Origin of the sequence: Mycobacterium sp. GA-1841 (genome assembly GCF_001954135.1) — a bacterium.
GTDB lineage: Bacteria > Actinomycetota > Actinomycetes > Mycobacteriales > Mycobacteriaceae > Mycobacterium.
This window is the reverse complement of sequence record NZ_MBEQ01000009.1, coordinates 114,484-171,866: the sequence shown is the minus strand read 5'-3', so window position 1 is coordinate 171,866 and position 57,383 is coordinate 114,484. Positions and strand designations below refer to the sequence as shown.

General features: G+C 65.3%; 55 protein-coding genes (2 of these 55 only partly in view). 27 read left to right on the top strand and 28 right to left on the bottom strand.

The window, feature by feature from the left end:
• Positions 1-1,291, top strand: partial view of an MMPL family transporter gene (locus A5740_RS02020; protein ID WP_076191037.1) — the 3' portion only. It extends 1,040 nt beyond the left edge of the window; only the last 1,291 of its 2,331 coding nucleotides appear in the window; the start codon falls outside the window, past its left edge; the stop codon is at positions 1,289-1,291.
• Between the two features lie 57 nt (positions 1,292-1,348).
• Here the strand turns inward: A5740_RS02020 and A5740_RS02015 are convergent, their stop codons facing one another.
• From A5740_RS02015 to A5740_RS01975, 9 genes are all read right to left on the bottom strand, one after another.
• Positions 1,349-2,530, bottom strand: coding sequence for an acyl-CoA dehydrogenase family protein (locus A5740_RS02015; protein WP_076191036.1), 1,182 nt, complete (start codon positions 2,528-2,530; stop codon positions 1,349-1,351).
• Positions 2,531-2,532: 2 nt separating this feature from the next.
• Positions 2,533-3,576, bottom strand: coding sequence for an acyl-CoA dehydrogenase family protein (locus A5740_RS02010; RefSeq protein ID WP_076191034.1), 1,044 nt, complete (start codon positions 3,574-3,576; stop codon positions 2,533-2,535).
• Positions 3,576-4,427 carry an amidohydrolase family protein gene (locus A5740_RS02005; RefSeq protein WP_076191033.1) on the bottom strand — a complete coding sequence of 284 codons (852 nt, stop codon included), beginning with the start codon at positions 4,425-4,427 and terminating at the stop codon, positions 3,576-3,578. The genes A5740_RS02010 and A5740_RS02005 overlap by 1 nt, the downstream gene beginning before the upstream one ends.
• Complete coding sequence (locus A5740_RS02000; RefSeq protein WP_076191031.1) at positions 4,424-6,034, bottom strand: acyl-CoA synthetase; 1,611 nt, start codon at positions 6,032-6,034, stop codon at positions 4,424-4,426. The genes A5740_RS02005 and A5740_RS02000 overlap by 4 nt, the downstream gene beginning before the upstream one ends.
• Before the next feature lie 8 nt (positions 6,035-6,042).
• A complete protein-coding gene (locus A5740_RS01995) occupies positions 6,043-7,293 on the bottom strand; it encodes an amidohydrolase family protein (protein WP_076191030.1) in 1,251 nt (416 codons plus the stop codon).
• A 4-nt stretch (positions 7,294-7,297) separates the two neighbouring features.
• Positions 7,298-8,119: an enoyl-CoA hydratase gene (locus tag A5740_RS01990; protein WP_076191028.1), complete on the bottom strand. Its 822-nt coding sequence runs from the start codon at positions 8,117-8,119 to the stop codon at positions 7,298-7,300.
• A 111-nt stretch (positions 8,120-8,230) separates the two neighbouring features.
• Positions 8,231-9,238: a dihydrodipicolinate synthase family protein gene (locus tag A5740_RS01985; RefSeq protein WP_076191027.1), complete on the bottom strand. Its 1,008-nt coding sequence runs from the start codon at positions 9,236-9,238 to the stop codon at positions 8,231-8,233.
• Positions 9,239-9,246: 8 nt separating this feature from the next.
• Complete coding sequence (locus tag A5740_RS01980; protein WP_076191025.1) at positions 9,247-10,041, bottom strand: SDR family NAD(P)-dependent oxidoreductase; 795 nt, start codon at positions 10,039-10,041, stop codon at positions 9,247-9,249.
• A gap of 43 nt (positions 10,042-10,084) precedes the next feature.
• Positions 10,085-10,846 (bottom strand): crotonase/enoyl-CoA hydratase family protein, encoded by a 762-nt coding sequence (locus tag A5740_RS01975; protein ID WP_076191024.1) that lies wholly within the window; start codon positions 10,844-10,846, stop codon positions 10,085-10,087.
• A gap of 262 nt (positions 10,847-11,108) precedes the next feature.
• Between A5740_RS01975 and A5740_RS01970 the strand changes: the two genes are divergently transcribed.
• Positions 11,109-11,855, top strand: a complete 747-nt coding sequence (locus A5740_RS01970) for a TetR/AcrR family transcriptional regulator (RefSeq protein ID WP_175616132.1) — start codon at positions 11,109-11,111, stop codon at positions 11,853-11,855.
• 31 nt (positions 11,856-11,886) lie between these two features.
• Here the strand turns inward: A5740_RS01970 and A5740_RS01965 are convergent, their stop codons facing one another.
• On the bottom strand, positions 11,887-12,831 hold the full coding sequence (locus A5740_RS01965) for an FRG domain-containing protein (protein ID WP_076191022.1): 945 nt from the start codon (positions 12,829-12,831) through the stop codon (positions 11,887-11,889).
• Between the two features lie 111 nt (positions 12,832-12,942).
• On the opposite strand from A5740_RS01965, the gene A5740_RS01960 reads away from it, so the two are divergent.
• Genes A5740_RS01960 through A5740_RS01940 form a run of 5 tightly spaced genes read left to right on the top strand, consistent with a single transcriptional unit; the run spans position 12,943 to position 18,162 of the window.
• A complete protein-coding gene (locus A5740_RS01960) occupies positions 12,943-13,935 on the top strand; it encodes an alpha/beta hydrolase (RefSeq protein ID WP_076191020.1) in 993 nt (330 codons plus the stop codon).
• On the top strand, positions 13,935-14,792 hold the full coding sequence (locus tag A5740_RS01955; protein ID WP_076191019.1) for an SDR family NAD(P)-dependent oxidoreductase: 858 nt from the start codon (positions 13,935-13,937) through the stop codon (positions 14,790-14,792). Before A5740_RS01960 ends, A5740_RS01955 begins: the two co-directional genes overlap by 1 nt.
• 41 nt (positions 14,793-14,833) lie before the next feature.
• Entirely contained in the window at positions 14,834-15,754 is a 921-nt protein-coding gene (locus A5740_RS01950; RefSeq protein ID WP_067772487.1) for a reductase, read from the top strand.
• A 17-nt stretch (positions 15,755-15,771) separates the two neighbouring features.
• Positions 15,772-17,313: an NAD(P)/FAD-dependent oxidoreductase gene (locus A5740_RS01945; protein ID WP_076191017.1), complete on the top strand. Its 1,542-nt coding sequence runs from the start codon at positions 15,772-15,774 to the stop codon at positions 17,311-17,313.
• A 9-nt stretch (positions 17,314-17,322) separates the two neighbouring features.
• The gene (locus A5740_RS01940; protein ID WP_076191231.1) at positions 17,323-18,162 is read left to right on the top strand and encodes a MerR family transcriptional regulator; all 840 of its coding nucleotides are present in this window, start codon (positions 17,323-17,325) and stop codon (positions 18,160-18,162) included.
• Here A5740_RS01940 and A5740_RS01935 read toward each other — a convergent pair.
• Genes A5740_RS01935 through A5740_RS01925 form a run of 3 tightly spaced genes read right to left on the bottom strand, consistent with a single transcriptional unit; the run spans position 18,149 to position 21,021 of the window.
• The gene (locus A5740_RS01935; RefSeq protein WP_076191016.1) at positions 18,149-19,324 is read right to left on the bottom strand and encodes a thiolase family protein; all 1,176 of its coding nucleotides are present in this window, start codon (positions 19,322-19,324) and stop codon (positions 18,149-18,151) included. The two genes, A5740_RS01940 and A5740_RS01935, sit on opposite strands and share 14 nt — an antisense overlap.
• Positions 19,325-19,376: 52 nt before the next feature.
• Positions 19,377-20,276 carry an enoyl-CoA hydratase/isomerase family protein gene (locus tag A5740_RS01930; protein ID WP_076191014.1) on the bottom strand — a complete coding sequence of 300 codons (900 nt, stop codon included), beginning with the start codon at positions 20,274-20,276 and terminating at the stop codon, positions 19,377-19,379.
• Positions 20,266-21,021 (bottom strand): FadR/GntR family transcriptional regulator, encoded by a 756-nt coding sequence (locus tag A5740_RS01925; RefSeq protein ID WP_076191013.1) that lies wholly within the window; start codon positions 21,019-21,021, stop codon positions 20,266-20,268. The genes A5740_RS01930 and A5740_RS01925 overlap by 11 nt, the downstream gene beginning before the upstream one ends.
• Positions 21,022-21,130: 109 nt before the next feature.
• Here A5740_RS01925 and A5740_RS01920 point away from each other — a divergent pair, with 109 nt between their 5' ends.
• From A5740_RS01920 to A5740_RS01880, 9 genes are read left to right on the top strand one after another with little or no spacing between them, the layout of a single operon-like run.
• Positions 21,131-21,925, top strand: a complete 795-nt coding sequence (locus tag A5740_RS01920; protein ID WP_083653911.1) for an enoyl-CoA hydratase/isomerase family protein — start codon at positions 21,131-21,133, stop codon at positions 21,923-21,925.
• Between the two features lie 16 nt (positions 21,926-21,941).
• Complete coding sequence (locus tag A5740_RS01915) at positions 21,942-22,757, top strand: enoyl-CoA hydratase/isomerase family protein (protein ID WP_076191010.1); 816 nt, start codon at positions 21,942-21,944, stop codon at positions 22,755-22,757.
• A gap of 2 nt (positions 22,758-22,759) precedes the next feature.
• The gene (locus tag A5740_RS01910; protein WP_254849046.1) at positions 22,760-23,533 is read left to right on the top strand and encodes an enoyl-CoA hydratase/isomerase family protein; all 774 of its coding nucleotides are present in this window, start codon (positions 22,760-22,762) and stop codon (positions 23,531-23,533) included.
• On the top strand, positions 23,533-24,981 hold the full coding sequence (locus tag A5740_RS01905) for a class I adenylate-forming enzyme family protein (RefSeq protein WP_076191007.1): 1,449 nt from the start codon (positions 23,533-23,535) through the stop codon (positions 24,979-24,981). Before A5740_RS01910 ends, A5740_RS01905 begins: the two co-directional genes overlap by 1 nt.
• A complete protein-coding gene (locus A5740_RS01900; RefSeq protein WP_076191005.1) occupies positions 24,974-26,416 on the top strand; it encodes a class I adenylate-forming enzyme family protein in 1,443 nt (480 codons plus the stop codon). The genes A5740_RS01905 and A5740_RS01900 overlap by 8 nt, the downstream gene beginning before the upstream one ends.
• Positions 26,409-27,914 (top strand): class I adenylate-forming enzyme family protein, encoded by a 1,506-nt coding sequence (locus A5740_RS01895; RefSeq protein WP_076191004.1) that lies wholly within the window; start codon positions 26,409-26,411, stop codon positions 27,912-27,914. Before A5740_RS01900 ends, A5740_RS01895 begins: the two co-directional genes overlap by 8 nt.
• Positions 27,911-29,038: an NDMA-dependent alcohol dehydrogenase gene (locus A5740_RS01890; RefSeq protein ID WP_076191002.1), complete on the top strand. Its 1,128-nt coding sequence runs from the start codon at positions 27,911-27,913 to the stop codon at positions 29,036-29,038. The genes A5740_RS01895 and A5740_RS01890 overlap by 4 nt, the downstream gene beginning before the upstream one ends.
• Positions 29,035-29,433, top strand: coding sequence for a PaaI family thioesterase (locus tag A5740_RS01885; protein WP_076191001.1), 399 nt, complete (start codon positions 29,035-29,037; stop codon positions 29,431-29,433). The genes A5740_RS01890 and A5740_RS01885 overlap by 4 nt, the downstream gene beginning before the upstream one ends.
• Complete coding sequence (locus tag A5740_RS01880; protein ID WP_076190999.1) at positions 29,430-30,257, top strand: TIGR03619 family F420-dependent LLM class oxidoreductase; 828 nt, start codon at positions 29,430-29,432, stop codon at positions 30,255-30,257. The genes A5740_RS01885 and A5740_RS01880 overlap by 4 nt, the downstream gene beginning before the upstream one ends.
• A gap of 1 nt (position 30,258) precedes the next feature.
• Here A5740_RS01880 and A5740_RS01875 read toward each other — a convergent pair whose 3' ends face one another.
• The 5 genes from A5740_RS01875 to fabG form a co-directional block, all read right to left on the bottom strand.
• Positions 30,259-31,455 carry a CaiB/BaiF CoA-transferase family protein gene (locus tag A5740_RS01875; RefSeq protein WP_076190997.1) on the bottom strand — a complete coding sequence of 399 codons (1,197 nt, stop codon included), beginning with the start codon at positions 31,453-31,455 and terminating at the stop codon, positions 30,259-30,261.
• A 92-nt stretch (positions 31,456-31,547) separates the two neighbouring features.
• Positions 31,548-32,216: a GntR family transcriptional regulator gene (locus tag A5740_RS01870; protein ID WP_076190996.1), complete on the bottom strand. Its 669-nt coding sequence runs from the start codon at positions 32,214-32,216 to the stop codon at positions 31,548-31,550.
• Positions 32,217-32,219: 3 nt separating this feature from the next.
• On the bottom strand, positions 32,220-33,413 hold the full coding sequence (locus tag A5740_RS01865; protein ID WP_076190994.1) for an acyl-CoA dehydrogenase family protein: 1,194 nt from the start codon (positions 33,411-33,413) through the stop codon (positions 32,220-32,222).
• A 13-nt stretch (positions 33,414-33,426) separates the two neighbouring features.
• Positions 33,427-34,641 carry an acetyl-CoA C-acetyltransferase gene (locus tag A5740_RS01860; protein WP_076190993.1) on the bottom strand — a complete coding sequence of 405 codons (1,215 nt, stop codon included), beginning with the start codon at positions 34,639-34,641 and terminating at the stop codon, positions 33,427-33,429.
• Between the two features lie 67 nt (positions 34,642-34,708).
• Positions 34,709-35,449 (bottom strand): 3-oxoacyl-ACP reductase FabG, encoded by a 741-nt coding sequence (gene fabG, locus A5740_RS01855; protein ID WP_076190991.1) that lies wholly within the window; start codon positions 35,447-35,449, stop codon positions 34,709-34,711.
• Between the two features lie 116 nt (positions 35,450-35,565).
• Between fabG and A5740_RS01850 the strand changes: the two genes are divergently transcribed.
• The 3 genes from A5740_RS01850 to A5740_RS01840 are packed head-to-tail and all read left to right on the top strand — an operon-like array spanning position 35,566 to position 39,108.
• A complete protein-coding gene (locus A5740_RS01850; RefSeq protein ID WP_076190990.1) occupies positions 35,566-36,759 on the top strand; it encodes an acyl-CoA dehydrogenase family protein in 1,194 nt (397 codons plus the stop codon).
• A 29-nt stretch (positions 36,760-36,788) separates the two neighbouring features.
• The gene (locus A5740_RS01845; protein WP_076190988.1) at positions 36,789-37,610 is read left to right on the top strand and encodes a mycofactocin-coupled SDR family oxidoreductase; all 822 of its coding nucleotides are present in this window, start codon (positions 36,789-36,791) and stop codon (positions 37,608-37,610) included.
• A gap of 7 nt (positions 37,611-37,617) precedes the next feature.
• Entirely contained in the window at positions 37,618-39,108 is a 1,491-nt protein-coding gene (locus A5740_RS01840) for a class I adenylate-forming enzyme family protein (protein WP_076190986.1), read from the top strand.
• Positions 39,109-39,174: 66 nt separating this feature from the next.
• Here A5740_RS01840 and A5740_RS01835 read toward each other — a convergent pair whose 3' ends face one another.
• From A5740_RS01835 to purU, 4 genes are all read right to left on the bottom strand, one after another.
• Positions 39,175-40,089 carry an alpha/beta hydrolase gene (locus A5740_RS01835; protein WP_076190978.1) on the bottom strand — a complete coding sequence of 305 codons (915 nt, stop codon included), beginning with the start codon at positions 40,087-40,089 and terminating at the stop codon, positions 39,175-39,177.
• The gene (locus A5740_RS01830; RefSeq protein WP_076190977.1) at positions 40,086-41,438 is read right to left on the bottom strand and encodes an NAD(P)/FAD-dependent oxidoreductase; all 1,353 of its coding nucleotides are present in this window, start codon (positions 41,436-41,438) and stop codon (positions 40,086-40,088) included. The genes A5740_RS01835 and A5740_RS01830 overlap by 4 nt, the downstream gene beginning before the upstream one ends.
• Before the next feature lie 156 nt (positions 41,439-41,594).
• Positions 41,595-42,047: a MaoC family dehydratase gene (locus A5740_RS01825; RefSeq protein WP_076191230.1), complete on the bottom strand. Its 453-nt coding sequence runs from the start codon at positions 42,045-42,047 to the stop codon at positions 41,595-41,597.
• A gap of 22 nt (positions 42,048-42,069) precedes the next feature.
• The gene (purU, locus tag A5740_RS01820) at positions 42,070-42,960 is read right to left on the bottom strand and encodes a formyltetrahydrofolate deformylase (protein ID WP_175616131.1); all 891 of its coding nucleotides are present in this window, start codon (positions 42,958-42,960) and stop codon (positions 42,070-42,072) included.
• 450 nt (positions 42,961-43,410) lie between these two features.
• On the opposite strand from purU, the gene A5740_RS01815 reads away from it, so the two are divergent.
• Genes A5740_RS01815 through A5740_RS01805 form a run of 3 tightly spaced genes read left to right on the top strand, consistent with a single transcriptional unit; the run spans position 43,411 to position 48,204 of the window.
• Positions 43,411-44,166 (top strand): hypothetical protein, encoded by a 756-nt coding sequence (locus tag A5740_RS01815; protein WP_076190975.1) that lies wholly within the window; start codon positions 43,411-43,413, stop codon positions 44,164-44,166.
• Complete coding sequence (locus A5740_RS01810; protein WP_076190974.1) at positions 44,163-46,313, top strand: Rv1355c family protein; 2,151 nt, start codon at positions 44,163-44,165, stop codon at positions 46,311-46,313. Before A5740_RS01815 ends, A5740_RS01810 begins: the two co-directional genes overlap by 4 nt.
• A gap of 28 nt (positions 46,314-46,341) precedes the next feature.
• Entirely contained in the window at positions 46,342-48,204 is a 1,863-nt protein-coding gene (locus A5740_RS01805) for a bifunctional diguanylate cyclase/phosphodiesterase (RefSeq protein ID WP_076190972.1), read from the top strand.
• On the opposite strand, the gene A5740_RS01800 is transcribed toward A5740_RS01805, so the two are convergent.
• The gene (locus A5740_RS01800; RefSeq protein WP_076190971.1) at positions 48,154-49,050 is read right to left on the bottom strand and encodes a hypothetical protein; all 897 of its coding nucleotides are present in this window, start codon (positions 49,048-49,050) and stop codon (positions 48,154-48,156) included. The two genes, A5740_RS01805 and A5740_RS01800, sit on opposite strands and share 51 nt — an antisense overlap.
• 371 nt (positions 49,051-49,421) lie before the next feature.
• Between A5740_RS01800 and A5740_RS01795 the strand changes: the two genes are divergently transcribed.
• Both A5740_RS01795 and A5740_RS01790 read left to right on the top strand, forming a co-directional pair.
• Entirely contained in the window at positions 49,422-50,132 is a 711-nt protein-coding gene (locus A5740_RS01795; protein WP_076190969.1) for a TetR/AcrR family transcriptional regulator, read from the top strand.
• Positions 50,133-50,161: 29 nt separating this feature from the next.
• Positions 50,162-50,815, top strand: a complete 654-nt coding sequence (locus A5740_RS01790) for a ScbR family autoregulator-binding transcription factor (protein ID WP_076190968.1) — start codon at positions 50,162-50,164, stop codon at positions 50,813-50,815.
• Between the two features lie 3 nt (positions 50,816-50,818).
• Here A5740_RS01790 and A5740_RS01785 read toward each other — a convergent pair whose 3' ends face one another.
• Positions 50,819-51,181 carry a PAS domain S-box protein gene (locus tag A5740_RS01785; protein ID WP_175616130.1) on the bottom strand — a complete coding sequence of 121 codons (363 nt, stop codon included), beginning with the start codon at positions 51,179-51,181 and terminating at the stop codon, positions 50,819-50,821.
• 199 nt (positions 51,182-51,380) lie between these two features.
• Between A5740_RS01785 and A5740_RS01780 the strand changes: the two genes are divergently transcribed.
• Entirely contained in the window at positions 51,381-52,613 is a 1,233-nt protein-coding gene (locus tag A5740_RS01780) for an acyl-CoA dehydrogenase family protein (RefSeq protein WP_076190965.1), read from the top strand.
• Complete coding sequence (locus A5740_RS01775; protein ID WP_076190963.1) at positions 52,613-53,755, top strand: acyl-CoA dehydrogenase family protein; 1,143 nt, start codon at positions 52,613-52,615, stop codon at positions 53,753-53,755. The genes A5740_RS01780 and A5740_RS01775 overlap by 1 nt, the downstream gene beginning before the upstream one ends.
• 143 nt (positions 53,756-53,898) lie before the next feature.
• Here A5740_RS01775 and A5740_RS01770 read toward each other — a convergent pair whose 3' ends face one another.
• Entirely contained in the window at positions 53,899-55,497 is a 1,599-nt protein-coding gene (locus A5740_RS01770) for an FAD-dependent oxidoreductase (RefSeq protein WP_076190961.1), read from the bottom strand.
• A gap of 198 nt (positions 55,498-55,695) precedes the next feature.
• Between A5740_RS01770 and A5740_RS01765 the strand changes: the two genes are divergently transcribed.
• Positions 55,696-56,259, top strand: a complete 564-nt coding sequence (locus A5740_RS01765; protein ID WP_083653910.1) for a TetR family transcriptional regulator — start codon at positions 55,696-55,698, stop codon at positions 56,257-56,259.
• A 20-nt stretch (positions 56,260-56,279) separates the two neighbouring features.
• On the opposite strand, the gene A5740_RS01760 is transcribed toward A5740_RS01765, so the two are convergent.
• From A5740_RS01760 to atzF, 3 genes are all read right to left on the bottom strand, one after another.
• Complete coding sequence (locus tag A5740_RS01760) at positions 56,280-56,702, bottom strand: PIN domain-containing protein (RefSeq protein ID WP_076190958.1); 423 nt, start codon at positions 56,700-56,702, stop codon at positions 56,280-56,282.
• Positions 56,693-56,899, bottom strand: coding sequence for a DUF2191 domain-containing protein (locus A5740_RS01755; RefSeq protein ID WP_076190956.1), 207 nt, complete (start codon positions 56,897-56,899; stop codon positions 56,693-56,695). Before A5740_RS01755 ends, A5740_RS01760 begins: the two co-directional genes overlap by 10 nt.
• A gap of 165 nt (positions 56,900-57,064) precedes the next feature.
• Positions 57,065-57,383, bottom strand: partial view of an allophanate hydrolase gene (gene atzF / locus A5740_RS01750; RefSeq protein ID WP_076190955.1) — the final stretch only. Its footprint extends 1,334 nt past the window's final position; only the last 319 of its 1,653 coding nucleotides appear in the window; its start codon lies off the right edge, out of view; the stop codon is at positions 57,065-57,067.

Below are 57,383 nucleotides of genomic sequence, written 5' to 3'. Positions count from 1 at the left end.
GGCTGCCGCCGCGACGGTGGTCGTTGCGGTGATCGCCGCTCTGACGCTGCTGCCGGCACTGCTCGGACTCGTGGGTGAACGCATCTGCTCGGACAAGACGCGGCACGCACACGCCGCTGACAACGGGGCGAGCCATCGCTTCGCCACGGCCTGGGTCGGCGCGGTGCTGCGCCACCGGGTGCCCGTCGCCATCGGCGGTGTAGTGATCGCTGCACTGCTGGCGCTGCCGGCCCTCAACATGTCGATGGGTCTACCGGCCGGTGCCAGCTACAACCAGGGCACGCCGCAGCGCGAGAGTTACGACTTGGTCGCCACCCACTACGGCGAGGGGTACAACGGACCGCTGGTCGTGGTCGCCGAACCGACGGCCGGCCACGGCAAGCTGACGATCACCGACCTGGTCGACACCAACACCGATCTGCGTCGGCTCTCCGGCGTCGAATCGGTGAGCCTGCAAAAGGTCAGTGACAATGAGGAATTCGCCCTGTTCTCGGTCGTGCCGAGCACCGGGCCCACCGACGATGCCACAGCCCAACTGGTGCGGGACATCCGGGCGCACGCCGGTCCGCTGACCGAGCTGCACAACGTCGATCTGGGTGTCACTGGGATCACCGCGATGGGCGTCGACACGACCGACCGTCTCGCGGAGGCCATACCGCTCTACATCGGCGTGGTCGTCGGTCTGTCGCTACTGGTGTTGCTGGTGGTTTTCCGGTCGATCGCCGTCCCCGTCAAGGCCACCGTCGGATTCCTGCTCAGCGTGTTGGCTACCTTCGGTGCCACCACCGCGCTGTTCCAATGGGGTTGGGTCCAGCAGTTGTTCGGCTTGAGCGCAACGGGACCGATCCTGAGCCTGCTACCGATCATCGTGATCGGTGTGCTCTACGGGCTCGCCATGGACTACCAGGTGTTCCTCGTGTCCTCGATGAAGGAGGCCCATGTGCACGGCCACCGCGGCGACGACGCGGTGACCCACGGCTTCACCCAGGCCAGCCGCGTTGTCGTGGCGGCCGCGGTGATCATGATGTCGGTGTTCGCCGGGTTCGTGTTCAACGGTGATCCGATGATCAAGCAGATCGGCTTCGCGCTGGCCTTCGGTGTGCTGATCGACGCCTTCGTGGTGCGGATGGCCATCGTGCCGGCCGTGATGTCGATGCTGGGGGAAAAGGCGTGGTGGCTGCCCAAGCGCCTGGAGCGCATCCTGCCCAACCTCGACATCGAGGGCGACCAGCTGAACAAGCAGCTGGCCGAGGCGGACTCCGGCGACCAGTCAGACCTGGCGCACCGCTGAGCAGACGCAAACCTGCCCAATTTCTTTGGAAATTGGGCAGGTTTGTGTCTGCTCGCGCTAGGACGCTTTCGCCTTGGGCGCCGAATAGTTCGGCTTACCCAGGCCCAGCACGTGCTGGGCGATCATGTTGCGGAACACCTCGAGCGTGCCGCCGTAGATGCCGACCAGCGGCGCGAACCGGTAGACGTACTCACTGCGGTCATCGGCTCCCCCGTCGGCCCCGATCGGCAGTGCGGCCACCGACCCTGCGATGTCCATCAGGTCCGGGGCGATGTCACGCATGGTCTGCGCCAGCGCCACGCGTCCGAAGATGCTGGGCGACGACAAGGATGCCTCCAGCCGGGCCACACTGCGGCCCAACCGATATGCCACCGACCCGTCTTCGATCGCGCCGTTGCTGCCGACCAGTGCGGCGACATTGTCCGCCGCTTCGGCCATAAACCCGGCCTGATGCATCATGATCGCGACATCGGCGAGCCCGTCGTGGGCCGCGGCGACGGCACCGTGCTCGGCGTCGAGCGGTTCCCGCACCACCGTCCAGCCTCCGTTGACGTCACCGAGCCGGTACTTGTCATCGACGCGCACGTCGGAGTAGTAGACGATGTTGGTGCGGTCGCCGTCGACAGTACGAATGCCCTGGATCTCGATGCCGGGCAGATCGAGCGGCACCAGGAACATGGTGAGGCTCTTGTGTTTCGGCGCTTCAGGGTCGGTGTTGGTGATCAGAAAGACGTACTGGCAGTTGTGGGCACCGGTGGTGAACATCTTGGACCCATTGATGATCCAGCTCGACCCATCCGCTTCCCGCACGGCGCGGGTCTTACACGTCGCAACATCGGAACCGCCCTCGGGTTCGGTGTAGCCCAGGCACATCCGCACGGTGCCATCGAATACTCCGCGCAGCACCTCGTCTCGAATTTCGGGCGCGGCGAACTTGGCCACCGAGCGGGCCACCATCATCGTCGTACCTCCGGTCACCCATGGCACCTCGGCTCGTCGCTTCTCCAGTTGCCAGATCCGTCGGCGTACGCGCGAGAAACCACCTTCGGTCTCGGGTTTGAATTCCTTCTCCAGATATCCGGCAGCGCCCATAGCCAGATGGACGCCCTCGTCGAAGTTGTCGCCGGTCTCGCGGTCGCGCCGGATGACGTCCTCGGTCACCACCCCGGCCAGGAACTCGCGCACCTCGGTTCGGAACGCGTCATCTTCGGCGGACAGTTCAACTGTTGAGAAATCCATGTTCAGACCTTGCTTTCACGAGCTGCCACGATCTGGGCGATGTGTACTGCGGTGGCGCCCGGATCCCCGCCGGCCAGGGCCCAACCGCGAGCTCGCACCAGATAGGCGGTGGCCGCGGCTTCCGCGGACACCCCGAGGCCGCCTTGAACGTGTACCGCCATGGTGGCAGCCTTGGCGGCCTCCTCCGCCATGAATACGAACGCCGACGGAGCCAGTTCGGGCCGCTCGTCCGGCTCGTTGTCGAGGAACCATGCGGCCCGATGTGACAGCCCACGGCCGCTCTGAACCGTGATCGCGATGTTGGCGAGCGGATGGGAAATGCCTTGCAGCGTCCCGATCGGCACCCCGAGGGTGTAGCGGGACTTGGCGAACTCGGCGGCGATGGTCATGGTCTCCTCGACCAACCCGACCAGCGCCGAGGCCGTCAGCAGACGCCATTCATCCAAGGCCCGTTGGTATTCCGCGGCGGCCTCGGTACCACTGGCCAGCACGACGCGGGTGTCGGCGGCGGCCGGGTCCACCCAGGCCATCGGCAGCTTGCCGATGTTGTCGACGCGGGCCGGTCGCGTGGAGAACGCGAGCTTCACGATGTCATCGCCATCACGCAGGACGATGTGGTCGGCGATCGACCCGGTAGGGATCAGCCGCGGCCCGGTCGGGGCGACCTGCTGGGGATCGAACCCGACGATATGTGTGCCCTGCACGATCTCCTCGGACTCGCACGCACCCAGACGGGCCAGCAACCGCGCCGTCACCACATGATCGATCCACGGCACCGGCGCCAGCGAGCGTCCTAGCTCCTCGGCCACCAGGGTCAGGTCGACGAGTGTCGCGCCGTCACCCCCGACGGCTTCGGGTAGCGCCATCGTGGTGGCGCCCATGGCGCACAACCGTTCCCACAAGCTCTTGTCGAATCCGGACGGCTCGGAGGCCCGCACGGCCTCGATGTCGGAATGCGTTTTGAAGAACTGCCGATACGCGGTCTGCAGGTCGACATGATCCTCGGACAGGCTGTAGTCCAGTCTGCGTAGTTCGTAGCGGTCCATCAGCTCTCCGTCTCGTGGGTCTGGCCGAAGAAGAACTCGGCGGCGTTGTTGTACAGGTAGTTGTCGAGAACGTCCTCGGGCAGATCCAGTGCCAGCGCCTCGGGCACCACGCGTTGCATACGCAGCACCGGGAAGTCGGACGCGAAGATGATCTTGTTCTTGCCGCGGGTGCGCATGAAATGCAGCAGGGACTCCGGTAGCCGCTTGGGAGACCAGGCCGAGGTCATCAGCCGTAGGTTCTGATACTTGATGAGCATCCGAATCGCGATGTCCCACCACGGATCCGCACCGTGGATCATGCACAGCTTCAACTCCGGGAACCGCACACATACCCGGTCCAGATGGATCGGGTTCTGCACCTCACCGGGAATCGGCGGACCGGGAAGACCCGTGTTGACACACAGTGGCAATTCGAGCTCCGCGCATTTGGTGTAGAGCGGATAGTACACCGCGTCGCTCGGTGGATATTGTCCGTCGGCCCAGAAGCTTGGTCCGACAGCGGCATAAGCCACCGGAAGGTCGGACACGACGGCCGAGAGTTCACGTAACGACGGTATCGGACGCAACAGGTTCATCCCGCCAATCGCCAACGCGAAACGGTCTGGGTGCGCCTCGACGAACTTTCGCGCCGTCACCGACGGCTTGGCCAGCGAGTCCATCAAGATGGCCTTCCGCACACCGTGAGAGTCCATCTCGTCGAGCATCTCCGACAAGTCGATCGGGTCGTACATCGACTTCGGGCCCTTGAAGTAATCGTCGCGCACCTTCTTCATGAAGGTGGGCTGGTTTTCGGTCTCGCCGAAATGCACGTTGGCCAGACAGTCGATGACGCGGTTCGCCTTGTCGCTCATACCTTTATTCCTCCCGTCGCAATACCCTTGGCCCACCGGTAATCGGCCTTGCCGTTGCCGAGCCTGCGAATCTCCTCGACGAACAACACCGCCTTGGGAAGCTTGAACCGGGCCAGCCGGGTCGCACAGTGATCGCGGAGGCCGTCGGCGTCCACCGCCCCGCGAGTCGACACCAGCGCGACAACTTCTTCGCCCCAGCGCTCACTCGGACGCCCCACCGCCAGTGCATCCACTACCTGGGGGTGTGCGCGCAGGGCCTCTTCGATCTCCTCGACAAACACCTTTTCCCCGCCGGTGTTGACCACCAACGAATCCCGCCCGAGCAAGCGCAGGCTGCCGTCGGCCTCCAGCGAGGCACGGTCACCGGACACCACGACGCGCTCACCGGCCACCTCGGGGAAGGTCTTTCCGGTCGCCGCCTCATCGTTGAAGTAGCCCAACGGGATTCGACCGTTGCGGGCCACCCAGCCGACCGCGCTGTCACCGGGCTCGAGGAACCGAGAGTAATCGTCGGCCAGCACCAAACCGCCGGCGCGTAGCTGGAATGTTTCTGCGGTCGGGGTTTCGCGCTGGGTGTGGCCGAAGCCCATGTTGCCGGTCTCCGAGGAACCGAATCCGTTGATGATGGTGATCTGCGGGATGTGTTCGAGCAGGGCGCGTTGATGTTTTGGGTTGGTAGCCGCGCCGCCGGTACCGATCGCGAACATCGACGACAGGTCGTAGGACCGACGGCTCAGCTCCTCGACGATCGGCGCGGCATACGCGTCACCCACCATCGTCATCAGCCCGATCTTCTCCCGCTGCGCGGTTTCGAGCACCGCGCGCGGGTCGAACCGGGGCTTGGTGTCGTGTAACACCACGGTCTGTCCCGACAGCAGACCCGAGAACGCGGTCCACATCCCGGCCGCGTGCATCAACGGCGACACCGCGAACCAGGGCGGCCCGGCATGGGCCACCTTGTCGTGGATCTCGCCGACCTGCTCATGATCCGCGCCGTTCATCGAGGAGACGTAGATGTCGCCCTGACGCCACATCACGCCTTTGGGCCTGCCCGTCGTACCGCCGGTGCATACCATCAGCAGGTCATCGGGGGACGTGGCCACCCTGTGATCGGTATTCCCTTGCAAGAGCGCGTCTTCCAGCCTCACCGCGCCTGGCAGGTCGACGCCGTCACCGTCGTCGACCGAGATCAAGACCTCGGCGGTGGTCTTTGGGAGCACGTCGGCGAACTTGGCGCCCAACGAGCGGTGGTAGATCACCGCCCGTGGCTTCAAGTAGGCCAGCAGATCGGCCACCTCGCCCGCTGTGTAGTAGTAATTCACGTTGACCGGCACCGTGCGCGCCTTGAGACAGCCGATCACCATCTCCGGGTACAGATCGTTGTGCATTACGAGGGCGACGACGTCCTGACCGCATTCCCAGCGGTTGAGGTCCCGTCGCTCGCGGTGCGCCCCCAACCCGGCCGACGCCAGGAAGTTCGCCAACCGCCGGGTTTGTTCGGCCCCCTGCGCAAAGGTGGTGCGGCGGTCGCCACACACCGTCATCTCCCGGTCAGGCACCGCTTCAGCAATCGCGTCGACGACGGCGCCGATCGTCCATTCGGCCATCGTGGGGGCTACACCGGCACCGTCAGGTGTGCGACTCCGGGCGCAGTTCGATGCACATCACCGAGGAGTTCGAGAGCGTTGTCGCGCATGACCTTTCGGGTGTCTTCGAGGCTGAACTCGGGGAACTGCGGGATGTCGGCGGTGAAGGTGGTCGGATCGGCCAGGCCCTCGCCGTGCGGCCAGTCCGAACCGAAGAGGATCTTGTCCACCCCGATGGTGTCGGCCAGTAGCTTTACGTCGTCCTCGTAGTAGGGCGCGATCCAGACGTTGTTGCGTAGCTGCTCGACCGGATCCTCCTTGAAGTGATATGGCGCATTGTTGGCCGACTTCTTCAGCCTCTTGATCAGTCGGTAGACGAAGTAGGAGCCGTTCTCGATACTGGCCACCTTGAGCTTGGGATGCCGGGTGAACACCTGGTGCACGATCATCGAGGCGATCGTGTCGTGGATGGCGCGATCGTCCATCAGGACCATGTCCAGCGGATCACGCTTGCCGAAGCCCTTGAATACGCCGCTGCCGCCCCACAGCGCCGGCACCGCCATGTATCCGGAGTCGGACAGGTGGAAGACCACCGCGACACCGGCCTCGGCCAGTCGAGCCCACACCGGGTCATGTGATGGGTCGCCCAGGGATCGCGGCCTCACCTCTCCTGGAACCGGCGCCGGCCGCACGCACACCAGCTTGGCACCGCGACCGATCACGAATTCGACTTCCTCAACCGCTTTTACGGGATCGGCCAGCGAAATGATCGGTGCGGAAATGAAGCGCCCGTCGGGCCGGTCGAAGCCCCAATCCTCATCGAGCCACAGGTTGAAGGCATGCACCGAAGCCATGGTGGCTTCGATGTCGTGCTTGAGCCCCTCCTCCACGCCGCACGCGAAAGTGGGCAGCATGAAGACCGTTTCGAGACGCTGCCGGTCGAGCACCTTCAGCCGGGCCTCACGGTTCTGATATTCGGGATGTTCCGAGAGCCGGTCGACCTTCATCAACGAGGCCGGGTCGACGCCCTCGGGGATCTCTCCACGGAACAGCAGATCGAGGCATCCCGGTTCGATGATCGGGTCGAAGGTGGGATTCGGGATGAAGTGGTTGACCGTGCCACCCATGACCGCCAGCGTGCGTTTGCCATCATGGACCATCTGCACACCACGGCTTCGGAACTCTTTGGGAAGATGGCGGGTGAAGGCGTCGATCGGTTCGTAGTAGTGGTTGTCGACGTCGACGGCCAGGTACGGAAGTCGTTCGGGAGCTTCGGTCATGTCATCAACCTTCTTTCAAGGGCGGGAAGTTCGGGGGCCGTTTCTCGAAGAATGCGGTGATGCCCTCGACGAGGTCGGGACGCACCATCGATTCGTGCATGAGGGTTTCCGCTCGACCGCTGACCTCACGCACGTCGTCTAGGGCATCGCCGTAGAGCTGGCCTTTGATCACCGCCATCGACGCCGGAGAGCAGTTGCGGGCCAGATCCTCGGCGTACTCCAAGGCACGGGCCAGCAGATCCTCAGGGGCGACAACCTCTTTGACCAATCCGAGCGCAACGGCCTCCTCGGCGAAGAAGGTGCGGCCACTCAACAGCAGGTCCGCCGAGACGCCCCAGCCGGCCAGCCGCGGCAGGATCCAGGTGATGCCGTATTCGCCGATCAGTCCCCGACGCGGGAAAGCGGTGGCGAATTTGGCTCCGGCCGCGGCAAACCGGACGTCGCACATCAGCGCGTGGGTCAGGCCGATACCGACGCACGCCCCGTTGATCGCGGCAATGACGGGCTTACGCAATTCGGTGAGGAAATGCGGATGGCGCTCACCGACGATCTTGCTCACGTCGGTGTCTTCGTTGATGCTGGCACCCAGATCCTGCATGGCCCCCATGTAGGCGCCGGCGCAGAATCCGCGGCCATTGCCCGTCAGCACGATCGCCCGAACATCCGGATCGGCTTCGGCGCGGTCGAAACCCGCATAGACGCCGGCGGAAATGTCCGCTCCCCAGGAGTTCAGCCGGTCCGGGCGATTCAACGTAATGACAGCGACGCCCGCGTCCGTCGTTTCGTAGAGAACCGCCTCGGTTCCCACACTGTCAGCGACCGTCACGCGCCGATACCTCCCAGTGCCACACCAGCCGTTCAGACATACATACTGTATACCTATCGGTAGTGCATTCCGCAAGTCTGGCGTTAGTGTCGCGACCTGCGCAAAGGACGGTCAGGCGTCGATCAAACCGAGCTTGCGATAAGCGGTCTCGATTTGCGCCTTGGCAACATCCGGCAACCATGTCTGAGGTGGACGGGAATGTGGATAGGCACCGATAGGCAATCCGAGCACCGAGGCCGCATGTTTGAACGCGTCGGTCCAATGGGTGAAATAGTCGGCCCGGCCGGGGTAACAGGTGAACCAGGAGCCCATGTCCAGACTGAATTGGTCCAGTCCTGACTCCCGCCCGAAGTCCATCGCCTCGATCAGCCGATCCGCGTACACCAGATCCCAGTACTCGGTGAAGATGCGGCGGTGCGGGGTCTCATACAGATATCCCGCCGTACCCAGCTGCGCGGAGCAGACGATGCCCTCACGCAGCCAGCCGGCCCGGTACACCGTGGTGTCGCACTCCCAGATCGCCAGGTAAGGCGCCAGTTCATGCAATCGGCGGCTTGCCGCCGGCCGGAACGCGCCTTCCTTCGTCGCGCACACCGCCGGGATCTCCTCGGCGATCCGGGCGCTCTCGTCCGGTGTGAGCACGTAGCCCGAGGACGGCGAGTTGAACATTCCCAGGGCGATGTCGGTGCGGTCGGCGATGTAGCGGAAGAAACGGAGGACACCCTCGCCGCCGTGTGCTTCCATCATCGGCGTCTGGATGTAGACGATGTCGGCGCCGGCCTGTTGCGCGTGCAGCGTCAGCTCCAGGCAGTCCTTGGCGGAGGTGGCCGCGGTGCAGGCCTGCACCACCACGCCCGGATCGGCGCGGCGCCCTTCATCGATCGCCACTTCCAAAAGCTGTTTGCGCTCAGTGAGGGTCAAGGCCCAGAACTCGGCCAAACCGCTGGTGCACCAGAGCATCTGGTGACCAAGGTCTCCGACACAGTAGCGCACGAGGAACCGGTAGGCCTCCCAGTCGATGTCGTCGCCATCGGTTCCGCAGAACGGGGTGTACAGCGAGTCACCGATCCCGCGCAGTGCCGAGGGAGCCCAGTCCCGCGCTTCGGCTGCTGTTGCCATACGACCCCCTAGATGAAGTCCGACCCACCATCGACGTTGACGTTCGCCCCGGTCATGTAAGAGTTGCGCTTGGAGGCCAAAAACGCCGCCACCGGACCTATTTCGCCGGGAAGCCCAGCGCGTGGCAGGTGAGCCGGATGACCGAAGTGCTCGTCGATCGCGGCCATCAACGCGTACGGATCATCGCCGTCGACACCCACCGTGTCGGCCCAACCGCGCAGCGCCTCCGACGAAATGCTGCCCGGGGAAACCACATTCACCATGATCTCGTCCTTGGCCAACAACAGCGAGAGGTTCTTCGACACACTGTTCAGCGCAGCCTTGGCCGCGGTATAAGCCGGCAACCGCGGGCTCTGCCGCTGGACCGAATGCGCGGAGAAGTTGACGACGCGCGCCCATTCGGCCTTGCGCAACAACGGCAATGCCGCCCGCACGCTGCGCACCATGCCCATCAGCCCGGAGTCGAACGCCTCCTGCCACTGATCCTCGGTCAACTCTTCGAAGTTGCCCGCCGCCCCGGGACCGACGGTGTTGATCAAGGCGTTGAGCTCGCCCCAACGCTCACCCACCTCGGCGAAGGCCCGCTCTACCTGTGCGCCGTCCGAGGTGTCGGCGACGATCGCAACCGCGTCTGGCGAGCCCAACCTGGCGAGCTCGGCGGCTGCGGCGTCGAGTACGTCGCGGGACCGCCCGACGATCGCTATCCGCGCTCCATCCTCGGCCAGGCACTGCGCCGTCGCAAAGCCCATGCCGCGGCCACCACCCACGACGACGGTGGCCGCGCCTGCGAATCCGAGATCCATGGCTCAAACAACTCCCCGGTCGCTTCGCTCCTGCCCGCCGGAGTCAGGAACCCGTCCAGTTGGGGGGACGCTTCTCGGCGAAGGCGATCGCCCCCTCCTTGGCGTCGTTGGAGGAGAACACCGGTCCGAGCAGTTCTCCTTGCTTCTTCCACATCTCGTCGGACGACCATTCCGAGGACGACGCGATGATCTCCTTGGTCACCGCGACAGCCAGCGGCCCGTTGGCGGTGATCCGATCGGCGAGCTCGAGCGCACCGTCAAGTGCCTCACCGGGTTCGGTCAGCTTGTTGACGAAACCCCACGCGGCGGCCTCCTCGGCGGTGAAGCTGTCGCCGGTGAGCGCAAGCTCCATCGCCTTCTGGTACGGGATGCGCTGATGCAGCCGCAGCAGGCCACCACCGCCGGCGACGAGACCACGCTTGACCTCGGGGATGCCGAACTTGGCGACCTTGGAGGCCACCACGAGATCCGTCGCCAGGACCAACTCGGTACCGCCGGCCAGCGCGAACCCCTCAACCGCGGCGATCAGCGGCTTGCGTGGTGGACGCTCGGTGAAACCGGCGCCCCGGCCGGGAACGTAGGGCAACTCTCCCGCTGCAAACGCCTTGAGGTCCATGCCGGCGCAGAAGTTTCCACCCGCGCCGGTGACGACTGCGACCGACAACTCGGGGGTGTCGTCGAGTTTGTCCATGGCATCGGCCAGTCCCTGAACCACCGCCAGGTTGAACGCGTTACGCGCTTCCGGGCGATTGATCGTGATGATGAGGGTTCGACCCCGCCGCTCTGTGAGAACTTCGTCCGACACCAGTACCCCTTTACTTAAGGACCAATAACCGCCGAAAACCCTACTATAGGCATTACAGTAGAGAGACGGGAACCCTGTCCATTCTGCCGAGCGACGGCCACGGGTCAACCGTAGATGCGCAGCAACAGAAGGGCTACCGGTAAGGTTGACAACGACAAGGCCCCGCGACACGCGCGCATAGGCGCACTTCAAGCGGTAGCCGACGGTAAATTCACCTGCGATTGACCCGCGGCACGGGACGGCGTGAGCAGAATCGATTTCGATGGAGGTGCCCGCAGTGGCAAAGCAACCGACCGCTGAGAAACGTCAACGGCGCGAACGCGGGTCCATCAATCCCGAGGACATCATCAAGGGCGCATTCGAACTCGCCGAGCAGGTGTCGATCGACAACCTCAGCATGCCGCTTCTGGGCAAACACCTCGGCGTCGGCGTCACCAGCATCTACTGGTACTTTCGCAAGAAGGACGATCTGCTCAACGCGATGACCGACCGTGCGCTCCGCGAGTTCGTGGTCGCCACCCCTTACGTCGAGGCCAAGGATTGGCGCGAGTCGCTGGCCAACCACGCCAGGACGATGCGCAAAGCCTTCATGGGCAACCCGATCCTGTGTGATCTCATTCTCATTCGGTCTGCTCTGAGCGCACGTGCAGCACGACTGGGCGTACAGGAGATGGAAACCGCGATCTCCGGGTTGGTCGAGGCCGGCCTGTCGGCCGAAGACGCCTTCGACACCTACTCGGCCGTGTCGGTGCACGTGCGCGGGTCGGTGGTGCTGCACCGCCTGTACGAGAAAAACCGGGCGAACGACAACGCACCGGGTGATTACGAAGAGACCATGGTCATCGACCCCGAGGTCACCCCGCTGCTGGCCCAGGTCACCAGCGAAGGCCACCGCATCGGGGCGGCCGACGAGAAGAACTTCGAGTACGGCCTGGAATGCATCCTCGACCATGCGGCCGCCCGGATCGACGCCAACGCCGACAAGCCCGCGAGGGCGAAGCGCAAGTAGGCACCGCGTCGCCGAGACGGATCCCGTTTCGTCAGAACAGTTTTCGTCCGGCGTTGGAGCCGAGCGGTGACGTGGCGGCGTTCTCACTGATGTACTGCCGGTGGACGTCCAACGCGAGCGCCTCGGGATACACGTACGTGTCGTTGAGTTGATGCTGGGATGTCAGCCAGCCGCGGATGGCGATCTTGTGTTGCCTGGGTACAACGATTGCGGCGCACTTGCCGGGCTCGACCGGGTGTTCGCGCAGCATCGACGGGCCCATCGACCTGTGCTCGTGGTAGTAGCGCGCGATGGCGTCAGAGTGGTCGCCGATCCTCACCGCCACGGTGGCGTTGGGATTGTCGGTGACAACCTCGGAAAAGATGAACACGCCGCGCTGAATACGTTGTCGCGCAGTGAGGTACGGCGCATGGAAGAGCGCTACGCTGCCACCTCCATCGCCGCTGAACGCCACGGTTGGCGTGACGTGGGTGAATGCCGGGACGTAGCTGGCGTTGCAGGGGCGATATCGGTAGCAGAGAAGCAAACCGTCGTGCTCATCGGACGTGACGTCGAAGCACGCCATGGCCAGTGCAGTCAGGAAATCGGTCGAGAAATCAAGCAATGGCGTCGCCGCGCCTTGGTGCTGAAGGTATGCCAGCAGTTGAAGATCGCCCAACGTCGACACGGTGGGCGGGTACAAACCAACCGCGCGGGCACCGGCGAGGAGATAGTCGGTGGTGTCGACCACCGCCTGATCATCCAACGGCACCTGGGACATCTCGGCGATCCTCCGATGCATGCCGGGTGACAAGACCCATCCCCGCGCTTGGCCACGCCAGTAGGTTCGCGGGTAGTAGCTGTCGAATGCACCCTGCTCGTAACGAATCGCAAGAGAAGCGACCACGTCCAGCCAGTGGGCGAACGCCTCCCCCAACTGACGCCTCTCAGGATCGACATGAGTCAGGTCCTTCATGAATGTGGGCATGGTGAGCATGCGGCAATTTCACCAACACCCACCGACATTCTGGCGATGGAGGACCAGCCATCATTGCCATAGTCGATTGTTACATTGACAAATGTAACAGTCTGTGGTGACGTAAACCATGTGACCGCAGTTGCCTCAACCGACTTCCCGACCGTGCCCGACAAACCCTCTTTGCGTGCCGTCGTCACCGGTGCGGCCACCCGGTACACGTTGGGCTGTCTCACCGGAGTCATCCCTATGAATCGCGCGGGCGTGTGGTTTTCGCGCGGACTGATCGCCACCATCATGGGGACATTGGGAACGATGCCCGACGGCACCCGAGTCATTCCGGTTCGCCAGCGCGGCGTCCGCGGCGAATGGGTGCTCGGTCCGGGAGTGGAATTCGGCACGCGCGCCGGCTATTACATCCATGGCAGCGCATACGTGATCTGTTCGGCGCGAACGCACCGCAAGCTCGTGGCGCAACTGTCCGAGGCGACCGGCATGCCGTTCTTCTCGGTCGACTACCGCTTGGCCCCCGAACACCGCTTCCCCGCTGCCGCCGACGATGTCGAAGCGGGCTATCGCTGGTTGCTCGGTCAGGGATATGCGGCATCGGACGTCGTGATCGGCGCGGACTCCGCAGGTGGACACTTGACCTGCGACCTGCTGCTCCAGCACGCAGACGAATCCGGTTTCCAGCCTGCGGCAGTGGTGCTGTTCTCCCCGCTGATCGACCTCACCATGGAACTCGCTCTGCGGCAGGAGAAAGTGCGACGCGATCCGGCCATGTCCGCCACCGCCGCACGGCGGTTGGTCGGTCTCTACACCACCGCGCAGGACTCCGAACAGCCGCGGCTACGTCTCTCCTTCGACAAGGCGAATCGCCTGCCGCCCATGCTGATCCAGGTGGGCGAGTTCGAAATGCTCAGCGCCGATGCACGATACCTCGACGCCGAAGTGATCCAGGCCGGCGGGTCGAGCACTCTCGAAGTCTGGCCCGGAATGGTGCACGTGTTCCAGGCCCTGCCCCGGCTGGCACCGGAAGCGGGACTGGCGCTGCGCCGCGCGGCGGGATTCATCTCCTCTGCCCTGAGCAACGGCCGGTCCGATAACCGAGTGGAGGTCTGCTGATGTTCGGAATCGACATGCTGCTCAAAGCTTTTCGCGGTGATCGTCGCTGCACCGACGCGAAGGCCGTGGTAACCGGCGCCGGTAGCGGCATCGGGCGGTCGTTCGCCCTTGAGCTCGCCCGGAGGGGTGGCGAGGTCATCTGTGCCGATATCGATCCGGACCGGGCCGACGAGACGGTGAAGTTGATCGGCGAACTATCCACCGGGAAAGGCCACGCGGTGGTCTGCGACGTATCCGATCGCAGCGCGGTCGAACAGTTGGCCAAGCAGGCCAACAGCATCTTCGGCGGTCCACCGACTCTGGTGATCAACAACGCCGGCGTCGGCGTGGGCGGCAAACCCGTCGGCGCCATCGGGTTCGAGGACTGGGACTGGGCGCTCGGGATCAATCTGTGGGGTGTGGTGTACGGGTGTGAGGTCTTCACTCCCATCCTGCGCCAGGCCGGCCGGGGCGGGATCATCAACGTGGCCTCCGCCGCCGGATTTGCTGCCGCACCGTCGATGGCGCCATACAACGTCTCGAAAGCGGGCGTGATGTCGCTGTCGGAGACGCTGGCCGCCGAACTTGCCGGTGCGGGTGTCGCGGTCACGGTGCTGTGCCCGACCTTCGTGAAGACCAACGTCTTTCAGGACGGTCGCATCACCCCCGGCTCGATGAATCTCAGCCAGCAGCTGGCCCGATGGACCGGGCTGTCTCCGGACAACGTCGCCGCCCGCACCCTCGACGCGCACGACAGTGGCCGGCTGTACGTGGTGCCCCAGATCGACGCGACAGTCATCTGGCACCTGAAACGACACTTCCCCGGCCTCTATGTCCGCGGTGCCGGACTGCTCGGCCGGGTTCTTCCCAAAGACTGAACCCTCCCCGACAACCGAACCAACTCGAGAAAGGACGCATCATGGCGATGGATCTCGACAACATGCTGCAGATGATCAAGGACCGGCAGTGGGCCCTGGTCGACATCGACTGGGACGCACCGGGAGCCGAGCTGATCGAGCCCGAGCTGCATGCCAAACTCAAGCCGTTCATGACCGACCTGATGTGGATCGAGAACGTCGGCGCCCGCGGTTTCGCCGCCCTGGCGAAGAAGGCACCGAATCCGACCCTCAAGAGCATCTACGAGCATTTCCACGCCGAAGAGCAGAAGCATGCCAACGCCGAGCTCGCCTTGATGCGCAGGTGGGGCATGCTCGAAAACGACGAGATCCCACCGCCGAACGTCAACGTCCAGCTGGTCATCAATTGGCTCGACAAGCATTCCGACGGAATGGGTCTGACGTTCCTGGGCACGGTCATCCCCATGCTCGAGGTGGCACTGGATGGCGCGCTGATCAAGTTCATCACCGATGAGGTCAAAGATCCGGTGGCGCAAGAGGTGTTCAAGCGGATCAACTCCGATGAGTCCCGGCATCTGGCCGTCGACTTCGAGGTGATGGACATTCTGGGCCATGCCGATATGCGCAAGCTGCTGATCGAGCTCGTGGGTGGCTGGATCAAGCCCACGTTCCTGGTCGGAGTACTCAGCTATTTCCCGCTGCTGAACAAGATGCGCGACAACATCGTCGAGATGGGTGTCAACGAGGACCGGTTGTACCAGGCGATGCGCAGGTTCCAAAGTGTCGGTGAGCGCAGCGAATTCGCCCGTCGCCTGCCGATGTACCGGATCATCTCGTGGCAGAGCCGCAAGGTGATCGACCGGACCTCCAAGTACCACTGGCTGGCCGATTCGTTGGTCAAGATCACCGGAGTGATCCCGATGTCGTTGGTCCAGAACACCCCGACCTGGTCGCAGGAACTGACCTACGAACCGGTCGCCTGAGAGAATCGATCGACGACATGACTTCTTCTCCCCTCTCTGTTGCCATCATCGGCGCCGGATTCGCCGGCATCGGTGCAGCCATCCGCCTGGCGGCCGAGGGCATCGACGACTTCGTGATATTCGAGCGCGATTCCCGGGTCGGCGGAACGTGGCGCGACAACACGTATCCCGGTGCGGCCTGCGACATTCCGTCCCGGCTGTACTCGTACAGTTTCGCGACCAACCCGGACTGGTCGCACACCTATTCGGGCAGCGCCGAGATCCTCGGGTACATCGACGGCATGGTCGAATCATCCGGTCTGGCACCCAAGATCCGGTTCGACCACACCGTCGTGGGCGTTGCCTACGATGCGGTTGCCGGTGAGTGGGTCGTGGATCTGGAAGGCCGGGACGCCGTGCGGGCCCGGAACGTCATCGTCGCCTCCGGTCCACTGGCCAACGCCAGCTTCCCGAACATCCCCGGAATCGACACCTACGAGGGTCACAAGATTCACAGCGCCCGGTGGGACCACGACTACGATTTCACGGACAAACGGGTCGCGGTCATCGGCACCGGCGCCAGCGGAGTCCAGATCGTGCCCGAACTGGTCAAGACGGCCAAGTCGGTCAAGGTCTTCCAGCGCACCCCGGGATGGGTGCTGCCACGGATCAACACGCCGACCAGCGGCTGGCTCAAGCGCCTCTACCGCAACCTCCCACTGACCCAGAGCCTCATGCGCAGCGCCTGGTACTGGGGACACGAGTCGGTCGCTCTCGGCGTGGTCTGGGATACCCCCTTCACCCGGGTGGTCGAGGCGGTCAGCAGCGCCAATCTTCGTCTACAGGTGAAGGATCCATGGTTGCGGCGACAGCTGACACCGGATTTCTCCGCCGGGTGCAAACGGCTGTTGATGACCAGTGAGTACTATCCCGCCCTGCAAGCCGACAACTGCAAGCTGGTGACCTGGCCGATCGCCCGCCTGTCCCCCAACGGAATTCGCACCGTCGAGGGCATCGAGCACCAATTCGACTGCATCGTGTTCGCCACCGGGTTCGATGTCTGCAAAACCGGGACGCCGTTCCCGATCACCGGCATCGACGGCCGGGAGCTCGCCGCCGAATGGAGTCGCGGCGCCTACGCCTACCGCAGCATCGCAGTGTCGGGTTACCCCAACCTGTACTTCACCTTTGGCCCGAATTCCGGGCCGGGACACAGTTCCGCCCTGGTGTACATGGAGGCTCAGATCAACTACATCGTCGAGGCGATCTCCACTGTTCTGCGGTACGACTGGAAGTCGTTGGACGTGCGCCCGGAGGCCCAGGACCGCTACAACGAACACATCCAACGCCGTCTGCGGTCGACGACCTGGAATTCCGGTTGCCAGAGCTGGTATCTGACGGAGGACGGTTTCAATGCGACCATGTACCCCGGGTTCGCCACGCAGTACGTCAATCAGCTCAAGACCGTCAACCTGCACGACTACAAGATCACCGCACGCCGGGACGATGAGACCGCGGCAGGCCGCGACGACATGAGCACCGCGGCGCAGGTCAGCGGCGATCCGCTCACCACCGGATAGGATTCCGTGGTGACCGAGTATCGGATTGACGACCTCGCTCGGGAGGCGGGGACGACAACCCGGAACGTGCGTGTCTACCAGGACAACGGGCTGCTGCCCCGGCCCCAGCGCCGGGGCAGGGTGGCCATTTACACCGATCGGCATCTGCGGCAACTGCGCGCCATCACCCGATTGCTCGGTGAGGGCTTCACCCTCAAGCACATCATGAAGTTCCTGACCGGCTTGCAGCCCGGCCAGAACCTCGTCGACGTGCTGGATCTGTCCGACCTCGAGGAACTGGTCACCGCACCGTGGTCGCGCCCGGAGCCGCGCACCATGTCCCTCGAAGAGCTCGAGGAGCGGCTCGGCCGGCTCGACCCGAAGATGTTGCGCCGGCTGACCGATCATGGCGTGATCGCGCCGACAGGCGACGAGAACACCTACTCGGTCACCGATGTGCGACTCATCGATGACTTCGGCTCACTCGTCTCCCGCGGAATGCCGCTCGAGATACTTCTGAAAACCAGTGCGGCGGTCGACAAGAAGCTCGACGCGGCCGCCCGTGAGCTGACTCGCGGCGGTCATACCGAAGTTGTCCGTCAGCGGGGGCCGGGCTGGCTGCCCACCAACGATGCCGAACTTGCCTGGGCCGCTGACCTGGTAGACACCATGCGCAGGGCAGCACGGCGTCTCGCGCATGCAAGCCTGGACCGAGCATTCGACGAAGCGGTTCGCGCCGAGTTGCACGAATATCAAGGCGCAGGCAAGGCGGAGGCCGGCCCGGACACCGCCGCCCACAGTGAGGCCGATGGGGAGATCGCACCGGATCGTCCCCATCGGGCTCACGCCGAACGCACTAAACCTCGATGACGACGGCGCCGCCCTGACCGCCGCCGGCGCACATGGCGGCGACGCCGATGCCGCCACCGCGGCGCTTCAGTTCGTAGACCAGGGTGGTGACCATGCGGGCGCCCGACGCCGAGATCGGGTGTCCCAGGCTGCAACCGCTGCCGGAGAAGTTCACCAATTCCTCGTCGATCCCGTACTCGCGCACCGCGGCGATCGGCACGGAGGCGAATGCCTCGTTGATCTCCCACAGCGCCACATCGGACGGCTTGAGCCCGGCCCGGTCCAGAACCTTGCCGATCACCTTGACGCCACCGAGACCGGTGTCGCGCGGCGCGACGCCCACCGCGGCCCAGGCCTTGACCGTGGCCAGGACGTCCAACTTCTCGGCTGCGGCATAGTCGGCATCGACCAGGGCGACAGCAGCGGCAGCATCATTGGTGCCGCTGCTGTTGCCCGCGGTGATGGAGAATCCTTCGATCTCCGGGTGCAGGACCTTGAGCTCGGCGAGCTTCTCGGCGGTGGTGCCACGACGCGGGTGCTCGTCGACACTGAACTCGGTGACCGAGCCGTCCGGCTGGGTGATCTTGAGTGGGACGATCTCGTCGACGAACTTGCCGGCATCGATCGCCGCGATCGCGCGCTGGTGTGACCGCGCGGCCCACGCATCCATGTCCTCACGGGTCAGCCCGGCCGACTGGGCGGTGTTCCAGCCGACGGTGATCGACATGTCACGCATGGGGGCGTCCGGCGTCTCGACGTGGGTGGGCGTCATCCAGCGCTCCTCGAACTTGAGCTCTGGCCCGGGGATCCGCCAGTTGGTCAGCGGCGTCATCGACAGGGACTGCACACCCCCGGCGATCAACACGCGCTCCATGCCGGAACCGATCTGCGCAGACGCGTTGCCGATCGCGGTCAAGCTGCCCGCGCAGTGCCGGTTGACGGCCTGTCCCGGCACCGACTGCCAACCGAGGATGTCCGCGGCATAACGGGCCAGGTCACCGCCGCCGTAGTTCGATTCGGCGATGATCAGGTCGTCGATCGCCTCCGGGGAGATACCGGCCCGGCGAACCACCTCGGCCAGGACGGGGACGAGTAGATCCTCGGGCGGTGTGTTGACCAGCGTCCCCTTGAAGGAGCGGCCGATCGCAGTGCGGGCAGCGCCCACGATGACGGGTGTTGGCATGGTTCCACCTTTACGATATCGAGTTCTTGTGTAAACGTACCAGGAGTCCGGCTCACTGCGGTTCCGGGACGTGGAAATGCTCGTCACGCAGCCGGAACGCCTCCTTGGTGCCGTGTTCCGCCCGGGTCTTGACGAAGTTGAACTCGCCGGGCGAGAACTGAAGGTTGGTGCCGTACGCGTGGAAGATGTAGCTCGCCACCTCTTCTCCCTGATAGGCCTGGCTCTGTTCGACAAGCCGGAACGCCTCCTTGGCGATCACCACCCCGTCGGCCGGCATCTTCGCCGCCTTGGCCGCCCAGTACTGCGCCCGGCCCGTCACCTGGTCGGCGTCACACGTGTCGGTGAAGATGCCCAGATGTTCGACGGCACCGGCCTCGATGATGTCGCCGGTCAGCAAGAGCCGCCGGGCCAGCACCGGACCGAGGCGGTGAAAGAACATGTGCAGGCTTCCCAGCGCCGGGCCGAGGAACCGGGCGGCCGGCATCCCGATCTTGGCGTCGCGGGCGATGACGGAGATGTCGGTCATCAACGCCATCTCGAACCCGCCGCCGAGCGCGTAGCCGCTGATCTCCCCCACCGTGACCTTCGGAAACCCCATGAAGTTGTGATAGAAGCCAAAGGACTTGCGGTCCACGGTGAGTCGCCGACGTTGACTGGGGCGCGACTTCTTGACAGCGGCCGTCTTCGCGCCGGCGCTCTGCTCGTCGCGCGAGCGCTCATCGCCATACCAACCGTAGGCATTGTTCATGTCCGCCCCGGTACTGAACACTCCCTCGGCGCCGCGCAGCAGCACCACGGTGATGTCATCGTCGTCCGCCGCGATGTCCAGATACCGGGCCAGCTCGTCGCGCATCGCGGCGTCGTAAGAATTGCGCTGCTTCGGGTTGTTCAGTGTGATGGTGGCAATCCGGTGATCGTCATCGACCTCGAAGAGCACGCGGTCATCTGTCATTCGAAATCAGCCTCGCTTCAATGGTTTTGTCGTAACCGGCGGCGAGTGTGGTGCGCCGCGCGGCGGTCAGGTGGTCGGCGGCGAGCTTGGTCGCCCGGGCCGGGTCTCCCTCGGCGATCGCGTCCAACAGACGCTGGTGATCGCGCAATGCGGCCCGCATCGTCGCCTGATCGACGTCGTCACCCCACACCGACGATTCGTGCGCCGACCAGATCAACTCCAACGAGCCGATCAGCAGGATCATCGGCTCATTCCCGCAACGGGACACCAACGCCTCGTGAAAGCGTCGGGCATTGGGTACGTAGTGCGACAGATCATCGAACTGCGCGGTCTGCACGTCGATCTCGGCTTGCAGATACGGAACCACCTCGGTCGCTCGATCCTCCCGGGCGGCGCACATTCCCGCGCAGATCGGTTCGAGATGCAGGAGTGCCTCGCTCACGTCGGCGGGCGTGGCGGCCCGCGCCTGCAGGACCATGCCGATGGTGTGGGCGGTGCGGTCGGCCGACGGCATCTGCACCACCGCACCGCCGACGTTTCCACGGCGCACCGAGATCAACCCGTCGGTCTCCAGCAGATGGATGGCTTCGCGCAACGCGGGTGGACTGACCCCGAATTCACCGAACAGGCTCTCCTGGGTAGGCAGGACATCCCCCTCGCGCAGGCGGCCGGACAGGATGTCGTCGCGCAGCTTGGACGCCACGATCTCGGCCACCCGAGGTTGGCGTATCCGATGTGCCGGCACCCTGCCCTCCACTGTTCCGCCGACGGTCTTTCCTTGCTAACTTGTACAGGATAGTAATCGCATCGTCTACTGTATGGGCAACTGTATGGTTTCGGAAGGCGGGTTCCTGATGAGCGGCGAGGCGATATCGACGGCGCGCGACAGCGGCGTCCTGCGCATCACCCTGGATCGGCCATCTCGGCGAAACGCATTGAGTCACCGAATGATCGACACTCTGGTCGCGACCCTGTCGACGGCCGCGTACGACGACTCGTTGCGCGCGATCGCCATCACCGGTACGGGCGAGGATTTCTGCACGGGGGCCGACTGGGTCGCCACCAACAGCAGCGGAGAACGGCCCCGCACCGGCGATCTGGTCCGGCGGATACCGCACACCGCGCACCGGATCATCGAACTGGTCGCCACCATCCAACTGCCGGTGGTCTGCACGGTACGAGGCTGGGCGGTGGGCCTCGGCTGCAATCTGGCGCTGGCCGCCGACTTCACGATCGCCGACGCCGGGGCGACGTTCTGGGAACCGTTCATGAGCCGCGGATTCACCCCCGACTCCGGAGCGAGCTGGCTGCTGCCACGGCTGGCGGGAGTGGCCCGCGCCAAACGCATGCTGCTGCTGGGCGAAAAGGTGAGCGGCACACAGGCAGCCGACTGGGGTTTGATCCACACCGCGGTGCCCGCCGACGACCTCGACGCCACAACCGACGAGCTGCTGGCCCGGCTCGCCGCCGGGCCCACGGTGGCACTCGGGCTGGCCAAGCAGGCCATCGCCTTCGGCCAGCACGCGAGCTTGGCCCAGACGTTGAACCAGGAGTTGTCCAACCTGGAACTCGCCTGTCGTACCACCGATTTCAAAGAAGGCCTGGCCGCTTTCCGGGAACGACGCGACCCGGACTTCCAAGGCCGATAACAGCAAAGAGGAACCGATGACCGCATTTCCCACGTACGACACCATCAAATACGAGGTGGACGGCCACAAGGCCACCATCACGTTGAACCGGCCCGACGCGCTCAATGCGCTCTCGCCCCACATGATCACCGAGTTGCGGGCCGCCTACGCCGAAGCCGAGAACGACGACAACATCTGGTTGATGATCGTCACGGCCACCGGCCGGGCGTTCTGCACCGGCGCGGACGTCAAGGAGATTCCCGGCGACGGAAAAGTTCTCAACGAACGTCCCTACCTGTCCACCTACGAACAGTGGGAGGCACCGCAGGAGGGCACTCCGCCGTTCCGAAGCATGGCCAAGCCCGTGGTGGTGGCGATCAACGGCATCTGCTGCGGCGCCGGTTTGGATTGGGTCACCACCGGCGACATCGTGATCGCGTCGGACCAGGCGACCTTCTTCGACCCACATGTGAGCATCGGTTTGGTGGCGGCCCGCGAGATGGTGCGCCTGGCCAAGGCTCTGCCGCGTTCGGTGGCACTGCGGATGGCGTTGATGGGCAAACACGAGCGCATGACCGTCGAACGTGCCTACGAACTCGGCCTGATCACCGAGATCGTCGAACACTCTCAACTGCTGGAACGTGCCCACGAGATTGCCGACACCGTATGTCTCAATGCCCCACTGGCGGTTCGGGGCACTCGGTTGGCCATCCACAAGACGCTGGACCTGCCACTGCACGAGGGCGAGATCCTGGCGGAGACGTTCCGCGAGCGCGTGGTCCGCACCGAGGACGCTTTGGAGGGGCCGCGGGCGTTCGTGGAGAAGCGTAAGCCGAACTGGCAGGCACGGTAACCGTGGAGACATTGCTGCTCGACTTCGACCATCAATCACGGGTCGCTACCGTCACGCTGAACCGCCCTGAAGCGCTGAATTCGTTCAACCGCGCCATGTGCCACGAGATGCGCGATGCCTGGCACGCCATCAAGGACGACGAGGGCATCAACTCCGTGGTGTTGCGGGCCGCTGGTGACCGCGCGTTCAGCGCCGGGCTGGACGTCAAGTCCAGTTACGGTCAACCCGAGATCGTCTGGAACCACGAGGATCCCGGTGAGCTACTCAGCCCCAAGTGGCAGAAGATGTGGAAGCCCGTGGTGTGCGCGGTGCAGGGCATGTGCACTGCCGGCGCGCTGTACTTCGTCAACGAGGCCGACGTGGTGATCTGCTCGCAGGAGGCCACGTTCTTCGATTCGCACGTCAGCGCCGGGCTGGTGTCGGCGTTGGAGCCGATCGGACTGATGCGTCGAATCGGGCTCGGTGACACGTTGCGGATGGCGTTGATGGGCAACGACGAACGCGTCGGTGCCGAAACTGCGCTGCGGATCGGCCTGGTCACCGAGGTGGTGGCCCGCGACGCGCTCTGGGATCGTGCGCACGAGATCGCAGCGACGATCGCCGCCAAACCGCCGACCGCCACCCAGGGCACCGTCAAGGCCATCTGGGAATCCCTGGACAAGCCGTACCGGGCCGCCATGGACCAGGGCCTGATCTACACCCGGCTGGGCAACCCGATCGCCAAGGCCGAGTTGGCCGAGCGCCCACTGCCCAAGAACACACCCCGGATCCGCTGATGACACATCCACTCTCACAACGTATCTCCGATGTGCTCGCTCTTGACCCGACAGCACACGCGGTCCAGTACGACGGTGCCTGGGTCACCTGGGGCCAACTCGCCACCCTGGCCCGTCGCATCGGCGCGGTGGCAGGCGGCGCGCGGGTGGGGATCATGTTGCGCAACCAACCCGCCCACGTGGCAGCACTTCTCGGCGTGCTGGCCGCCGGTGGCACGGTCGTCGTCATCAATCCCGCCCGCGGTGACGAGCGGACCCGCGCCGACGTCGAAGCGCTGGCCCTGCCGGTGTTGGTCGGTCTGGCCGAGGACCTCGCCACCCTGGCCGCACCCTCCCCCGCAACGACGACGGTGACGATCCGAGACCTCGATACCGAGCCCGACGTCGCGCCCGCCCAAGCGCCGGTGCAGGACGCCGGACGTCCCGGGGTGGCGGTGTGGATGCTGACCAGCGGCACCACCGGGCCACCCAAACGCGTCGACCTCACCTACGACATGCTCGCCCGCAGCGTGATCGGTCGCGATCCCGAGAACGCCGCGGCACCAACCGAATTGCGGCACGGCGTGGCGATCGTCAACTCGCCGCTGGTTCACGTCGGCGGGGTGTTCCGGGTGCTGTTGTGCATCGCCGAGGCGCGGTCATTCGTGCTGCTGCCGAAGTTCGAGCTGAGGCGCTGGGCCGACGCGGTCCGGGAACATCAGCCGAAGGCGGTGTCACTGGTGCCCGCCGCGCTGCGAATGGTGCTGCACTCCGATCTCACCCGCGACGACCTGGCCGGGATCCGCGCCGTCACCTCCGGTACCGCCCCATTGTCGGCCGATGACGCCGACGCGTTCACCGAGAAGTTCGGCATCCCGGTGCTCACGTCGTATGCCGCCACGGAATTCGGCGGCGGAGTGGCCAGTTGGACGCTGGCCGACCACCAGAAATACTGGAAAGACAAGCGCGGCAGCGTGGGCCGTGCCAATCCCGGTGCCCGGCTTCGGGTGGTCGACGAGGGCGGCACGGAGTTACCTCCGGACGAAAAGGGCCTGCTGGAGGTCAAACCGGCGCAGTTCGACGCCGACGCCGACTGGCTGCGGACCACCGACCTGGCCCGCATCGACACCGACGGCTTCGTCTGGATTCTCGGTCGCGCCGACCAGGCCATCATCCGCGGTGGGTTCAAGGTGATGCCCGACGATGTCCGTACCGCCTTGGAGAGCCATCCGGCCGTGCTCGGCGCGGCGGTGATCGGCCTGCCCGACGACCGACTCGGTGAGACGCCGGTGGCGATGGTCGAATTGCGCGGACCGGCCCCGGCAGCCGAACTGACCGACTATCTACACAGCCGGCTGGCCCGATACGAGATCCCCACCCAGATCGCCATCGTCGACGCCATCCCCCGCACCCCATCGGGCAAGGCCGATCTCGGTGCTATACGGGAGTACTTCTCTGCCAGTGCCTGACACCGTTCCCGGACTACTGCGCGGATGCCCCGAGCATCCGTTGCTGATCTGCGACGGTGACCGGATCAGCTACCCCGAGGCCGAACGGCGTTCGGCCTCGGTGGCTCGTGGGCTGATCGAGCTGGGTGCGGGAAAAGGTACCCACGTCGGTCTTCTGTACCCCAACGGGGTCGACTTCGTGGTGGCCATGCTGGCCGCCTCCCGAATCGGTGCCGTGGTGGTGCCATATTCGACGTTCCTCACCGCCACCGAGTTGGCCCACCAACTGCTCGACAGCGATACCGCGATCCTCCTGTCGACGCGCCGCTATCGCAACCACGATTATGTGCAGCGTCTGGACGGGATCACAGGCCCGTGCCTGCGGCACGTGCTGTTCGACCTGCCGCAGGCCGACGGGCCAGACCTGGCCGGGTTGGACGACGACGTCGACGGATCTGACGTCTTGGCGATCATCTACACGTCAGGTTCGACCGGCGCACCCAAAGGCGTGGTGCACACACACGGCGCCTTGCTGGCACATCAACGCGGTCTCAACGAGATTCGCGGATTCACTGCCGACGACCGGTTGTTCTGCAATTCCCCGTTCTTCTGGATCGGCGGCTTCGCCTTCGGACTGCTGGCCACCATGACTGCGCGCGCCACCCTGATCTGTTCGACCTCGACCGACCCCGGCGCCACCCTCGATCTGCTGGAGGCCGAGAAGCCCACCGTCACCAATGGTTTCGTGGCCGGCATTGCCGAGCTGGCCGGTCACCCGAGCTACCCGGATCGGACGTTCTCGGCCCGCCGAGGCAACCTGTACCCGATCATGGCGCCCGACTGTCGTCCCGCTGATCCGCAGCTGCGCCACAACATGCTGGGCATGACCGAGACCGGCAGCGTGGTGTTGATCGACACCGACGAGGGCGATCAGCCAGAGTGCCGGCGCGGCAGCTATGGCCGGCCGGCACCCGGATTCGAGACGAAGGTGCTGGCTTCGGGTGAATTGTGCCTCCGTGGGCCCCATCTCATGCAGGGTTACTACGGCCGCAACCGTGAGGACTGCTTCGATGCCGACGGTTGGTTCCACACCGGGGATCTGGTACGCATCGACGGGGACGGCTACGTCTACTTTCTCGGCCGGGCCGGGTCGATGATCAAAACTGCCGGTGCCAACGTCACACCGGGAGATGTCGAGGAGGCGTTGGCAGCACTCGGATATTCGGCGCATGTGATCGGAATACCTGATCCGGAGCGAGGGCAAAGCGTGGCCGCTGTCGTGGTGATGGACGCCCCTGGGCGTTTCGACGAGCACGAGGTCCGGCGTGCGCTGCGATCGCGGTTGTCGGCTTACAAGGTACCGCGGCGGTTCGCGGTGGTACGACGCGACGAGTTACGCGTGTTGTCCAGCGGCAAGATCGATTTTGCCGCCCTGGCCGGGCTGTTCGATGTCTGACGCGATGCTGACCATCGACGCGGTCGTGCGTCGGAACGCGACGGCGACGGCCAGCAAGCCCATGGTGATCGACCCGACCGTCCGGCTGACCTACGCCGAACTCGATTCCGGCACTGCGGCGTTGGCTGCGGGCTTCATCACCGCGGGCGTCACCAAGGGTTCTCGCGTCGGCCTCATCATGCCGAACGGGGCGGACTGGGTCCGCATCGCCGTGGCACTGATGCGGATCGGCGCGCTCCTGGTCCCGTTGAGCACCCTGCTGCGCCCCGGTGAACTGGCCGCACAACTCCGCATGGCATCGGTGCAGTTCCTGGTTGCGGTCGAGGAGTTCCGGGGCCATCGCTACCCCGTGCAGCCCGATCAGGTGCCCGCGCTGCGTACGGTGTGGACCGCTACGGAGGCGCTGAAGTTCAGCGGACCTCGCCACGCTGCCGATGCGCTGGCAGCCCGGGTGCGCGAGAGCGACCCGATGGTGATCATGTTCACTTCCGGGAGCAGCGGAGCACCTAAGGGCACCATGCACTCCCATCGAAATGCACTGGGCGCCGTCCGTTCTGGGCTGGACGCCCGGTGCATCACCGCCGGCACCCGGCTGTATCTGCCGATGCCGTTCTTCTGGGTCGGCGGGTTCGGCGCCGGCATCCTCACCGCCCTGATGGCCGGCGCCACGCTGGTCACCGAGCCGGTCCCGCGGCCTGACTCGACTCTGGGCCTGCTGCAACGCGAACGGGTCACACTCTTCCGCGGCTGGCCTGAGCAGGCCGAGGCGCTTGCCCGCCATGCGGGCACCGCCGACCTGAGCGCCCTGCAGCCCGGCAGCCTTGAGGCACTGTTGTCGCCCGGCCTGCGGTCGCAGCCCGGAGCCCGGGCGTCGCTGTTGGGGATGACCGAATCGTTCGGCCCGTACTGCGGATACCGGGCCGACACCGATATGCCGGAGTCGGCGTGGGGTAGTTGCGGCAGACCGTTCGACGGCATGGACGTACGCATCGTCGACACCGTCACCGGAACACCGCTGCCCCACGGGGAAACCGGGGTGATCCAGATCCGGGGTCCGCACGTGATGCGGGGCATCTGCCGACGCACACGCGAGCAGGTGTTCACCCCGGACGGCTACTACCCGACCGGCGACCTGGGGTACCTCGACGAGGACGGATTCCTGTTCTACCGCGGCCGGTCCGACGACATGTTCAAGGTTCGCGGCGCCACCGTGTATCCGAGCGAGGTACAACGGGCGCTGCGTGGGATTCCGGGCGTTCGCGCCGCCCATGTGATCAATGTTCCGGATAGCCAGACCAACCGGGTCGGCGCGGTGGTCGTGGGTCATGGGCTCACCGTCGAGTCACTGTGCACGGCCACCCGGGCAGCCCTCAGTTCGTTCAAGGTGCCGACGCTGTGGCTGCTGCTCGACCACGACGACGCGGTACCGCGGGGAGCCACCGGAAAAGTCGACAACGCCGCGCTACTAGAGATGCTCAGGAAAGGTGACCGACAATGAAAACCAAAGGCGCACTGGTGTGGGATTTCGGTCAGCCGTGGTCCATCGAGGAGATCGACATCGGAGACCCGCGCAGGGGCGAGGTGAAGGTGGCCCTGGAAACTGCGGGCTTGTGCCACTCCGATCATCATCTGATGACCGGGGACATCCCGATGGCCGACTTCCCGATTCTGGGCGGGCACGAGGGCGCCGGGGTGATCGTGGAAGTCGGCCCGGACACCGAGGGCCTCGCCGTCGGCGATCACGTGGTGATGTCGTTCATTCCTTCCTGCGGCAGCTGCCCGGCCTGCCAGGTCGGCCTGCGCAATTTGTGCGACCTGGGAATGGGCCTGCTGGCGGGCGCTTCGGTCTCCGATGGTTCCTTCCGCGTACAGACCAAGGGACAGAACGTGATCCCCATGTCCCTGCTGGGTACGTTCTCCCCCTACGTGGTGGTGCACCGCACCTCCGTGGTGAAGATCGACCCGTCGATCCCGTTCGAGGTCGCCTGCCTGGTCGGTTGTGGGGTGACCACCGGATACGGCTCAGCTGTGCGCAGCGCCAACGTCCGGCCTGGTGAAGACGTCGCCGTCATCGGTATCGGCGGTGTCGGCACCGCGGCCCTACAGGGTGCCGCGATCGCCGGCGCGCGACGAATCTTCGCCGTCGACCCGGTCGAATGGAAGCGCGAGCAGGCCCTGAAATTCGGTGCTCGCGAGGCCTATCCGGACGTGGCCACCGCACTGGCCGGGGTCGCCGATGCCACCGGCGGACGAATGTGTCACAAGGTCATCGTCACCGTCGGACGCACCGAGGGCGACCAAGTGGAATCGTGGATGCAGCTCACTGCCAAGGGCGGTACGTGCGTACTCACCGCGATGGGCAACGTCGTCGACGACGACACCACGCTGAACCTTGCAGGTTTGACCCTGCTGCAGAAGAGCCTGCAGGGCAGCCTCTTCGGCGGCGGCAATCCTCAGTTCGACATTCCGAACCTGTTGACCCTCTACCAGCTCGGTGAGTTGAACCTCGATGACATGGTCACCCGCGAGTACCGGCTGGAACAGATCAACGATGCCTACCGGGACATGTTGGAAGGACGCAATATTCGCGGGGTGATCCGTTACACGGATGCCGACCGATGACCGCTGACATCTTCGAACTGTTCGAGCTGATCGGCTATCGGGATGTGCCGGGTTCCGATGACCAGGTGGTGGTCGAGCTTCCCGTCGCGCCGCACGTGATCAACACCAACGGTGGGTTGCAGGGCGGTCTGCTTGCCACCCTGGTCGATACCGCTGCGGGCAAGCTGGCCATGCGCCAGTTGCCGCCCGGTCACAGCGTGGTGACTTCTGACCTCAACCTGCGGTATCTGCGGCCGGTCACCGAGGGCGCTGCACGCGCGGTGGCCCGGCTGGTGCACACCGGTAAACGGTCCATGGTGATTCAGGTGGAGATCTTCACCGTGCCCGACAACGACCTGGCCGTCGTCGCCTCCGTGAGCTTTGCGAAGATCCAGGTGAAGGAGGCAGCGACGTGAAGCTCGGAATTTCCACCCCGATCGTGATGCAGCACCCCGGCGAGTTCTCACCGTGGGAGGCAACCGCCGGCCCCGACGAGCTGGCAGTGATCGCCGAGGCCGCCGACCGCTTGGGTTTTCACCACCTCACCTGTGCCGAGCACACCGGAATTCCCGCCTCGGCCGCCGGGGTTCGTGGGACCGTGTACTGGGACCCGCTGGCCACTTTGTCGTTTCTGGCTGCCCGCACCCGACAGATCCGGTTGGCCACCGCCGTCGTCGTGCTGCCTTATCACCACCCGGTGGCGCTGGCCAAGAGCTACGGCACCCTCGACCGGCTCAGCGGGGGACGTGTCATCCTCGGCGTGGGCGTCGGATCGCTCACCGAGGAGTTCGAGTTGCTCGGAGCGCAATGGGCCGACCGGGGCGCCGCAGCCGACCGCGACATCGCCACACTGCGCGCCGCCTGGGGGCAGCCGGTGGTCGACGGCTTCGCCATCGAACCGCATGCGCCCCGCACGGAGGTGGCGGTCTGGGTGGGCGGGCGTACCAAACACTCGCTGCGTCGCGCCGTCGAACTGGGCACCGGCTGGATGCCTTTCGCTCTTTCGCCGGACATGATCGCCGAGTTTCTCGCCTCACGCGAGCTGCCCGCGGATTTCGACGTCGTCCTCTCGCCCGGCGTGGCCTTGGACCCGCTCGGCGACCCGCCCGGCACCCGCCGGCGGCTCGACCGGCTGCGTGAGGTCGGGGCCACCATCGCCAACTGCTCGGTGCAGTCACACAGTGCCGAACATTTCTGTGAGCAGCTCGAGGCACTGAAGCCGATCGGTGAGGGGCGCTGACTCACACGATCTGATTCGCCCGGAGCTCAGCAATTTCGTCTGCGCCATAGCCGATCTCACCGAGCACTTCATCGGTGTGCTCTCCCAACAACGGGGCGCGACGCCGGATCGTCCCGGGAGTTGCCGACATCCGGAACGGGGTCTCGACGATCGGCACGTCCCGCGATGCTCCGGGGAACGGCATCCGGTGCAGATAGCCCATGGCCTGCACATGCGGGTCGTCCAGTACGTCTTGGGTGGAATGCAGTGGCGCGGCGGGCATTTTCGCTTTTTCCAACAGCTCCAACACTTCAGCTTTGGTCTTGTCGGCACACCACTGCGCCATGATGTCGTTGAGGATGTCGCCGTTGGCCCAGCGGATGTCGTCATTGGCGAAACGAGGGTCGTCGAACAGTTCTTCGCGGCCCACCAGCCGGCACCAACGCTTGAACATCGGCTGACCGGCCACCTGGAGCAGCACCCACTGATCGTCGGCGGTGCGATACAGATCGCATGGCGCGACGGACGCACCCTTGTTGCCCATCCGGGGCTTGTCCACCTGCAGTAGCTCTCGCTCGATCAAGAAGGCATTCGACAACATCAGTGCCGTGGGCAGCAGGGCGCCCTCGACGTGTTGACCCTGGCCGGTACGGTCGCGGTGATACAGCGCCATCATCACGCCGATCGCCAAGGTGAGCGCCGTCCCGAAATCCGCGTACGGCACCACGGTCCGAATCGGTTGGTCCGGCAAACCCTGCCGGTACACCGCTCCCGACATCACCTGACCGGCCCCGTCGAAGCCGATCTTTTCGCTGTACGGTCCGCCCTCTCCGTAGGCGGTGGCGCTGGCCAGGATGATGTCCGGTTTGACCGCCTTGAGGGTTTCGTAATCCAGTCCGTTGGCCCGCATCCCGGCCGCAGGCATGTTGGCGATCACGATGTCAGCGCTCGCCACCAGCCGGCGGGTGATCTCGGCGCCCTCGACCGTGGTGGAGTCCAGGGTGAGGGAACGCTTGTTGCGGTTGCACTGCAGAAACGTGCCGCCCTCGCCACCCTCGGTGACGGCCTGCACCCAGCGGTCCTCCCCGCCCTCACGTTTCTCGACCCGCAGCACGTCGGCGCCCATGTCGGCCAGAATCGCGCTGCACCACGGTGCGGCGATGAATCGGCCGTAGTCGAGCACCCGGATCCCGTCGAGAACCCCTGATGTCGCTGCCATGTGCGCCTACTTTCTTTCGGCGAGCAGACGCAAACCAGTCCCTTTTGGGGCCGAAATGTACAGGTTTGTGTCTGCTCGCGGGATTACGTGACCTACTCCAGCACGCCCAGGCGCTCGAGATGGTCGGTCAATGGCTTGGACGCCGCACACAGATGCTCGGCCATCGCCGCACGGGCCGAATCGCCGTCCCGCGCCTTGAGGGCCGCCAATATCCGCCGATGGTCGTGGGTGGACTGCTCGGGCCAGCCCTCGACCGTCGGATACACCGATTCCAATGCGTACCGGGTGATCTGCGACATCAACTGCGCCAGCTTCGGCGATTCAGCGGCCCGGTTGACACCGCGATGGAACGCATGATTGAGCCGAACCGCCGCCTCGTGGTCGTCGCGCGCATAGGCTTCCTCCAGCTCACGCTGGATCTGGTCGAGTTCGCCGAGCTGCCCGTCGGTGATCTGACCCGCGGCCCGCGACGCCAGCTGACCACCGATGTGGGCCTGCACGCCGGCCACGTCGTCGATGTCGCGACGAGTGACCGGCAGCACCAGGAACCCCCGCCGGGGCTGTTGGGTCAGCAGCCCCTCGGTGCGCAGGCCGAACAAGGCTTCACGCACCGGCGTCACGCTGATCCCCAGCTCAGCGGCCAACTGCTCCAGACGGATGTAGTTTCCCGCCGGGTAGGTGCCGTCGAAGATCCGCCGTCGGATCAGCCGGGCCACATCCTCGGCCAACTGGGGCCGCGCAGCGAAATCGGGGATGGACACGGCTCACACCCGATAGTCGGACAGCAGTCGCTTGCTGATGATGTTCTTCTGGATCTCGCTGGTGCCCTCACCGATCAGCAGGAACGGGGCGTCCCGCATCAGCCGCTCGATCTCGTACTCCTTCGAGTAGCCGTACCCGCCGTGGATGCGGAAGCTCTGCTGGGTAACCTCCGAACAGAACTCGCTGGCCAGGTATTTCGCCATACCCGCGGCCACGTCGTTGCGTTCACCGGAGTCCTTGAGTCGGGCGGCGTTGACCATCATCAGGTGGGCGGCCTCGACTTTGGTTGCCATCTCGGCCAATTGGAAGGCGACGGCCTGATGCTCGGCGATCGGTTTGCCGAAGGTCTCCCGCTGCTGCGCATAGCGCACGGCGAGTTCGAAGGCGCGGATCCCGACGCCACAGGCACGGGCCGAGACGTTGACCCGACCGACCTCGACCCCGTCCATCATCTGGAAGAAGCCCTGCCCGGTGACCCCGCCGAGTACGTCGTCCGCACTGGCGCGGTACCCGTCGAAGATCATCTCGGTGGTGTCGATGCCCTTGTAGCCCAGCTTGTCGAGCTTGCCCGGAATGGTCAGCCCGGGCACCACTTCGCCGAAGCCGGTGGGCTTTTCGACCAGGAACGCCGTCAGGTTGCGGTGCGGCTTGTCGGCCCCCTCGTCGGTGCGCACCAGCGCGGCCACCAGGGTGGAGCTACCGCCGTTGGTGAGCCACATCTTCTGGCCGCTGATGAGGTAGTCGCCGTCGGGTTGTTTGGTCCCCCGGGTCCGAATGGCCGCCACATCCGACCCCAGCTCGGGCTCGGACATCGAGAATGCGCCACGGGTTTCGCCGGTGGCCATGCGCGGCAGGAAGTTCTGCTTCTGGGCGTCGGTGCCGTGCTGACGGATCATGTACGCGACGATGAAGTGGGTGTTGATCACCCCGGACACACTCATCCAGCCGCGCGCCAACTCCTCGACACACAACGCGTAGGTGAGCAGCGATTCGCCGAGCCCGCCGTACTCCTCGGGGATCATGAGTCCGAACAGACCCATGTCCTTCATCTGGTCGACGATGGCCTGTGGGTAGGTGTCGGAGTGCTCCAACTCCTGAGCGTTCGGGATCACCTCTTTGTCGACGAATTGCCGCACCGTCGAAACGATTTCGGTCTGGAACTCGGTGAGGCCCAGGGTTTGCGCAAGTCTGGTCATGACTCTGTTTCTCCTACAGCCGCTCGAAGATAGCGGCCAGCCCCTGGCCACCGCCGATGCACATGGTCTCCAGCCCGTAGCGGGCCTGACGCCGATCGAGTTCCCGGGCCAGCGTGGCCAGCATGCGACCGCCGGTCGCCCCGACCGGGTGCCCCAGCGAGATCCCGGAACCCCGAACGTTGGTGCGCTCGAAGTCGGCGTCGCCGAACTTCCATTCCTTCATCACCGCCAGCGCCTGGGCGGCGAACGCCTCGTTGAGTTCGATCAGGTCGATATCGCTCAACTGCAGGCCGGCTTTGGCCAGGGCCACCTCGGTGGCCGGCACCGGACCGATGCCCATGACGTTGGGTGCGACGCCCGCCGAACCCCACGACACCATCCGCACCAGCGGCCGCAATCCCAGCTCAGCGGCCTTCTCCGGCGTGGTGACGATGCACATGGACGCGGCGTCGTTTTGGCCGCTGGAGTTGCCCGCGGTCACGGTGGCCTCTGGGTCCTGTTTGAGCAGAACGGGTTTGAGTTTGGCCAGCGCCTCGACCGTGGTGTCGGCGCGAGGATGCTCGTCGGTGTCGACGACGGTCTCGCCTTTCCTGGAGCTGACCGTCACGGGAATGATCTCCTCGGTCAGTACTCCGGATTCCTGGGCCGCCACCGCACTGCGATGTGAGCGCACCGCGAGTTCGTCCTGCTCGGCGCGGGTGATGCCGTATTCACGGCGCAGGTTTTCGGCGGTCTCCAGCATTCCACCGGGCACCGGATAGAACTGACCTCCGGCAGTGGTGCGGCCGCGGGCGAGACCGTCGTGAATCTGGACCCCGGAACGCGCACCGCCCCAGCGCATGTCAGTGGAGTAGAAGGCCACGTTGCTCATGCTCTCGGCGCCGCCGGCGATCACCAGATCGTTGTCGCCGCTACGGATTTGCATACAGGCCTGGATCACCGCCTGCAAACCGGATCCACAACGCCGGTCGACTTGCATGCCCGGTACGGTCACCGGCAGCCCGGCGTCGAGCGCCACCACCCGGCCGATGGCCGGAGCCTCACTGTTCGGGTAGCAGTGGCCCAGAATCACATCCTGCACCTGCTCGGGTGCCACCCCCGTGCGCTCCAACAGACCTTTGAGTGCGACGACACCGAGTTCGACCGCCGTCAGCGATTTGAACATGCCGCCGTAGCGGCCGATCGGGGTGCGGACCGGTTCGCAGATGACCGCCTCGACGGTGCTCATGACTCGACTCCCACTCGCTCCGGTCCTCGCTTCGCTGCGATCCTCACTCGCGATCGTCGTCGGACGCTCATACGTGCCGACCGCCGGTCACCTCGAGCACCGTCCCGGTCATGTACGACGACAGGTCGCTGGCCAGGAACAGTGCCACCTTGGCCACCTCGTCGGGGTCACCGGCCCGGCCCATCGGGATCTCGGCCAGCTTCTGATCCCAGATCCGTTGCGGCATGGCCTCGGTCATCGCCGAGCGGATCAGTCCGGGCTGGATCGCGTTGACCCGCACACCCAGATGTGCGAGTTCCTTGGCCGAGGCCTTGGTCATGCCGACGATGCCGGCCTTGGCCGCCGAATAGTTGGTCTGACCGACCAGGCCGACCTTGCCCGAGATCGAGGACATGTTGACGATCGCGCCGCGCTTGTTCTCCCGCATGATCGCCGCGGCCGACTTGGTGCCGTTCCAGGTGCCTTTGAGATGCACCGCGATGACCTGATCGAACTGGTCCTCGGTCATCTTGCGCAGCGTCGCGTCGCGGGTGATCCCGGCGTTGTTGACCATGATGTCCAGGCCGCCGAAGCGTTCGACGGCGGCCTGCACCAGCGCCTCGACCTCAGCGGACGAGGTGACATCACAGCGCACCGCCGTCGCGACCTCGGCACCGCCGAGTTCCTGGACCGCGGCCTCGGTGGCCTCGAGGTTGACGTCGCCGAGCACCACCCGCGCGCCCTCGTCGATGAAGCGCTTCGCAATGGCCAGGCCCAGACCCTGGGCACCGCCTGTCACGACTGCAGTCTGACCGGTCAGCAACGACACCTGATCACCTAACTTTCGATCCCGGGGGCTCTGTCAGCCAAGGATCATATTTCATATACGATATTGGCAAGTCATTGCCCCCGCCGGATTCCGCGCGAAGAAATGGAGCCTGCCCTGTGACCACCACCGCGGCCCTCGCCGAAGTCAGCGACGAGGATTTCGCCGAGATCCTGGCGCAGACCCGCACCTTCATCCGCACCGCGGTGGTGCCGCGCGAGAACGAGATTCTGGCCACCGACAAGGTGCCTGACGACCTGCGGCAGCAGGCCAAGGACATGGGCCTGTTCGGCTACGCCATCCCTCAACAGTGGGGCGGCCTGGGCCTGAACCTGGCTCAAGATGTCGAGCTGGCAATGGAATTCGGCTACACCTCGCTGGCCTTGCGGTCGATGTTCGGCACCAACAACGGTATCGCCGGGCAGGTACTGGTCGGCTTCGGCACCGACGAGCAGAAGACCCAGTGGCTGGAGGGCATTGCCTCCGGTGACGTCGTCGCCTCCTTCGCCCTGACCGAACCCGGCGCCGGATCGAATCCGGCGGGCTTGCGCACCAAAGCCGTTCGTGACGGCTCTGGAGACGACGCAGACTGGGTGATCACCGGCCAGAAGCGGTTCATCACCAACGCACCGAACGCCAACCTGTTCGTGGTGTTCGCCCGCACCCGACCCGCCGACCAAAACGGTGCGGGTATCGCGGTTTTCCTGGTACCGGCCGACGCTACCGGTGTCGAGGTCGGCGTCAAGGACGCCAAGATGGGCCAGGAGGGCGCCTGGACCGCCGACGTGACGTTCACCGACGTCCGAGTCCCGAACGCGGCACTCGTCGGCGGCAGTGAGGATGTCGGGTACCGCGCCGCCATGACCTCCCTGGCGCGAGGCCGGGTACACATCGCCGCGCTCGCCGTCGGATCGGCCCAACGCGCCCTCGACGAATCGGTCGCCTACGCTGCCGCGGCCACCCAGGGCGGCCAGCCGATCGGCAGTTTCCAACTGGTGCAAGCGATGATCGCCGATCAACAGACTGGGGTGATGGCCGGCCGCGCCCTGGTGCGCGACGCCGCCGCCAAGTGGGTATCCGGCGAAGATCGTCGCATCGTTCCGTCCGCCGCCAAGCTGTTCTGCACCGAAATGGCCGGCAATGTCGCTGATCTCGCGGTCCAGATCCACGGCGGTACCGGCTACATGCGTGAGGTGCCGGTCGAACGCATCTACCGCGAGGTTCGCCTGCTACGCCTGTATGAGGGCACCAGCGAGATCCAGCGACTCATCATCGGCGGCGGGCTGGTCAAGGCCGCCCAACGTCAGCTCTGAACCCATCCGCAGACCCTTAAGGAGAATCCATGACCGAGCGGCTCGCCGGAAAAGTCGCGTTCATCACCGGAGCTGCCCGTGGCCAAGGACGCGCACACGCCGTCCGTATGGCCAAGGAGGGCGCCGACATCATCGCGATCGACATCGCCGCGCCGCTACCGCCGAGCGTGCCCTACGACTCGGCGACCCCCGAGGACCTGGCCGAAACCGTGCGCCTGGTCGAGGCCACCGGCAAGCGAATCTTGGCGGCTACCGCCGACACGCGCGATCTCGACGCGCTGCGGGCCGTGGTCGACAAGGGAGTGGCCGAGTTCGGTCGGCTCGACATCATCATCGCCAACGCCGGCATCACCGTGCCCGAGGCATGGAACGAGACCACTCCCGAATCGTTCCGGGACGTCATCGACATCAACCTGACCGGCACCTGGAACACCGTGATCGCGGGCGCCCAGCACATCATCGACGGCGGCCGCGGCGGCTCTATCATCCTGATCAGCTCAGCCGCCGGAATCAAGATGCAGCCGTTCATGGTGCACTACACCGCCAGCAAGCATGGCGTCACCGGGCTGGCCCGTGCCTTCGCCGCCGAATTGGGCAAGCACCGGATCCGGGTCAACAGCCTGCATCCCGGCGCGGTCAACACCCCGATGGGCACGGGAGACATGATGGCCGCGCTCAACCGGGCAAATGAGACCAACCCCGGTCTGATGCAGATGGTGACGCCGTTCCTGCCGGATTGGATCGCCGAACCCGAGGACATCGCCGACGCGGCATGCTGGTTGGCCAGCGACGAATCGCGGTTCGTCACCGCCAGCAAGGTGGCCGTCGACCTGGGCTCCACCCAGTTCTGAGAGCCCCATGCCCAGCCCCATCGGTACCGACATCGCCGACGCGCTGGCAGCCGGGCTGCACCGGTACGGTGCGCGGCCGTTCATCGAGTTCGGCCGAAAGTGGTACTCCGGCAACCAGATCACCGAGTTCATCCGGCGGGTCGACGTTGCACTCGTCGACGCCGGAGTCACGGCGGATGAGCCGGTCGGCATCGTGGTACGCAATCGCGTGCCACATGCCGCGGCGATCCTGGGGTTTATCGCCCGCCGGCGTCCGGTGGTGATGATCTATTCGTATCAGTCGGCAACCGGGATCGCGCGTGACATCGAAAGCCTGAAACTGCCGGCGATCCTGTCCGATGTCGACGACAGGACACCGGAACTCGACAGCGCTGTGCGTTCGGTCGGCTCGGCCGTCCTCTCGTTGTCCGATGATCCACTTGAGGTCGGCGTCACGGCATCCCGGCACCCGGGTCGCCGCCACGATCCGAAGCTCGAACAGGCCGGCCTGCACATTCTGACCAGCGGCACCACCGGCCCACCCAAGCGAATCCCGGTCGCCACCAAGGTGCTTGCCCACACCGTGCTGAGTATGACGATCGGCTCGGGCACCGAAACGGTCGGTCCGGACACCCCACCGGCGCTGGTGTACTGGCCGTTCGGCAGCATCGGCGTCTGCCAGCTGTTGGCCGCACCGTGCGCGGGTAAACGCATGGTGCTGCTGGAGAAGTTCAGCGTCGACGAGTGGGTGAACGCCGTCAAGACCCACCGGATCACCCGGGCCGGAGTGCAACCGGCCATCATCCGGATGTTGCTGCAAGCTGACGTCGCGCCCGAGGACCTGGCGTCCTTGGAGGGGTTGTCCGGCGGATCCGGTCCGTTGGAGCCCGAACTACGGGCGGAATTCGAGAACCGTTACGGCATTCCGCTGCTGTGGGCCTACGGGGCAACGGAATTCGCCGGCTCGGTGTGCAGTTGGACACCGGAGTTGTATCAACGCTACGGCGCCGACAGACCCGACAGTGTGGGCCCTCCCCTACCCGGTGTGCGCGTTCGCATCGTCGATCCCGATACCGGCACCGAGGTGCCCCCCGGCAGCACCGGACTGCTGGAGGCCAGCGTGGAGGTCATCGGACCGGAGTGGGTGCGCACCACCGACCTGGCGACGATGGACGAGGACGGGTTCGTCACATTGCTCGGCCGGGGCGACGGGGCGATCAACCGAGGTGGCTTCAAAATTCTTCCGGAAACCGTTCGACGAGTGTTGATCTCACACCCCAGCGTGCTCGACGCCTGCGTGGTGGGTGTTCCCGATCCCCGGCTCGGTCAGGTGCCGTTCGCCGCGGTCGAACTACGTCGGGAGGCGACGGCTCCCAGCGAAGCCGAACTGAAAGCGCTGGTGCGCGAAACTCTGCCGAGCCATCATGTGCCGGTGGCCGTGGCCATCGTCGATGAGCTCCCCCGCAACGCGGCACTCAAGGTGCGACCCGACGACGTCGCCGCGCTGTACCGCGCGTAATCCCGCGAGCAGACGCACACCCGCGCGTCTTCCCATGACAATGCGCGGGTTTGCGTCTGCTCGCGGTCAGGAGTCCGCCGTGACCAACGTGCGGGTCAGGAACTTCACCTGATCGTCGGCGGCGGTGTCGAACCAGTCGTGGCCAGGCCAGACGTCGAAGTGATCGCACGGATAGTGATGGACCTGTGCCCTGGCCTGCACCGCCGTCTTCATCACGGAGTTGGCCGGCACGAACCGATCGAAGTCGGCGATCTGGATCAGTACCGGGCATGTCAGCGCTTTGGCCGCGGCACCGGTGCGAATCTGGACGAGTTCCATGCCGATCGCCGAGTCCACCTCGTTACGCCAGGTCGGTCCGGCGATCGCGCGGTAGCTGTCGTACGCACCATCAAGCGCCAGTGCGCCGGCCTCCCCCGGTTTGGCCGCCAACGGCATCAACGTCGGCTGCCCGCCCCTGGCAACGGCCACCCGGCTCTTCACCCCCGCCAACGTCCAGCGCAGCGCCGAGCCGACGTCGCGATGTGCGACCGCAGCACGACTGGCGGCGAGCCCGCTGGTCAACGGCGTCATCCCGATCACCGCGGCCACGTCGGCACATTGCGCGGCCACCCGCAGGACGTGGCTGCCGGAGAACGACGATCCCCACAACACCACCCGCCGAGGATCGACACCCGGTAGGCGTTGGGCCGCAGTGATCGCGGCGGTGTAATCCGCCATCTGTCGCTCGACCGAAACGCTCTGGCGCGGTTGCCCGTCGGAGGCACCGAAACCCCGGTAATCGAACGCCAGCACGTCCAGACCGGCGGCGCTGAACCGTTCGGCGAAGGGTTGCAGTCCCGAATCTTTGGTGCCGCCGAAACCGTGGGCCATCACTACCACCGGGCGCCCGGCCGGGCCGGTGAAGCCGTCGGCCGCGGCGGTGAAATGCCATGCACTGCACCGCTCACCAGCCGAGGAGAACGTGAGCTCGGTGTAGGTCATGCCGTCACTCCCACGCGGCCTTTGACGGCAGCCTGCGCCCGTTTCGCACCGGCAGGCAGTTCACGGGCACGGATGTCGTGTTCGTAGTAGAAGTAATCCACCTGCTGGGTGTGCCGAGGCCGGTCGGTGCAGTGTCCGGCGTGCAGCTGCTGATCGGCGTCGATCACCCGCTCCATCTCCGCCGCCGAGGGCAGTGCATATCGACCGACCGCGTAGGCCGCCAACAGTCGGGACTGACACTCGACGAACGGGAACAGCGTCGGGATCGCCTGGGCGAAACCCATGAACACCAGATCGTCCATGCCGGGCTTGAACATCCGCTTGTAGAGCCGGATGTGGTTGTCGGGAGCGCTGATGAGGTCTGGGGCGAAGAACGGGAACGTGATGTTGTAGCCCGTCGCGTAGACGATCACGTCGAAGACGTCATTGGTGCCGTCCTCGAAATGCACGGTGTCGCCGTCCAAGCGGGACACATTGGGCTTGGGGATGACGTCGCCGGAGCCGAGCCGCAGCGGCAGTTCCACCGACTGCGTCGGATGTGCCTCGAACAGTTTGTGATTCGGCGCGGGCAACCCGTACATCGTCGGGTCGGTGCCGAGGACGGGCGCAATCAACTGCACGAGCTTGCGCTGCCACGACAACGGAACATACGGATTGGTGCGGAAGTACTTGTCCCCCGGTTGTCCCGCAATGTATTTCGGCACGATCCACGCGCTCGACCTGGTGGACAGCGTCACTCGGTTCTGCAACGATTTGGACGACAGCTCGACGGTGATATCAGCGGCACTGTTGCCGATGCCCACCACGAGAATCCGTTTGCCGGTCAGTTCGAGTGGCTCGGTGGGGTCGATGTAGTGGTGTGAATGGATCGACGCACCGGTGAATGTTCCTGGGAACTCCGGCAATCGCGGATCCCAGTGGTGACCGTTGGCGACGACGAGCAGGTCGAATTCGCGGCGGGCACCGGCCTGGTCCTCGATCTCCCATCCGCCGTCGTCTCGACGGGCCGCATGCACCACGCCGTTGTTGAACTCGATGTTGTCGAGCAGCCCGAACGCGTTCGCATAGGCGTCGAGGTAGGCCTTGATGTCGGAGTGGTGCGGGAACGACGGAAAGTGCTCGGGAATGGGGAAATCTTTGAACGACAACCGGTGCTTGCTGGTGTCGATGTGCAGGGAACGGTAGGCACTGCTGTGTCCGTTCGGGTTGCCGAAGGCCCAGTTGCCACCGATGCGGTCCGACGTCTCGAACGTCGTGTAGGGCACCCGGTAGTCCTTGAGCATCTTGCCGGCGGTGAGTCCGCTGATGCCTGCGCCGATGATCGCGGTCCGCGGAAGTGAATGCGCCAACCCAGTGCTCCTCACGTTGTGATGCAGAACACTAACAGCAGACTTTGACGGACGTCAATGAATTCTGACAACTGTCAGATGTACCGCGAGCAGACACAAAACTGCACCAAAACCCCACATTTTGGGCAGGTTTGTGTCTGCTCGCGAAAAAAGGGGTCAGCCGATGAAACGGATGATCGACTCGGCGACGGCGGCGGGCTTCTCCGAGCCCTCGATCTCCACCGTCACGGTCATGGTGGCCTGCACTGCGCCGTCCAGTTGTGCGACGTCGCTGATGGCCGCGCGGGCACGCACGTTGGCGCCGACCCGAACCGGCGTGATGAACCGAACCTTGTTGTAGCCGTAGTTGACCGCCAACTTGACGTTGTCGACGCGGTACAGCTGGTGGGTGAAATGCGGCAGCAGCGACAAGGTCAGCAGACCGTGCGCAATGGTGCCTCCGAACGGCCCGTCGGCCGCCCGTTCGGGGTCGACGTGAATCCACTGATGGTCATCGGTGGCATCGGCGAACAGGTTCACCCGATCCTGGGTGATCTCCATCCACTCGGTCGGGCCCAGCTCACTGCCGGCTGCCGCCACGAATTCGTCAAGACCGTTGAAGACTTTCACGCTCACTCCTCTCGAACCGTGCTCAGAAGACTACGGTTTGATTCCCGAACCGGATCACGCGGTCCTCACAGTGCCACAACACCGCCCGCGCCAACACCAGCCGTTCCACATCAGCCCCCAGCCGAGCCAGGTCACCGACCGAGTGGCGGTGATCCACGCGGACCACGTCCTGCTCGATGATCGGGCCTTCATCGAGATCGCCGGTCACGTAATGCGCTGTCGCCCCGACCAACTTGACCCCGCGCTCCTTGGCCCGGCGGTATGGGGCCGCGCCGATGAACGCCGGCAGGAACGAGTGGTGGATGTTGATCAGAGGGCAGCCGACGGCATCGAGGAACTCCGGGGTCAGGATCTGCATGTACCGGGCCAGTACGACCAGATCGACGTTGCCGCGCAACAGATCCAGCAGCCGTTGCTCGGCTTCGGTTCGGTTGTCACGGGTCGCCGGAACATACAGGTAGGGCACGCCGAAGGCACGAACCTGATCAGCCAGGTCGGGATGGTTGGAGATGACCATGGCCACGGACATGTCGAGTTCGCCGCGCCGGTTGCGCCACAAGAGATCCAGCAGACAGTGATCCTCACGCGAGGCCATCAGCGCCACCCGCTTCGGTTTGGAAGCCTCGCTCAAGCGGTAGTCCATCCCGAATGGGGAGGCCACGCGCACGTCGAAGTCCCGCTCCAACTGCTCACGCACCGCCGCCAGGCCCGGTAGGTGGAAAATCGTGCGTTGCATGAACGTGCCGCCGGCTTGTTCGGTGGAGTGCTGATCCAGCGACACGATGTTCGCCCCGGCGCCGGTGAGAAAACCACTGATCGCCGCGACCAGACCGGGTCGGTCCGCGCAACGCAGCAACAACCTGCCGATGTCTCGGGCGGGTAGGGCGCTTGTTTTCGGGTACTCCTGCGTCATCACCCTCAGGATCTCATCTGTCCGGGTCGGCAGTGACGCGACTCGGCATTACTTGCCGCCCCTGCAGGACCGTGGAAATCAGGCGGACTCGATGCCGAGCCGCCGGCGGCGCAGACTGGCTGGGCTCCCACACAGCAAAACGCGCACATCTTGTCACCGGCAAGACAATTCGACGTCGGCGCAAATAACGAATTTTTGCCACCGGTCCGCACGATACGTCGATATACGGCATAAATGGCGATTCCTGAATTTGCCAAATTTGCATGTACCCGCGAGTAATTGGCAGCCCGGCACAGCGAATTCAACATGCGACTGGACAAGTTTTACGCGCTCGCTGGAATTTCAAGGCTATGCGGCGCGATACTCATCACACGTATTCGCACAACCGTGCTGCGCACCAATCAGCCGCTCCAGTTGGAAGGTGCGGTTGACCGACGAAATGGATCCCAGATGACTGCTCCCCAACTCGATGCCGTAGGCCGCACCTCCGTCGCGCTGGACGAAAGCCCAAGCTGGTGGGACCCCGACAGCGAGTGCACCATTGTCGTGGCTCGACCCGGCACGGAGCGCGAACTGTGGAACGAATATGTCCGCGGCGCCCAGGCGAACTACCTCAAACACGGTGTGCAGCAAGCGCTGGACGCCAAAGCCCTGGAGACAGGCGACGATACGGCGCTGTTCTGTGTGGGTCTCAACACCTCCGGCCGGGTCGTCGGTGGTCTTCGGGCCAAGGGCCCTTACCGAAACATCGACGAAAGCCACGCAGTCGTCGAATGGGCCGGACAGCCCGGTCTGGATTCCGTACGCAAAATGATTGGCGACCGTCTGCCTTTCGGAGTGGTCGAGATGAAGACCGCCTGGGTGTGCGACGACCCCGAACAGAGCCGGGCACTCACCGATACGCTGGCACGTATGCCGCTGCATTCCATGACTCTGCTCAACATTCAGTTCGCAATGGCCACAGCTGCTGCCTACGTGCTGAAACGCTGGCTGTCATCGGGCGGGGTGCTGGCGGCCAAAATCCCGGCAACTCCTTATCCGGACGAACGGTATCAGACGAAGATGATGTGGTGGGATAGCCGCACATTCGCCAATCACGCCGATGCCGGCCAGCTGGCGCGATACTTCACCGAGGCTCAGCGAATCGCCCCGCGCACCGCAGCGCTCGGCTTCGACACCCTCATCTCCAGCGCGGCGGGACGATGATCCACGGAGACCACCAGACTTTCGAGGTGACCGCCCTCGACGATCCCGATCAGTACCGCGTGCTCTTCGTCGAGGACGAGGAGACCCTGGAGCGGCTGCGTCGGGATCCGCGGATCACTGTGGTCGACACGTATCCCGAGCAGCGCGCTGCGCTGCGCGGGCTGGTGCCGACGGTCGAGGCCGAGGTCTCAGACGAGCCGAGCAGATGGGCGTACTACCCGTGGCGACGCTGCCTGGCCCGCATTCTGGGGCCGGCCGCGTTCAATCGGTTACGCCTGGACCGCAACCGCAATCTCATCAGTGCCGATGAGCAGCGCCGCCTGTCGACCCTGCGAATCGGTGTCGTCGGGCTCAGCGTCGGACATGCCATCGCCTACAACCTCGCCACGGAAGGTCTGTGCGGCGAGATTCGCCTGACCGACTTCGACGAACTCGAGCTGGCGAACCTCAACCGGGTGCCGGGCACGGTCTTCGACCTCGGGGTCAACAAGGCCGTGGTGGCAGCACGCAGAATCGCCGAGATCGATCCGTATATCGAGGTGCGGATCGACCGTAAGGGCGCGGTGCCGGAGTCGATCGGTGAGTTTCTGCACGGACTCGACATCGTCGTCGAGGAGTGTGACTCCCTTGATGCGAAAGTTCTTGTGCGCGAAGAGGCCCGAGCTCGACGGCTCCCGGTGGTGATGACGACCGGCGACCGCGGTTTGCTCGACGTCGAACGGTTCGACCTGGAGCCGGCACGTCCGATTCTGCACGGTCTGCTCGGCGACATCGCCGTGGCGGACCTGGCCGGCCTGAGCAGCAAGGACAAGGTGCCGCACGTCCTGCGGATTCTCGATGCTTCTCAGCTGTCCCCCCGGATGGCGGCATCGCTGGTCGAGGTCGGCAAGACGCTGACCACCTGGCCCCAGCTCGCCGCGGAGGTCGTCCTCGGCGCCACCGTCGTGGCAAACGCTGTGCGCCGCATCGGATTGGGTGAGCCGATGCCGTCCGGGCGGGTCCGCGTCGATGTCGCCGATGCGTTGGATCAGATCGGCGATCCCCTCGACACGCTGTCGGCCACGGCGCCGGAACCCGCAGCCCGCGAAACCGAACCGGTCACTGTGGCAGACATTCTCGCCCACGCTGCCGGCCGTGCCCCCTCTGGTGGCAATGTCCAGCCCTGGCATATCGAGGCCGGGGACAACCGGATCAGCCTCCGACTGGACACCAACTGCACCACGACAATGGACGTGGGGTATCGCGGCAGTGCCGTGGCATTGGGAGCGGCGGCCTTCAATGCCCGGGTGGCCGCGGCAGCACACGGCCTGACCGGGCAGGTGCAGTGGTCACGCGGCGACGAGGGGACCCCGCTGTACGGGATCGCGGAATTCGGCCCAGGAGATGCGCCAGGCCTGGCCGAGCTCTACCAACCGATGCTGGACCGCGAGACCAACCGGTTGCGCGGCACGGCGGCGCCGATTCCCGCCGATGTACTCGAGGATCTGCGTGCCGCCGCCCGCGGGGAAGGCGCCGAGCTGACGATCCTGACCGACCGTGCCGAGATGGAAACGGCCGCACGGCTACTCGCCGACACCGATCGGCTCCGCTATCTGACCCCCACCCTGCACCGGGAGATGATCTCGGAACTGCGCTGGCCCGGCGACCCGGAACCCGATACCGGCATCGAAGTCATCACGCTCGGGCTGGACCCGTCTGACATGGGTGTGTTGGACATCCTGCGCCGGTCCGACGTGATGGCGAAGTTGTCGGACTGGAATGCCGGAGTGGCCCTCGGTGACGATACCTACGAACGGGTCACCTCCAGCTCGGCTTTGGCGGTGGTCTCGGTACGCGGCCGCCGGCTGACCGACTATGCCCTGGCCGGCTCCGCGGTGGAGGCGGTCTGGATCCAGGCCCAGAAACACGCGTTGGGAGTCCAGCCGGTGTCGCCGGTGTTCCTCTACGCCCACGACGACGCCGATCGTCAGGAGTTGTCGGAACACCATGCCGACGCGCTGCGCGAACTCCAGTACGCTTTTCGCAGGTTGACGTGCACCGAACGCGACGAGTCGCAAGCATTGGTACTGAGATTGTCCTACGCGCCGCGTCCGACCGTACGCAGCCGACGTCGGGTCCGGACGGGTTCGACGCCACTGCACCGCTGAGCCGAAGTTCTGGTAGATGCGGTGGTAGATGCGGAGGAATTTGTTGCCAGGCAACCTCGAGCTGCTCGTCACATCTGTCGCTACGCAGCTGATGGCGGTCGACGCAGCGACCTCGGTGGCGGTGAGCGAACAGGTGCTGGCCGAGCTCATCTCGTTCTTCGATGTGGACGTCAGCTTCCTGCGCCACAACGATCACGAGGCCCACGCCACCCGACTGGTCGCGGAATGGCCACCGCGGCAGGTGGACACCCTGACCGATCCGATCGCGGTCATCCACTTCGCCGACGCGGATCCGGTGTTCGCGATGGCCGAGCACCTCAAGGACCCGGCGGTCTTTCGTCCGGAACCGGCCACCGACGATTATCAGCGCACGATCGAGGCCGGACGCCATGTCGCGTCCACCTCGATGGCCTGCGTACCGTTGCTGTCCGGCGACATCACCACGGGCGTACTGGGTTTCGTCAAGTTCGGTGACCGTGAGTGGTTGCCCGCAGAACTCAACGCCCTCAAGGCCATCGCCTCGTTGTTCGCCCAGGTGCAGGCCCGCATCGAGGCCGAAGACCGGTTGCGTTACCTGGCCGATCACGATCATCTGACCGGGCTGCACAACCGGCGGGCGCTGATGGCTCATCTCGAGGCCCGGCTGGCACCCGGTCAGCCCGGGCCGGTGGCGGTGATGTTCTTCGATCTCGATCGGTTGAAGGCGATCAACGACTATCTGGGCCACACCGCCGGCGACGCGTTCATCAGCATCCTGGCCGAACGGTTGCAGCACGGCGATGACCAACCCAAGCTCATCGCGCGGCTCGGGGGTGATGAGTTCGTCGTCGTCCCGGCGGCGCCTATGTCGGCCGAGGCGGCCACGGCAATGGCTTATCGACTCCAGTCGGTGCTGCGCGAGCGGGTGACGATCGATGGCGAGATGCTCACCCGCACGGTCAGTATCGGCCTGGCCGAAGGTATTCCGGGCCGGGATTCCACGTCCGATCTGATCAACCGTGCCGATCACGCGGTCTTGACCGCCAAGAACTCCGGCGGTAACCGGGTCACGGTGTTCTCCGACGCGATGGCCATGGAGATCGATTTCCGCAACGACATCGAGCTGCATCTGCAGAGCGTGATCGAAAGCGGCGCTTTGGTACTGCATTACCTGCCGGAGATCGACATGCGGACCGGCGAGGTGCTCGCCGCCGAGGCCCTGGTTCGCTGGCAGCACCCGACCCGCGGTCTGCTGTCCCCCGAATCGTTCATCGGGGTGGCCGAATCGATCAACCTGGCCGGCGAATTGGGCCGCTGGGTACTGCGGACCGCGTGCGCCGAGTTCGCCCGCTGGCGGTCCAACGGCGTCGGGCGCAATGTGGTGTTGCGGATCAACGTGTCGCCGGTCCAACTGGTCACCGACGGGTTCGTGGCATCGGTGGCCGGCATCATGAAGGAGTTCCGTCTCCCGCGCGGTTCGGTGTGCCTGGAGATCACCGAGAGCATCGTGGTCCAGGACATCGAAACCACCCGCTCGACGCTGACCGGTCTGCACAAAGTCGGCGTGCAGGTGGCCATCGACGACTTCGGCACCGGCTACAGCGCGCTGTCCCTGTTGAAGTCGCTGCCGGTCGACACACTCAAGATCGACCGCAGCTTCGTCGCCGGACTCGGGTCTGACCCTGGCGATCTGCCGATCGTCCGTGCGGTGATCGCGTTGGCCGGTGCCTTCGGCCTGCAATTGGTGGCCGAGGGAGTCGAGACCGAACGGGCCGCACTCACGCTGCTACGGCATGGTTGTTACCGGGCCCAGGGGTTCCTGCTGTCCAAGCCGATCCTCGGCCACGAGATGGCCGAGCTACTAGCCAAAGGGCGGGTACCGGTGCATTTCTCGTCGGCGCCGCGGATGTGAACGTCCGGCGTCGCGGCCCGATTCCCGCACGCCGCCGGAACCGCAGTAGGCCGATTGCCCGCCATCCCGTTCGCGCTCCAGCACTTCCACCCGGCCGAACCGGCTCGCGTTGTACCCGACCAGGGCTACCTGCAGGGGCTTGTCCGCTTCGATGAGTTGTGAAGCCGAATTCGAGCCGCCGCCAAGGGGTTCGGTGGATACGGCGATGCCGTGCCGGGTCCGCAGGGCCAACGGACCCTCAGACGTGTCGAGCACCACGCCGACGATCTCGTCCTCTTCGAAGACGATGCGCTGCAAGGTGCTGTTCTCTGAAACCTCGATCTGCCGGTCGTGCACCTGAGCCGACAGCCAGGCTCCCACAGCCGACGCCGGGTCGGTGCCACTGTCGGCCTCCACCGCACCGAGCACCTTGACCTGGATTTCTTCACCGTCGCGGGTCTTCATCGACGTTGTACCCCGGTCCGCCAACCGGGTGTAGAGCACGCCGTACGGCGAGGTCAGGCATTGCTGCGCCCAAACCTGCAACCGGGCGCCGTAGAAGGGTGCGATCCGGCCACGTCCGGATACCGGTGTCCAGTCACTCACCGGGCGGACCGTCAGGGTCGTGTCGCACTCGGCCTCAGTGGCCGGGCTCAGGTCGGCTGACAGTTCGTCGAAATACTCGCGGGTCTCGGGATCGTCGATCCCGACGCCCAGCCACGGTCCATCCGCTGCCGCTCGGGGGCGACTCGGGATCGGCGACCGGGCGAGGTACACGTCGGCGCCGGCGTCTGCCGCCGCGACCGCCACGGCCAATGCCCCGAAGCCCGATCCACAGCAAACTACATCGACTTCGTCATCCCACATGGATCGACGACACTCCGATGTTGCTGAGCGACGGAGCGGCGCCTCGGCCAACGGCGCGAGAGTGCACAAAAGTTGGGGTTGCCACGGCCCACACCGGGATTCGAGGGGGATTGCCGGTGCAGGCCATGGCAACGTTTCCGGGATAGCTCATGGCTACGCCGGACCGCGCTGCGGCCGGGTCGGCGAGGACGCCGGCGGCGATGGCCTGAGCCACTACCGGGCGGGCATCCCGCGACGAACCAAGAGTTATCACGCTAAGCACGATACATACCTTTAGAATGTTATGCACGTAGCGTGACGACTTTGAGTCTGCTGGCGGCGGTGGAGCAACAGGACACGGTCGCCGGCCGGCATCAGGAAAGGTCCGGGAGGTGACTGAGCAGCTCGACCGGCGAGCAGACCTGACCCGCCTCCAGATCCTGCAGGCGGCAGCGCGACAGTTCGCCCACACCCCGTACAGCCTGGTCAGTCTCGATGACATCCTGGCCGACGCCGCCGTCACCAAAGGTGCGCTGTACTTCCACTTCCGTTCCAAACGCGCCCTGGCGGTCTCGATCGTCGAACATCGCACCGAGTTGGCCCATAAATCTCTCGCCGAAGCCCTGGCTCGCAACCTGTCGGGGCTGGAAACCATCATCGACCTGTCGTGCCTCGTGGCTGCCGAGGACATCAGCGATCCGATGGCCCGGGCCTGCCTGAACCTCGTCGAATCCATCGGCCGCACCGACGGCCTCGGACCGAGGGTGCTCGACCAATGGGTTCAGGGCTTCGCCGGAATTGCCAAACGCGCCATCAGCGAGGGCGATTTCACCGCCGACACCGACCCGGAGGCGGTCGCGCGGTTGTTGGTGTCGCTCTACCTGGGCGTGCGCCAGATCAGTGATCTGGACGATCCGCGACGGTTCCTCACCGACCTTGAGCACAGCTGGCGGTTGGCACTGCCGGGGTTCGTCGAGCCCGAGCGGCTCGGCTACATCAACCAGTTCATCCGTCGGCGGACCGCGGTAGGCATCAAGAAGGTGACACCGCTACGCCCGGACCAGTCGGTGCGCCCGACAGATATGACCGTCGAGCACTCCTGAGGAACGGAAACGACATTCGAAAAGCCACCGTGCCGCGCCAGGCTCGCTCCGAACTGACCCGGCAGAAGATCATCACCGCCGCGGTCGAGCTGTTCAGCGAGCAGGGCTATCCCGCCACCGGGCTCGGCGACATCATCACGCGAGCCGAGATGACCAAGGGCGCGCTGTATTACCACTTCGACTCGAAGGAGTCTCTGGCCGAGGCGATCATCGTCGACGGCGGGGCTGCGATGCTCGCGACCTTCCGCACGATCACCGAATCGTCGTCGCCGGCATTGGAGAACACCATTCACGGCCTTTTCGTGGTGGCCGACTTCGCCCGCTCCGACAAGCTCGCCGACATCGGCATGCACCTGCTGCGGACGTTCAGCGGTATCAATGCCGCCGCCACCCGGGTGTATGCGAGCTGGCTCGACGACCTGACCGGTCAACTGATCCAGGCCGCCGACGAGGGCGATCTACGCGAAGACCTGGACGTGACGGCGGCTGCCGAGGTGATCCTGGGGTCCATGCTCGGCGCCGAGGCGCTCTCGCGCGCTACCGCGACGGGCACCGACCTGCGCGAGCGAGTGGCACGCACATGGGACATGCTCCTGCCCGCCGTCGTCAGCGCGGAGTCGATGGGCTACTTCCGTGAGTTCCTGGCGCGGGAATCGCTGCGCCGGTCACAGGCCGCCGGCTGAGTCCTAGACTTCCTCGGCCCACAGTCGATCGGTGAGGTCTTGAAACGTCGCCAATGCCACGGGATCGTCGCCGCGCAGCAGGGCCGACTTGCTCATCCGGGCGCGCACGATCGAGCCGTCGTGATGCATGAGGTCGACGAGCAGGCCGGCATTGGCCCGCATCACCGAGACCGCCGACTCATCGGCGGGCAGGGCGTGGAACACGTCGGCGAACGGCATGCTCGTGACCGCTGCCGTGTCCCGCCCCACCATCTCGGCGAAGGCACTGTTGGCGAACAGGATGGCGCCGTCCTCGGCGATCGCCAACACCGGCACCGGGAACCGCTCCAGCACCACCAGGGCCGGCAGGTTCTGCAGTAGGGCCATCGGAGATCGAGGCTCCGGGCCGCTCTGGCGACGCTCCACGGGTCGATTATTGCCTGTGCCCGACGCCGGCTACCACTGTCGCAGCAACCACACAGGTTGGTGTCGCCCCCGCGCCCTGCACGCCGGGATCCAGGGTGGTCTACGCCACTTGACTAACTAGGTTTACTCTGTGGAGCGACACCAGTAGACAGGGGCAGGCATGGACTTGAAGTGGTCGACCACCGACCAGGAATTCCGTGACGAAGTTCGCGACTTTCTCGCCAAGAATTTGACGCCCGAGATCCGGCGCGCCGGTCAGCTGATGACCAGCGTGTATGCCGATCACGACGCAAGCATGGCCTGGCAGAAGATCCTCCACGAGCGGGGCTGGGCAGCCCCGGCCTGGCCCGTCGAACACGGCGGCTGCAACTGGAGCCTGACCCAGCACTACATCTTCAGCCGCGAATCGACACTGGCCGGCGCCCCGTCGCTGTCGCCCATGGGCATCCGCATGGTGGCCCACGCCATCATCAAGTTCGGCACGAAGGCGCAGAAGGACTACTTTCTTCCGGGCATCCTGACCGGCGAGGTGTTCTTCTGCCAGGGCTACTCCGAACCCGAGGCGGGCTCCGACCTGGCGGCGCTGTCGATGTCCGCAGTGTCCGATGGCGATGATCTGGTGTGCACCGGCAGCAAGATCTGGACCACCCACGCTCAGGAAGCGAACTGGATGTTCGCCCTGGTGCGTACCACCCGGGGCGCCAAGAAGCAGCAGGGCATCACGTTCGTGCTGATCGACATGACCTCACCGGGCATCGAGATCCGTCCGCTGGTGATGACGTCCGGTGAAGAAGTGCAGAACCAGGTCTTCTTCGACGAGGTCCGGGTGCCCAAGTCGAACGTGATCGGCGCGATCGACGACGGCTGGACCGTGGCCAAATATCTGCTCGAGTTCGAACGAGGTGGTGGCGCCAACGCGCCGGCCTTACAGGTGCTCGGTGACGAAATCGCCACGGTTGCCGCCGAAATGCCCGGCCCGTCCGGTGGCCGGCTCCTCGACGATCCGGGGTTCAGCCGCCGGCTGGCCGACGCCCGCATCCGTACCGACGTGCTGGAGATCCTGGAGTATCAGGTCCTGGCGGCGGTCGCCGACGGCGGTCATCCCGGAACGGCGTCCTCGATGCTCAAGGTGCTGAGCACCGAATTGAGCCAGACACTGACCGAGCTGTCCATGGAGGCCGCCGGCCCGCTGGCCCGCGCCTACCAGCCGCACGCCACGTTCCCCGGCGGCCCGGTGGCCGAGTATGAACCACCGGCCGACGGTTATCACAGCGGTGAGCCCTGGCAAGCGGTCGCTCCCCTGCGTTACTTCAATGACCGCGCCGGCTCGATCTACGCCGGTAGCAACGAAATTCAGCGAAACATCCTCGCCAAGGCAGAACTGGGGCTCTGATGGACTTCAACCTGACCAACGAACAGGAACTGCTGCGCGACGGGCTGGCCAAGTTCCTGGCCAGCCGCTACGACCTGGCGACCAGCCGCGCCGCGGCCAAGACCGGCCCCGGCTGGCAGCCGGAGATCTGGCGCGGTTTCGCCGACGAACTGGGCATCCTGGGCGCCACCCTGCCCGAGGACGCCGGCGGCATCGGCGGCGGCCCCGTCGAGACCATGGTCATCGCCGAGGCGTTGGGCCATGCCCTGGTGATCGAGCCGTTCGTGGACACCGTGGTGGTGGCCGGTGGCCTGCTGCACCGATCCGGTGATGCATCCGCTGCCGCCCTGCTGGAGGACGTCGTCGCCGGTACGGCGGTCGTGACACTCGCGGCCACCGAGCCCACTTCCGGGGACAACTGGCGCGACGTATCCAGCACCGCCCGCCGCGACGGTGACGAATGGGTGCTCAACGGCACCAAGCTGATGGCCGTCAACGCTCCTCTGGCCAGCCACCTGCTGGTGACCGCGCGTACCTCGGGGGAACGCGCCGACACCGACGGCATCTCGTTGTTCCTGGTCGACATCGCCGCGCTGACAGCGGGATTCACCGCGCACCCGTACCGCACGGTGGACGACCGCCGGGCGTCGGACCTGACGTTCACCGACGTACGACTGCCCGCCGAAGCCTTGCTGGGCACCGAGGGGCAGGCTTGGCCGTCACTGGACCTGGCCCGTGATGAAGGTGCGGCGGCGGTGTGCGCCGAGGCCGTCGGCGGCATGCGCAAGGTGCTGGCGGACACCGTCGAGTACTGCAAGCAACGCCAGCAATTCGGCATGCCGATCGGCAGCTTCCAGGCGCTGCAGCACCGAATGGTCGACATGCACATGGAGGTCGAACAGGCCGCCGCAGCAGTCTTCCTCGCGGTGCTGAACCTCGACGCCGAACCGGCGCAGCGGGCCAAGGCGGTTTCGGCGGCCAAGGCCACCATCGGGCGGGCCGCCCGCTTTGTCGGACAGAACGCCGTGCAGTTGCACGGCGGGATGGGGATGACCGAGGAACTGGCGATCGGTCACTACTTCAAGCGGCTCACCGCGGTTCAGTACGAGTTCGGCTCCACCGACTATCACGTCGGCCGCTACGCGGAGCTCACCCGGGCGTAGGGGGAGTTCGCCGAGATTGAAGCCAGGGACACAATCGGCGCCGGCCCTGTCCCAGGCTTCAATCTCGGTGTTCTGGCGCATGTTTGGGGCGTGCAGGCCCACGCGACGCCGATCTCGGCCCGAACGGGAGGCCGAAGCGGAGGTCAGCCGCGCAGGCCCGCGCTGAGCATCTCTTCGACCGAGACGAACTTCACCCGCGGGCGTGCCGCCTGCACACCACGGTCCCGTTCGGCGGCATCGATCGCGCGCCACCCGGGCCAACCGACGGGTTCGGCTCCCCGGCCGGCCAACAGCGCGTCGAGCGACTCGCGGCCCTCAATGTCACGCGTCAGCAGGCCCGCATCGAAATCCGCCCACAGCTGGGCCACAGTCTCTTCGGCGCACAGCCGGTTGGTGCCGATCACCCCGCGCGGTCCACGCTTGATCCACCCGGTCACGTAGGTACCGGGCACCGGTGCACCGTCGATGACCCGCCCCGACTCGTTGGGCACGATCCCGGAAACTTCGTCGTAGGGCAGTCCGGGCACCGGCAGGCCGCGGTAGCCGATCGACCGCAGGATCAATGACGTCTCGATCATTTCGGTACCGCGTGCGCTGGTGACCTCCAGCCCTTCGGCGCGATCGGCACCCAGGATGGCCGTCGGAGCGACGCCGAACCGGAAGACCACCCGCCGGTTCCCGGGCGTCGGCGACTTTTCGGCATACTCCCGTGCGATGGCAAGTTTGAACGACGTCTCGACGTCGTCATGCTCGTCGCCATCGGGCAGGTCCGCCGGATCGATGATCACGTCGACACCGTCGAGGTGGCCCAAGGCCAGGAACTCCCCCGCCGAGAACGCGGCGTGGCTGATATCGCGGCGGGCCAGGACAACGACCTCTCGGATTGCGCTCTCCGTCAAGGCCTCCAGTGTGTGCTGGGCGATATCGGTGTTGGTCAACGTGGTCCGGTCCATCAACAGCACCCGGGCTACGTCGAGGGCGACGTTGCCGTTGCCGACGATGACCGCCCGCTCACCGGACAGGTCGAACTGGTGCCCGGCGTGGTCCGGGTGCCCGTTGTACCAACCGACGAACTCCGCCGCGGCGTGATGACCGGACAGCTCCTCGCCGGGAATGCCCAACTGCCTGCTGCTGGAAGCCCCCACCGCGTAGATCACCGCGTGATGATGGGCCAGCAGCTCGTCGTGGTTGACGGTACGCCCCACCTCGACGTTGAAATGGCTGGCGAACCGCGGGTTGGTGAATGCCCGCTCGAAGATGTCGACCACCGACTTGGTGTGTTGATGGTCGGGTGCGACGCCGGCACGGATCAGACCGAACGGCGTGGGCAGCCGCTCGAACAGATTGATCTCCACACCGTCGACGGCGATCAGCTCGGCGGCGGCGTAGCAGGCGGCCGGCCCGGAGCCGACGATCGCCACCCGTAACGAGCCCGCCTCGACCCGCGACCGGGACGCCGGTGACGGCACGGTCACCGGCGTGAGCGGATGGCGCTCGAAATAGGCGGCGTTGAGGTCCTTGAACCGCTGTAGGTCACCAGGAAGGTCCTCTTCGTAATGGATTGCACCGACTGGGCATTCCTCGAAGCACGCGCCGCAGTCGATGCACGATTCCGGATCGATGTAGAGCATTTCGGCGGACGCGGAATCCAGGCCGCCCTCGGCGGGACGAATGCAGTCCACCGGACACACCGGAACACAGCTGGCGTCCTTGCAGCAGTTCTGCGTGATCACGTAAGCCATCGGACCTCCCCTTCCAGATCTGAGCCGATCCTACTGGACACCTGTCCGATTTCTCGAGCCGAGCACATTGCGGGACCGTATTCCGGATGCGAAGGCCAACCCCACTCAGTCCTGAATTTTCATTCAGCCAGCACTTTTCGCCGATCTGTTGCCAGTCATGACCCTGACTTGTATCTTGGACACATGTCCAGTCCTGCGGTGGCTACAGTCACTCGCCTCCACGACGCGCAGGCTCAGCGGATCCGCACGCAACGCCGCGTCTTCGGTGCGGCGACGCAACTACTCGACGCAGACAACGTCATCTCGGTGCCGGCATTGGCCGCGCGCGCAAAGATGGCACCTGCAGCGCTCTACGCACATTTCCCATCCCTTGAGGTGGTTTTCGCCGAGTTGTACCTGGACCGGGTGATCCAGCTACCGCTGGACATCGATCCCACCGCCAGCCCCACCAGCCGGGTGACCGAGCAACTCACCGCCCTCACGGTCGTGATGGCCGACGAACCTCGGCTGGCCCGGGCCGTCACCCAGGCACTGGTGAGTACCGACGACGACGTGGTCGAAGACGTCCGCTCGCGGATCGCCGCAGAGGTCAATCGTCGAATCGCCACGGCCTTGGGCGGCGGCGCGTGGCCAGAGGTCCTCGCCACCCTGGAGGCGGTGTTCTGGGGCGCTCTGCTGCAGGCACAGTCAGGTGCCATGAGCTACCGGCAGATGGCCCGACAGCTCGAAACGATGGTCTCGCTGATCGTGCCCGGCGGGTGAACCACCAATCAGCCTGTCGCTCAATACCTTCCCGGGGCAGCCACCCAAATCTGCTCGAAATCCAGTATCGAGGCCGCGATCTCAAAGTCCGCGTCGTAGTGCACCACCGTCAATCGGTGACGATTTGCGATCACTGACGTCAACAGGTCGGAAATGCCCACCGCACGATGCCGGCCGGCTTGCGCCAAGCGAAACTGTGCATCAAAAGCCGACTGCCAGTGCTCGTCGTCAGTCGGCAAATACTCGTAGGCGGCGCGACGATCCGCGCGTAATTGGGCATACTCGGTAGCCGACCGAGCACTGTAGAGCGCTTCGGCCTCCAGGACTGCACAGGTGGCCACTAACCCAGCCTCGATGAGTGGACGCAACCGATCCGCGATCTCGACGTGCGCCATTCGGGCGGCGGCACTCGTGTCGATGAGGAAGCGAGCAGTCAGCGCCATACCTCGTCCCTGTCATGTTTCCCTGCCAGCGCCGCCAAACCGCCCGAGGAGAGCCACTCTGCCTGCCGCACGCGGGCCGATCGCGTCGAGGCGAGCCGCAATGCTGATCGGACCGTGTCCGCGATGCCGGTGGTGTCGAGTTCACGCTGGGCAGCGGCCAGCAACTCGTCATCGATGTCGATCAGGCGCTTCGTCATGGACAACCTCCGATATATACATCAAGCGCTGTAAGTATATAGGCCGACGTCTGATGTCGCATTCCTTGTTCGCCGAGATGATTGCGACGACGGTCTCGCTACTCACCGACAACCGGCCCAGCCCATCGACGAGTTATCCTCAACGCGGAATTCATCCACAGGCCCTCAGGCCATCGCAGCCAACCAACCCCGGTACTGGGTGATGTCGCGGCCCTGTGTGGGAGCGGTGTGGTCACAACCGAAGCCGGTGATCCAGCGGCCGTCGTCGAGCTCTACCTTCCCGAGCAGCATCGGTGCGGGCAACTCAGCCAGGAACTCGCCGAGTGCAGCCGGGGACAACAGCCACCGTTCGCCCACGATCGACGCTCCCCCGTCCTCGACCCGTGTCAGGCCCGGCTTGGGCGGAACCGTGTCGAGCGCGTACAGGCGGTAATGCGGTGCGGTGGTGATCGGGCCCGCCCAACGGGCACCCCGACCGGTGAGT

What these genes read in the sequence shown, in the direction of transcription:
- A5740_RS01995 (WP_076191030.1), bottom strand. Translation starts at nt 7,293, where the DNA reads ATGACCGAAGCTCCCGAACGACTTCCGTACCTGGCCGTCGACGTCGAC.
- A5740_RS01840 (WP_076190986.1), top strand. Translation starts at nt 37,618, where the DNA reads ATGCCCAGCCCCATCGGTACCGACATCGCCGACGCGCTGGCAGCCGGG.
- A5740_RS01800 (WP_076190971.1), bottom strand. Translation starts at nt 49,050, where the DNA reads ATGTGGGATGACGAAGTCGATGTAGTTTGCTGTGGATCGGGCTTCGGG.
- A5740_RS01860 (WP_076190993.1), bottom strand. Translation starts at nt 34,641, where the DNA reads ATGAGCACCGTCGAGGCGGTCATCTGCGAACCGGTCCGCACCCCGATC.
- A5740_RS01965 (WP_076191022.1), bottom strand. Translation starts at nt 12,831, where the DNA reads ATGCTCACCATGCCCACATTCATGAAGGACCTGACTCATGTCGATCCT.
- A5740_RS01950 (WP_067772487.1), top strand. Translation starts at nt 14,834, where the DNA reads ATGGCGATGGATCTCGACAACATGCTGCAGATGATCAAGGACCGGCAG.
- A5740_RS01805 (WP_076190972.1), top strand. Translation starts at nt 46,342, where the DNA reads ATGCGGAGGAATTTGTTGCCAGGCAACCTCGAGCTGCTCGTCACATCT.
- A5740_RS01835 (WP_076190978.1), bottom strand. Translation starts at nt 40,089, where the DNA reads ATGACCTACACCGAGCTCACGTTCTCCTCGGCTGGTGAGCGGTGCAGT.
- A5740_RS01905 (WP_076191007.1), top strand. Translation starts at nt 23,533, where the DNA reads ATGACACATCCACTCTCACAACGTATCTCCGATGTGCTCGCTCTTGAC.
- A5740_RS01935 (WP_076191016.1), bottom strand. Translation starts at nt 19,324, where the DNA reads ATGCCAACACCCGTCATCGTGGGCGCTGCCCGCACTGCGATCGGCCGC.
- A5740_RS01775 (WP_076190963.1), top strand. Translation starts at nt 52,613, where the DNA reads ATGGACTTCAACCTGACCAACGAACAGGAACTGCTGCGCGACGGGCTG.
- A5740_RS01920 (WP_083653911.1), top strand. Translation starts at nt 21,131, where the DNA reads ATGAGCGGCGAGGCGATATCGACGGCGCGCGACAGCGGCGTCCTGCGC.
- A5740_RS01810 (WP_076190974.1), top strand. Translation starts at nt 44,163, where the DNA reads ATGATCCACGGAGACCACCAGACTTTCGAGGTGACCGCCCTCGACGAT.
- A5740_RS01770 (WP_076190961.1), bottom strand. Translation starts at nt 55,497, where the DNA reads ATGGCTTACGTGATCACGCAGAACTGCTGCAAGGACGCCAGCTGTGTT.
- purU (WP_175616131.1), bottom strand. Translation starts at nt 42,960, where the DNA reads ATGACGCAGGAGTACCCGAAAACAAGCGCCCTACCCGCCCGAGACATC.
- A5740_RS01930 (WP_076191014.1), bottom strand. Translation starts at nt 20,276, where the DNA reads ATGACAGATGACCGCGTGCTCTTCGAGGTCGATGACGATCACCGGATT.
- A5740_RS01895 (WP_076191004.1), top strand. Translation starts at nt 26,409, where the DNA reads ATGTCTGACGCGATGCTGACCATCGACGCGGTCGTGCGTCGGAACGCG.
- A5740_RS01980 (WP_076191025.1), bottom strand. Translation starts at nt 10,041, where the DNA reads ATGGATCTCGGATTCGCAGGCGCGGCCACCGTCGTCGTGGGTGGTGGC.
- A5740_RS01970 (WP_175616132.1), top strand. Translation starts at nt 11,109, where the DNA reads ATGGAGGTGCCCGCAGTGGCAAAGCAACCGACCGCTGAGAAACGTCAA.
- A5740_RS02005 (WP_076191033.1), bottom strand. Translation starts at nt 4,427, where the DNA reads ATGAGCGACAAGGCGAACCGCGTCATCGACTGTCTGGCCAACGTGCAT.
- A5740_RS01945 (WP_076191017.1), top strand. Translation starts at nt 15,772, where the DNA reads ATGACTTCTTCTCCCCTCTCTGTTGCCATCATCGGCGCCGGATTCGCC.
- A5740_RS01875 (WP_076190997.1), bottom strand. Translation starts at nt 31,455, where the DNA reads ATGGCAGCGACATCAGGGGTTCTCGACGGGATCCGGGTGCTCGACTAC.
- A5740_RS02015 (WP_076191036.1), bottom strand. Translation starts at nt 2,530, where the DNA reads ATGGATTTCTCAACAGTTGAACTGTCCGCCGAAGATGACGCGTTCCGA.
- A5740_RS01815 (WP_076190975.1), top strand. Translation starts at nt 43,411, where the DNA reads ATGACTGCTCCCCAACTCGATGCCGTAGGCCGCACCTCCGTCGCGCTG.
- A5740_RS01755 (WP_076190956.1), bottom strand. Translation starts at nt 56,899, where the DNA reads ATGACGAAGCGCCTGATCGACATCGATGACGAGTTGCTGGCCGCTGCC.
- A5740_RS01780 (WP_076190965.1), top strand. Translation starts at nt 51,381, where the DNA reads ATGGACTTGAAGTGGTCGACCACCGACCAGGAATTCCGTGACGAAGTT.
- A5740_RS01885 (WP_076191001.1), top strand. Translation starts at nt 29,035, where the DNA reads ATGACCGCTGACATCTTCGAACTGTTCGAGCTGATCGGCTATCGGGAT.
- A5740_RS02010 (WP_076191034.1), bottom strand. Translation starts at nt 3,576, where the DNA reads ATGGACCGCTACGAACTACGCAGACTGGACTACAGCCTGTCCGAGGAT.
- A5740_RS01865 (WP_076190994.1), bottom strand. Translation starts at nt 33,413, where the DNA reads ATGACCAGACTTGCGCAAACCCTGGGCCTCACCGAGTTCCAGACCGAA.
- A5740_RS02000 (WP_076191031.1), bottom strand. Translation starts at nt 6,034, where the DNA reads ATGGCCGAATGGACGATCGGCGCCGTCGTCGACGCGATTGCTGAAGCG.
- A5740_RS01890 (WP_076191002.1), top strand. Translation starts at nt 27,911, where the DNA reads ATGAAAACCAAAGGCGCACTGGTGTGGGATTTCGGTCAGCCGTGGTCC.
- A5740_RS01915 (WP_076191010.1), top strand. Translation starts at nt 21,942, where the DNA reads ATGACCGCATTTCCCACGTACGACACCATCAAATACGAGGTGGACGGC.
- A5740_RS01760 (WP_076190958.1), bottom strand. Translation starts at nt 56,702, where the DNA reads ATGGCGCTGACTGCTCGCTTCCTCATCGACACGAGTGCCGCCGCCCGA.
- A5740_RS01955 (WP_076191019.1), top strand. Translation starts at nt 13,935, where the DNA reads ATGTTCGGAATCGACATGCTGCTCAAAGCTTTTCGCGGTGATCGTCGC.
- A5740_RS01985 (WP_076191027.1), bottom strand. Translation starts at nt 9,238, where the DNA reads ATGGCAACAGCAGCCGAAGCGCGGGACTGGGCTCCCTCGGCACTGCGC.
- A5740_RS01785 (WP_175616130.1), bottom strand. Translation starts at nt 51,181, where the DNA reads ATGGCCCTACTGCAGAACCTGCCGGCCCTGGTGGTGCTGGAGCGGTTC.
- A5740_RS01845 (WP_076190988.1), top strand. Translation starts at nt 36,789, where the DNA reads ATGACCGAGCGGCTCGCCGGAAAAGTCGCGTTCATCACCGGAGCTGCC.